The sequence below is a fragment of the Nocardia higoensis genome (assembly GCF_015477835.1).
Taxonomy (GTDB): domain Bacteria; phylum Actinomycetota; class Actinomycetes; order Mycobacteriales; family Mycobacteriaceae; genus Nocardia; species Nocardia higoensis_A.
Map to the genome: position 1 here is coordinate 1,088,449 of NZ_JADLQN010000001.1, position 57,671 is coordinate 1,146,119.

The following is a 57,671-nucleotide window of genomic DNA, read 5'->3' on the forward strand; positions in this document are numbered from 1 at the left end:
ACTTCCACGGCGTCCGCTGGGACACCGCCGGTGTCTACTACCTCGAATACGGCACCGACGTGCGCATCGACCCGCGCGACCTCGACGATTTCTATCTGATCCAAGTGCCACTGGAAGGCCACGCTACGATCACGGTCGGCTCGCGCAGCTTCGTCTCCACCGCCGAGGTCGCCTCGGTGCTCGAGCCAGGCGACCGGGTGTCGATGTCGTGGGAGGGCGCCAACCGGCAGCTGCTGCTGCGGCTGGACCGAGCCACGGTACACGACGCGGTCCGCAAGAAGCTCGGCCGCGAGCCGTCCGTGCCGCTGGTGTTCGACCCGCTCATGGACCTCACCACACCGTCCAACCGGACCTGGCGCGGGCTGCTCGCACTGCTGGTGGACGCCATCGATCGTGCGGCCGCGCCGACCTCCATCGCGGTGCGGGAGTTCGAGGGGCTGTTGATCAGTCAGCTCATTCTGGGCCAGCCGCACAACTACCGCGACGAACTCGACCGCAGGCCGCAGCCGGTGGTGTCGCGACCCATCGCCAAGGCGGCCGAACTGATCGAGGCGCACGCCCACGAGCCGTTGACCGTCGACGACATCGCCGACGCGGTGGGCATCGGCACCCGCACCCTGCAGGACGGCTTCCGGCGCTACTACAACACCACACCGATGGCCTTTCTGCGCGACGTCCGGCTGCGCCGCGTGCGCACCGACCTGCTGCAGGCCGACCCCACCCTCACCACCGTCACCGACATCGCGATGCGCTGGGGCTTCCTGCATCCCGGCCGACTCTCGGTGCTCTACCGCGACCGCTTCGGCGAATCACCCTCGCAGACCTTGCGTTTGGCGACCGACGGGGCGCAGGCCCGCGCCGCCGCCGTCTGAGGGTCCTGGCCCCATCCCCTGCCGCGAAGGCACCGATACGGGATACGCCGGGGTTGGGTGGTCGCGGACCGCACCTGTCCGGCGTCGACGCGGTCCCCTGTCCCGGCGGCGCGCAACCTCCGAGCGCCAGCCGGTATGCGGGACGACGACACCCGCGGGTCGCCGAAACGACTGTGCCCGGGAGCATGACGCTCCCGGGCACAGTCCGGTGTCAGACCGCCGCTGCGGTCACTCGAGGTGGCGTCCACCGCCGCTGGGGCGCCGCCGACCTCGCGGTCGCACGGATCAGTTCCAGGCGTGGGGGCGGGCCGTCGGTGCGGCCGGTAGGCGGTTTGCGATTGCCCGCGCGGAAGGGCGCGGGCCATTCGGCGGCCTCGCCCCGGTAGCCCTGTTCCACGGCGGCGTGCAAGGTCCACTGCGGATCCCACAGATGCGCGCGTCCGATGGCGACGAGGTCGGCGCGGCCGGCCAGCAGCACCGAGTTGACGTCGTCGTGGGAGGAGATGGCGCCCACGGCGACGACGGCGACACCGCGCGGCACCCCGACCTCCTGACGGATGCGGTCGGCGAAGGGCGTCTGGTAGCTGCGGCCATAGGCGGGCTTCTCGTGCCCGACCACCTGCCCGGAGGACACGTGCAGCACATCGACGCCGTGTTCGGCGAAGGCGCGGGCGATCTCCACCGCGTCGTCGACGGTGTTGCCGCCCTCGGCCCAATCGGTGGCCGAGATACGCACCGACAGGGGGCGATCGGCCGGCCACACCTGCTTGATCGCGTCGAACACCCGCAGCGGGAAACGCAGCCGGTTGTCCAAGCTCCCGCCATATGCGTCGGTGCGCTGGTTGGCCAACGGCGAGAGGAACGACGAGAGCAGATAACCGTGCGCGCAGTGCAGTTCGAGCAGGTCGAAGCCGGCGCGCGCGGCCGCCGCGGCGGCGTCGGCGAACTGCTGGGTCACCCGATCCATCTCCTCGGCCGTGATCTCGCGCGGGGTGCGGCTGGCGGGACCGTACGGGATGGCCGAGGGACCGACCGTCTCCCAGCCGCCGGCCTCGAGCGGGTCGTCGATGCCCTCCCACATCACCTTGGTGGCGCCCTTGCGGCCGGAATGGCCCAGCTGCACACCGATCTTGGAGCGGGTAGCGGAGTGCACGAAATCGACGACCCGCGCCCAGGACCGTTCCTGCTCCTCGGTGTAGAGCCCGGCGCAGCCGGGAGTGATGCGCCCTTCCGGCGAGACGCACACCATCTCGGTCATCACCAGACCCGCGCCACCGAGCGCCTTGCTACCCAGATGCACCAGGTGGAAGTCGGTGGGCACCCCGTCGACGGCGGAGTACATGTCCATCGGCGAGACCAGGATGCGGTTGGGCAGCTCGACGTCCTTGAGCCGCAGCGGGTAGAACATCGGCGGCCTCGGCGCCTCGGCGCCCTGCTGGCTGGACAGGTACCAGCCGTCGATGGCGTCGACGAAGCCGTCGTCGCGCAGCCGCAGGTTGTCGTAGGTGATGCGGCGGCTGCGGGTGAGCAGGTTGAAGGCGAACTGGTCGGGATGCTGGTCGGTGTACTGGGCGATGGACTCGAACCACTCCAGACTGGCCTGCGCGGCGCGCTGCACCGATTCGACCACCGGCTTGCGCTCGGCCTCGTAGGCCGCCAGACCGCCGGCCACCGAATCGTTCTCGTGCAGGCAGGCCGCCAGCGCCAGCGCGTCCTCCATCGCCAGTTTGGTGCCCGAACCGATGGAGAAGTGGGCGGTGTGCGCGGCGTCGCCGATGAGCACGATGTTGCCGTGGCGCCAGGTGCGGTTGCGCACGGTGGTGAACGTGATCCATCGGGAGTTGTTCGCCTGCAGGCTGTGCCCGTCCAGTTCCTCGGCGAACAGTTCCGCGATCAGCGCGATCGACTTCTCGTCGTTCTCCCCCGGCGCGAACTCCCGGTCCGCGAAGTCGGCGAAGCCGGCCTCACGCCACACCGATTCGCGCATCTCGACGATGAAGGTGCTCTGCTCGGCGCTGAACGGATAGGCGTGCACCTGCATCACCCCGTGCGGGGTGTGCTTGACGAAGAACTCGAACGCCTCGAACACCAGGTCGGTGCCCAGCCACATGTACTTGTTGCGCCGCGGGTCCAGGCTCGGCTCGAACACCTCGGCGTAGCGGGTGCGCACCGCGGAGTTGATGCCGTCGGAGGCCAGCACCAGGTCGTGGGTGCGCGCGAGTTCCTCGACGTCGGGGGCGGGCGTGCGGAAGTGGACGGTCACGCCGAGGTCTGCGCAGCGGCGTTGCAGCAGCCGCAGCAACTCCTTGCGGCTCATCGCCGCGAAGCCCTGCCCGCCGGACGTGCGCACCTGGCCGCGGTAGTGGATGTCGATGTCGCTCCAGCGGGCGAACTGCTCGCTCATCGCGCGGTAGATCTGTTCGTCGGCGTGCTCGATGCCGCCGAGGGTCTCGTCGGAGAACACGACGCCGAACCCGAAGGTGTCGTCGGGGGCGTTGCGTTCCCAGATGGTGATCTCGTGACTCGGGTCGAGCTGTTTCATCAGGGCGGAGAAGTACAGGCCCGCGGGCCCTCCGCCGATCACGGCGATTCGCATCGAAGCCTCACTGGTGTCGGGGGGAAATCGGTTCGGTAGTCGGTGGCCGTGTGCGGCCTAGCGCGGCGGCCACCTCCGGCGGCCACGGCTGCGAACCGCCCGCGGGGTCGGGGGCGTGCACCGCGGTGAGCACACCGCGGGCCGCGAGGGTCGGCGGGTGCGGGTCCGCCGGAACACGGGTGACGAGGAAGTCGTAGCGCACCGAGGAGCGCCCGAGCCTGGCCACGGACAGGGCGATGGAGGCGGTGTCGCCGAACCACAGCCGGTCCAGGTAATCGACCTCGAAGCGCACCCGCGGGATGCTGCCGAACAGCCCGCGCAGTCCGAGGCCGTGGAGCAGAGCCGCCTCGGCGGCCTCCACCCAGCGGATGACGGTGCTGTGGTGGTAGTGCCCGGCGGCGTCGGTGTCCTGCCAGTCCACCACCCGATCCACCACGATGCCGCTCATCGCGCGGCCGTCCACTGTTCGCGCACCTTGAAGCGCTGCAACTTGCCGCTGGGGTTGCGCGGCAGCTCGGTCACGAACTCGATGCTGCGCGGGTACTTGTAGGGGGCCGCGGTGTTCTTGACGAAATCCTGGAGTTCGCTGATCTTCCCGGCGTCGCCGTCGACCCCGGCGCGCAGTACTACGGCGGCGTGCACGATGCTGCCGCGGTCCTCGTCGGGCACGCCGACAACCGCGCACTCCTCCACGTCCGGGTGCCGGTCGAGCACGGCCTCCACCTCGGGGGCGGCGATGTTGTAGCCGGCGGAGACGATCATGTCGTCGCTGCGCGATTTGTACCAGATATAGCCGTCGGCGTCGCGGGTGCAGGTGTCGCCGGTCCGGTTCCAGCCGCCGCGCACGTAGTCGCGCTGGCGTGGATCGGCCAGGTAGCGGCAGCCGGTCGGACCCTTGACCGACAGCAGGCCGGGAGTGCCGTCGGCCACGGGATTGCCGTCGTCGTCCTGGATCTCGACGCGGAACCCCGGCACGGCGCGGCCGAGGGAACCGGGCCGGATGTCGTCGTCGGCGGCGGAGATGTAGATGTGCAGCAGCTCCGTGCCGCCGATGCCGTCGACGATCGACAGCCCGGTCTGTTCGCGGAAGCGGGTGAACACCGACTCGGGCAGGTACTCCCCCGCCGACACGCACCGCCGCAGCGTGCTCAGCTTGCGCACGTCGTCGCGTTTGAGCAGCGCCTTGTAGGCGGTCGGCGCGGTGAACAGTACGGTGACGCCGAACTTCTCGATCGCTTCGACCAGTGTGGCGGGGTCGGCCCGTTCGAGCAGCACCACCGAGGCACCGGCCCGCAGTGGGAAGATCACCAGACCGCCGAGCCCGAAGGTGAACGCCAGCGGCGGGGTGCCGATGAACACATCGTCCGGGCGCGGGGCGAGGATGTGCGCGCCGAAGGTGTCGGCGATGGCGAGCACGTCGCGATGGAAGTGCATGGTGGCCTTGGGTGTTCCGGTGGTGCCGGAGGTGGGGGCAAGCAGCACCACGTCGTCCGCGGCTGTCTCGACATCGATGAAGGTCGGTGGTTTCACGGCGGCGCGGCGGGTGAGGTCGTCGGCGGCCTGACCGCCGACCGGCACGATCGGCAGGTCGGTGGCCGCGGCGAGTTCCTCGGTGAGCCGGTGCTCGCACAGCGCCAGCGCCGGGCGGGTCAGGTCGACGAGCTCGGTCAGTTCGGCCGCGCGTAGCAGCGGCATGGTGGTGACCACGACGCCGCCCGCTTTGACCACCGCCAACCAGCAGGCGACGAGCCATGGGGTGTTGGGCGAGCGCAGCAGCACCCGGTTGCCGGGAACCAGCCCGAAGTCCTCGGTGAGCACGCGCGCGATCCGGTTGGCTGTGTCGAGCAGATCGCCGTAGCTCCAGGTGGATTCGCTGGTGGACAGGCACGGGAGGTCGCGGCCGTGGCGCGCCACGGCGCCGTCGAGCAGCACGCTCGCGCAGTTCAGGCGTTCCGGATACCGCAGGGCGGGCAGGTCGAAGACGAATTCCGGCCACTGCGACCGCGGCGGGAGGTTGTCCCGGCAGAAGGTATCGGTGTGGGCCGAGGGAGTGAGCATGGTTGCGCCCTTTCGGAGACTGGGATCGGGCCGCGCGCTCAGTCGATCGCGGCGACGGCCTGGATCTCGATCAGGGCCTCGGGCTGCCACAGGGCGGTGACGCCGACGCCGGTCATCGCCGGGTACTCGGTGCCCGCCAGTTCGCGCCAGATGCGCCCGATCTCCTTGCCGTTGGCTTGGTAGTCGGGGATGTCGAGCAGGTAGATCGTCACGCTCAGCAGGTCCTGCGCCCGCCCGCCCGCGGCCTGTAATGCCGTCAGCGTGTTCGACAACGCCTGGCGGAACTGCTCGACGATTCCGCCCTCGACGATCTTGCCGTCGGCGTCCATCGCGGTCTGACCGGCCAGGTGCACGATGCCGCGATGCCGGGTGGCGTGGGCGAAACCGGACGGCTTGGCCAGGGTTGCGGGATTGATTCGATCGACAGCCATGTCGCCTCGCTTGGAGTGGGAAGGGGTGGTGCGGCCAACAATATAGTGTTATTGTCACCATCGTCAATAGAACGCGATATACGAGTAGGCTCGGAGCAGAGAGCTCATCGCGTTCCTCCGCCGCGGAACCCACCCCGGCCCAGCCCTCTGGAGTGCACCAAGCGATGCGTCTGCGAACTGTCCTCACCGACGACGGCGGCTCCCACGCCCAGGTCCGCCGCGACGGGCGCTGGTACGCCACCACCGCACCCGACGTCGGCGCGCTGCTCACCCACCCGGACCAGCGGTCCACGCTCACCGGCGAACCGGCCGCGCCGGGACGATCGGCGCCGGTGGTCACCACACCGGGCAAGATCCTGTGCTGCGGACACAACTACCGCGCGCATATCGCCGAGCTCGGGCACGCCGAACCCGAATACCCCACCCTGTTCGCCAAATTCGCCGACACGCTCACCGCTTGGGACGCCGACATCGCGCTCCGGCTGCCCGCCGACGAGGCGGGCCTGGACTGGGAGGCCGAACTCGCCGTCGTGGTCGGGGCCGAACTGCGTGACGCCGACCGGGCGAGCGCGCGAGCGGGAATCGCCGGCTATACCGTCGCCAACGACTTCTCCGTGCGCACCTGGCAGCGCCGTACCACACAGTGGTTGCAGGGCAAGGCGTTCGATGCCACCACTCCCCTCGGCCCGGAACTGGTCACTCCCGACGAGGTCGATCCCGGCGACGGCCTGCGCATCACCTGCCGCGTCAACGGCGTCACCGAACAGCGCGGCTCCACCGACGATCTGCTGTTCGACCCGGCGGCGCTGCTGTCCTACATCTCCACCTTCACCACACTGCGCCCCGGCGACCTCGTGCTCACCGGCACTCCCGGCGGGGTGGGCGTCGCCGCCGACCCGCCGCGCCACCTGCGCCCCGGCGACGTGGTGGAAACCGAGATCGAAGGCATCGGGCTGCTCCGCAACCGAATCACCCTCCACACCGAAGACGATCCCGCGCAGCGGGACGGAAAGGAAAACCGATGAGCAACGAAACCCTCGACACCACCGCGGTTCCCGTCGTCACCCTGGCCGGGCACGAGCACACCGACACCGCCCAGTCCGGCGGCGCGGTACGGGTGTCCGGCGTGAGCCCGCAGCACACCCCCGCCACCAAGATCTGGTACGGCCGGGTGTCCAACGAGCCCGGCTACCGCTCGCTGCCGCACCACCACGGCGAGGCCGAGACGGGCGGATACGTGCTCGCGGGCGTGGCGCGCATCTACTTCGGCGAGAACTACCAGCAGTACGTCGACATGAAGGAGGGCGACTTCGTGTTCGTGCCGCCGTTCATGCCGCACATCGAGGTGAACATGAGCACCACCGAGGAGCTGGTGTGGCTGACCTCGCGCACCCCCGACAACATCGTGGTCAACCTCCCGGACGTGGACGACGCCATCCTCGTGGGCTACCGCCGCGCCTGAATTCCGGGCCGCACGCCGCCTCACCGCGCCGACCCCCGGCACAGTCCGTGCTGCGCTGTCCGTGTGATGCGGGGCCGCGCTATCCGCACAGCCTTCGCGCTGAGTGGATAGCGCGGCCCCGAGCGCGCTCCTACCGTCCCCGCCATGAGCGAAATCACACCGGCCGAGGTCGACGCGATCGTCGTCGGATCCGGGATCAACGGGCTGGTCGCCGCGGCCGAACTCGCGCGCGCCGGATGGTCGGTGCTCCTGGCCGAACGCAACAACGACATCGGCGGATTCATCGCGACCGAGGAACGCACGCTGCCCGGCTACCGGCACGACACCTTCTCCTCCTGGCATCCGCTGTTTGTCACCGGCGCGGCCTACGCCAGCCTGGGCGAACTGCTGCACGCCCACGGCCTGGCCTACCGCAACAGCGACGACTGGGTGACCGCCAGCGTCGCCGACGACGGCACCGTCACCGTCGCCCACCGCGACCCCGAACGCACCGCCGCGGCCTTCGCCGAGCCCGAGGACCGCACCACCTACCTCGACATGGTGGCGCGGCTGACCGCGAGCCTGCCCGCGATCGGCGGACTCATGGGCGCCGAACTGCGCTCGCCCGCCGTGCTCGGGCCGGTGACCGGCCTGCTGCGCGGCAACGGCCGCCGCGGCACCGAGAACTGGCTGCGCGACGCGCTGACCAGCGGTCGCGGCTTCACCCGCCGCCACTTCCGTGGCCCCGAGGTGGACCACCTGTACGCGCCGTGGCTGCTGCACGCCGGGCTGGCGCCCGACCATGCCTCCGGCGGGCTGATGGTGCCGATGCTGGCCACCACCCTGCACGCCGCGGGCCTGCCGGTGGTCGCGGGCGGGTCCGGCGAATTCGTCGCCGCGTTCAGGTCGCTGCTGGACTCGCTCGGCGTACGGATCCGCACCGGTACCGATGTCGAGCGGATCGTGGTGGAGTCCGGACGCGCGACCGGAGTGGTGGCGGGCGGCACAACGATTCGCGCCCGGCGCGCGGTGCTCGCCTCGGTGACACCGACCGCGCTCTACGGCGAGCTGCTCCCGGCCACCGCCGTCGACCCCGGCATCCGCGCCGAGGCGGCCCGGTTCCGGTACGGGCGCGGCGAAATGCAGATCCACGTCGCGCTGTCGAGCCCGATCGGCTGGCGTGACGCACGGCTGGGCGAGATTCCGCTGGTGCACCTGACCGACGGGTCGGCCGGCACCGCGATCGCCTGCGCCGAAGCCGAAGCCGGGCTGCTGCCGCACCGGCCCACGGTGGTCGTGGGCCAGCAGTACCTGCTCGACCCGAGCCGGGTGCCCGCGGGTGCGGCCGCGCTGTGGCTGCAACTCCAGGAGGTGCCCTTCACCCCACGCGGCGACGCCGCGGGCCAACTCGACACCGCCGCGGGCTGGACACCGCAGCTGGCGACCGCGTTCGCGAACCGCGTGCTCGACCGGATCGCCGCGCACGCACCTGATCTGCGCACGAAGGTGCTCGCCGTCGACGTGGTGACGCCGGTGGACCTGGCCGCCTACAACGTCAACGCGGTCGCGGGCGACCCCTACGGCGGTTCGGGCGAACTCGATCAGAGCTACCTGTGGCGTCCGCTCGGATCGGTCGGCAGGCACCGCACACCGGTGCCGGGCCTGTGGCAGATCGGCGCCTCGACCCACCCCGGTCCGGGACTCGGCGGCGGCTCCGGGCATCTGGTCGCCACCACGCTCACCCGGCCGGGACCGCTGGCACGGCTGCGCCGCCACTGATACCCGCGTGCGCGGGACAACCGCCGCGCATCGCGGATAGCCCCGCGGCGCGCCGATCACCAGACTCGTCCGAAACCCACGCACCCTCGCAGGAGTAGCGATGTCCGTACTCAGCACCGTCGTCGACGCCACCCGCAGCGGCGCCGTCGAGATCATCGATCTCACCACCCCGCTGCGGGAGTCCACGCCGATCCTGCAGCTACCGCCGCCGCTGGCCAACACCGTCCCGTTCCGACTCGAGGAGATCAGTCGATACGACGACCGCGGCCCGGCCTGGTACTGGAACAACATCCACACCGGCGAACACACCGGCACCCATCTCGACGCGCCGGTGCACTGGGTGAGCGGCCGCGACGGCCACGACGTCTCGCAGGCACCGTTGCAGACGCTGGTCGCGCCCGCCGCCGTCATCGACCGCACCGCACAGGTCGCCGACGACCCGGACTTCCTGCTCGAGGTCTCCCACCTCGAGGACTGGGAGCGGCAGCACGGGCCGCTACCCGAGGGCGGCTGGCTGCTCTACCGCACCGGCTGGGCAGCCCGCGGCGAGGACACAGCCGCCTTCACCAACGAGGGGCACACGCCCGGCGTCTCGGTGGAGTGCGCGCGATGGCTGGCCGAGAAGTCGCCACTGGCCGGCCTCGGCGTGGAGACCGTCGGCACCGACGCCGGCGCCGCACCCGGTTTCGATCCGGCCTTCCCCTGCCACAACCTGCTGCTCGGCGCCAACAAATGGGGCCTGACCAGCCTGCGCAACCTCGACAAGCTACCCGCCACCGGCGCGCTGCTGATCGTCTCGCCGCTGCCGATCGTCGGCGGCTCGGGCAGCCCGGCCCGGGTGCTCGCCCTGGTCGAACGCTGAGCTCGCCCTACACGAATTCGGAGGACAACACATGGCCGAACGCTCGTTCGCCAACGAAGTCGGAAAACTCCGTCAGGGGGCGGGTACCACCCTGCACGTCGAGGGCATCCTCGCCGTCACCAAGGCGCTGCTGCAGTCCGGCGTCGCCTACGTCGGCGGCTACCAGGGCGCACCGATCTCGCATCTGATGGATGTGCTCGGCGACGCCAAGGAGGTCCTCGACGAGCTGGGCGTCTACTTCGAGAACAGCGCCTCGGAGGCCACCGCGGCCGCCATGCTCGCCGCCTCGGTGCACTACCCGCTGCGCGGCGCGGTGACCTGGAAGTCGACCGTCGGCACCAACGTCGCCGCCGACGCGCTGGCCAACCTGGCCAGCGGCGGCGTGACCGGCGGCGCCCTGATCATCCTCGGCGAGGACTACGGCGAGGGCTCGAGCATCATGCAGGAGCGCTCACACGCCTTCGCGATGAAATCGCAGATGTGGCTGCTCGATCCACGACCGGACGTGGCCGCGATCGTCGACGCGGTGCAGTCGGGCTTCGAACTGTCGGAGGCCAGCAACACCCCGGTCTTCCTCCTGCTGCGGCTGCGCTCATGTCACCTGCACGGCGCGTTCGAGGCCGAGGACAACAAACGTCCACCGATGACGGTGACCGAGGCGACCCGTCGACCCAAGCGCGACATCAGCCGGATCGTGTTGCCCCCGGCCAGCTTCCAGCACGAGCGGGAGAAGATCGAGGACCGCTGGCCCGCCGCGGTGCGCTACATCCGTGAGCACCAGCTCAACGAGGTGTTCGGCGCCGACCGGGCCGACGTCGGGATCATCGTGCAGGGCGGGCTCTACAACACCCTCAACCGGTCGATGGAACTGCTGGGCTGCTCGGACGCCTTCGGCGACACGCAAGTACCACTGTATGTGATGAACGTGGCCTACCCCGTGATCGACGAAGAGGTCATCGAGTTCTGCGCGGGCAAGCGCGCGGTGCTGCTGGTCGAGGAGGGCCAGCCCGACTTCATCGAACAGAACATCAACACCATCCTGCGCCGCGCGAACGTGACGACCGCACTGCACGGCAAGGATCTGCTCACGATGGCCGGGGAGTACACCTCGCTGGTGGTCACCCGCGGGCTGCACGCATTCCTGTCCCGCTACTTGCCGGACGCGATCACCGCCGTGCCCGCGCTGCTGCGCCCGGCCGACGATCCGGCCGGCCCGTTCGCCACCCGGGTCGATCCACAGATCGTGCATCCGCGTCCACCGGGGCTGTGCACGGGCTGCCCGGAGCGGCCGATCTTCAGCGGCCTCGTGCTCGCCGAACGTGCGACCGGCAAGCACCACATCAGCGCCGACATCGGCTGCCATCTGTTCTCGGTCAACGCGCCGTTCGATCTCGGCGCCACCACGATGGGCTACGGGCTCGGCTCCGCGGCGGCCTCGGCGCTGAACTCCCAGGACTCCGACCGCAGGACGATAGCCATGATGGGCGACGGCGGCTTCTGGCACAACGGGTTGAGCAGCGGCGTCGGCAACGCCGTCTACAACAAGAACGACCAACTGCTGGTCGTGGTCGACAACGGCTACGCCGCCGCGACCGGCGGCCAGGATGTGCTGTCCTCGGAGGCCGAACTGCCCGCCCGCTCCACCAAGCATCCGATCGAGCGGGCAGTGCGTGGCATCGGCGTGAAGTGGGCCAAGACCATCGACGACACCTACGACGTCACCAAGGTCCGCGACACCTTCATCGAAGCGCTCAGCACCGACGAACCGGGGCCGAAAGTCCTGGTGATGCAAAGCGAATGCCAGCTCAACCGGCAACGCAGGGAGAAGCCGCGGCGCGCCCAGGCGCTGCGCGAAGGCAAACGAGTGGTGCGCGAACGCTACGGCGTCGACCCGGAGACCTGCACCGGCGACCACGCCTGCATCCGCATCTCCGGCTGCCCCTCGCTCACCGTCACCGACAATCCCGATCCGCTGCGCACCGATCCGATCGCCACGGTGCTCGACAGTTGCGTCGGCTGCGGTGTGTGCGGCGCGAATGCCCATGCGGCGGTGCTGTGCCCGTCGTTCTATCGCACCGACGTCGTCGACAACCCGACGCGGCGGGACCGGGTGCTGGCGCGGTTGCGCGGCTGGTGGATCGGTGTGCTCGCGCGCGGTATCGAACGTCGTATCGCAGGTCTGGAGGTGCAGTGATGTCGAGTTGGTACGACGGGCAGCGCCCGCTGACGCTGGCCATCCTCGCGATGGGCGGCGAGGGCGGCGGTGTACTCGCGGACTGGATCGTCGAGGTTGCCGAGAAGGCAGGATACTGGGCACAATCCACCTCGGTGCCAGGCGTCGCTCAGCGCACCGGCGCCACGGTGTACTACGTCGAGTTGTTCGCGCCCACAGCCGCTTCGGGGACCGGGCGGACGGTGCCGGTGCTCAGCGTCTTTCCCACTCCGGGTGAAGTCGACATCGTCGTCGCCTCGGAGCTGATGGAGGCAGGGCGGGCGGTGCAGCGCGGCTTCAGCACGCCGGATCGGACCACACTCATCACTTCCACGCACCGGGTGTTCTCCATCGATGAGCGGATGGCGCCGGGTGACGGGCGGGCCGATTCGGCGGCACTACTGGAAACCGCGCGGCGCGGGGCCAAACAGCTGATCGCGGCCGACTTCATGGCGGTGGCGGAACAGGCGCGCAGCGTGATCAGCGCGTCGCTGTTCGGGGCGCTGGCCGGGTGCGGGGTGCTGCCCTTCAGCCGGGAGCACTTCGAGCAGCCGATCCGTGATTTCGGCAAAGGGGTCGAACAGTCGCTGCGAGCCTTCGCCGCGGGGTTCGACGCCGCCCGCTCGGCTGCCCCTGAAACAGCGGCCGCGGTCTCGCGGCAGAGCGCGCCGGTGCCGCTGACGTTGATACCCCGGCCGCTGTCGCCGGAAGAAGAGAAGAATCGGGAGACCAAACGCCGCAACGAGATCGCCGCCACCGATCCGGGATCCCTGGTCGGCCCGAAGCTGCGGTCGCTGGCCGCCGAGGTCACCGAACTGCCCACCGCGGCGGGCTCGATGATCCTGCACGGCCTGGTCCGCACGGCGGTGTACCAGAACAAGGCCTACGCCCGGCGGTACCTGGAGCGGGTGGCACGGTTCGCTGCGGTGGACCCCGATGCCGAGGGCGCCGCGCGGCTCACCGTGGAAGCGGCCAGGCACATCGCGCTGTGGATGTGTTACCAGGACACCATCCACGTCGCCCTGCAGAAGACCCGGCGGCACCGCATGGATCGCATCCGGACCGAGGCACGCGCGGAACCGAACCAGCTCATCCAGGTGCGCGAGTACCTACATCCGCAGAGCGACGAGATCACCGACACCCTGCCCGAGCGCCTGGGCGCGAGCCTGCGCCGTTCCGCGCTCTTCCACCGCGTGGTCCGGAAGATGACGCACAAGGGCATGATCGTCAACACCAGTTCCATCACCGGCTACACCGCGCTGTCGATGACGGCCAGGATGCGCCCGCTGCGCCCACGCTCGCTGCGCTTCGCCCGCGAGCAGGCCGCCATCGAAGAGTGGATGGACACAGCGTTGTCGGCGGCGAGTATCGACGCCGACTTCGCGCGCGAGATCGTCGAATGTCAGCGCGTACTGAAGGGATACGGTGCGACATGGGAGCACGGGTGGGAGAGTTTCGGCCGATTGATGCGGGCCACGCGGGATCTGGCGGGTAAGCCCGAGGCCGCCGACCGGCTCGCCCGGCTGCGCGACGCCGCACTGGCCGACGACGAGGGCCGGGCGCTGGCAGCGGAACTGGCGGTGGCGACCGGGAATTGACAGCCTTCGAGGTTATCCGGCGCGGTCGGGCATGGGAACAGCGGATACGGGTATGGGAACCACTATCGAGTGACCCCGTCGACCTCAGGGAGCCCAGCCATGACCGAGCAGCCCACCGCCGTCCGATCCCTGCCCGAGCTGGATCTCGGCTGGTATCTGGGACTCTGGTACGAGATCGGGCGCCTGCCCCTCACATGGGAAGACGATGACGCCAGCGAGATCACCGCCCAGTACTCACTCGAGGACGACGGGACGATCCGCGTGGACAACCGCTGTTTCGACGGCGACGGCAAGCCGACCAGGTCGGTGGGAAAGGCCACTCCGGTCGAGGGCGAGCCAGCGCAGTTGAAGGTGACGTTCCTGCCCGCGGGCCTGCGCTGGATCCCCTTCACCGAAGGCGACTACTGGGTGCTGAAGATCGACGAGTCCTACGATCACGCGCTCGTCGGCACCCCGGACCGCAAGAACCTGTGGTTACTGGCCCGGCGACCGGTCGTCGACGAGGCGACGAAGGCCGAATTCCTCGACGCGGCGAGACGTCAGGGGTTCGATCTGACCGACTGGATCACGCCCGTGCAGACGGGGCGCCACGTCACCGACGAGGACCTCGCGTAGCCCCTCACCCCCTCGCCACTGGTCCAGCCGGGTCGGGGTGTCGGCGGGATCCGAGCAAGCGCATCTGCCGTGATACAGCAGGCCTCGTGGCTACGCTCGATTCATGAGCCCTCGAATGCGCGTCACCCCACCGCTGGCCTGGGCAACCCTTCTCGCCGCGATCGCTCAGGCGCTCGCGCCGGTAGTCGCCGGCCTCAGCGGAGGCGCCTCTCCCGCCGAATCCACCACCGACCTGTCCATCACCCCGGCCGGATACGCGTTCTCGATCTGGGGTGTCATCTACGCCCTGTCGATCGCCACCACCGCCTGCGTGGTCTGGAAACGCTCCACCGGCACAGACCGCCCCGACCACCTGCTGACCGACCTGCTCGTCGCCTTCCTCGGCGCATCCGCGTGGATCGCGGGCGCGGCGGCCGAAGTCCCGTGGATCACCCCGATCATTCTCACGGTCATGACCATCGCGCTCATCGACGCGGTGCGGCTCACGGCGAGGTCGTGCGACGAGTCCGCGCCGGGCTGGCTCACCGGTCTGGTCCGGGCGACTGTGGGTCTCTACGCGTCGTGGGCGTCGGCCGCGGTGTTCCAGAACTGGGCGGCCGAGATCGGTGGCAGCTTCGGCGACCCGGCGGACCTGTGGTGGCAGCTGGCGATCCTGATCCTGGGCGCGTGCTTCGGCATCGCCATCACCGCCCGCTACGGCGGCACCCTCCCCCTCTACCCCCTCGGCCAGATATGGGCGCTGGTCGGCATTCTGGTCACCGGCTGGGGTGAGACGACCGCCGTGGTGGTGGTGTGCGTGCTCGGCATCGTCGGTGTGATCGTCGCGTGGTGGATCGCGCGCAGCCGAGAGCCACGAGCCCTGCAGGAATGACGCACCGCTTCGTGCCATAAGGGATTTCGTGCGAGGAGGGTGAGAGGCGTCGGACGCTCTCTCCCACTCTCAATCTATAGCGCACCCCGGGTCTTGCGGCAAGACCCGGGGTGTCCCGCAGAATGGTCCGCTCGAGCCATCCACCTGCGGAAACAGAGGTCCCGAATTGCCCGTGTCGTCATCGACCGCCAGCGCGTTCGCTCTCGCCGGCCACCTCACCCACAAAGCCGACCCGGCGCTGATCGAGGTCGACGAACAGCACTTCACCACCATCGCGGCCACCCTCGAACACACCACCGCCGCACTGACCCGGCGGCTCGATGAGATCCGCAAGGCGCCCGCGCATCCGGGCCAGGAAGCCGTCGAGCGGGACGCGGAAGTCCACCGCCTGAACGAACGCCTGCGCTCGCTGCGCCGATTCGGCATCGACCTGTGTATGGGCCACATGGTCGCGCAGGGCTCCTCGGAACCGGTGTACATCGGGCGACTCGGACTGCTCGACGACGCGGGCAACCACCTGCTGGTGGACTGGCGCTCCCCCGCCGCCGAGCCGTTCTTCGGCGCCACCCACGCCGATCCGATGGGTCTGCTGCGGCGCCGCAGATATCGCTGGTCCGGCGGCCGGATCAGCGACTACTGGGACGAGGTGTTCACCCCGGACGGCGGGGAAAGCGCGGCCGCGCTCGACGACCAGTCCGCCTTCATCGCCGAGCTGGGCGCCAACCGCTCGCCGCGGATGCGCGACGTGCTCGGCACCATCCAGGCCGATCAGGACGCCATCATCCGCGCGGGATCGCGTGGCGCTCTGGTCGTCGACGGGGGACCCGGCACCGGCAAGACCGTCGTCGCGCTGCATCGCGCCGCCTACCTGCTCTATTCCGACCCGGCGTTGCGCCACCGCGTACTGTTCGTGGGCCCGCACGAACCGTATCTGGCCTATGTCGCCGATGTCCTGCCCAGCCTCGGCGAGGAGAGCGTGCAGTTGTGCACCCTGCGTGATCTCGTCGCCGAAGGCGAGTCGGCGGTGGTGGAGGACGATCCGGAAGTGGTTCGCCTGAAGTCATCGGCGCGCATGGCCGAGGCAATCGAGGCGGCCGTCGCGTTCTACGAGCAGCCGCCGCACGAGGGCATGGTGGTGGCGACCGACTGGTCCGACATCCCGTTGACCGCCGCGGACTGGACAGAGGCGTTCCAGGCGCCGGAGCCGGGCACCCCGCACAACGAGGCCCGTGAACAGATCCGGGAACTGCTGCTCACGATCCTGGTCGACAGGTACGACGGCGCCGCCACGCCCACGCAACTGCGGAAGTCACTGCGGCGCAACGACGAACTGCACACCGCGCTCGACAACGCGTGGACGTTGATCGAGGCCGCCGACCTGGTCGCGGATCTGTGGTCGGTGCCGGCCTACCTGCGCAGGTGCGCGCCGTGGCTGAGCGCCGAGGAAGTGCGGAAGTTGCAGCGCGCGGAGCCCACGCGGTGGACGACGGCGGATCTGCCGTTGCTGAACATGGCACGGCGCCGGCTCGGTGACCCGCGGGCAGCGATGCGTGCGCGCAGGCACGCCGCGGCGGTGAGTGCCGAGCGCGAGCGCATGTCGAGCGTCATCGATGATCTGATCGCCTCCGACGCCTATGCCGACGGTGAGGGGTTGATGACCCAGCTGCGCCAGCAGGATCTGCGCGAACTGCTGGTCGACGACGCGGCTCTGCCGAGCGTGGAGCCCGACCAGCTCGCCGGGCCCTTCGCCCACATCATCGTGGACGAGGCCCAGGAGCTGACCGACGCCGAATGGCAGATGCTGGTGCAGCGCTGCCCGTCGCGCAGTTTCACCATCGTCGGGGACCGCGCGCAGGCCAGGCACGGGTTCACCGAGTCGTGGCGGGATCGACTCGAGCGGGTCGGCCTCGATCGCGTCGAGATGGCGTCGCTGAGTATCAACTACCGGACGCCCGAAGAGGTGATGGCGGTGGCCGAGCCGGTCATCCGGGCGGCGCTGCCGGACGCGAATGTGCCGACCTCCATTCGCAGCAGCGGTATCCCGGTCGTCCACGGGTCGGTTTCGGAGCTGGGGTCGGTTCTGGACGCCTGGCTCGCCCAGAATGTCGACGGCCTCGCCTGTGTCATCGGCGATCCGACGTTCCAGGCGACCCTGCGCGTGCGGTCGCTGAGTCCGGCGCTGGCCAAGGGGCTCGAGTTCGACTTGGTCGTCTTGGTCGATCCCGAGGCGTTCGGTGCGGGCGTGGCGGGTGCGGTCGATCGGTATGTCGCGATGACTCGCGCGACGCGGCAGCTGGTCGTCCTCACGAGCCTCTGACACATTTTCGGCACGGAACTTGCCGGATCTCCCCTCCGTACCGCCCGCACTGTGGCATGCTCGCTCGCAGTGCGGGCGGTACCTGTTTTCTGGGGTTTTCGCAGGTCGATGCCGTGCAGTCGACCGCAATTCTCGTGTTCACGATCACTTCGGCGAATCCACTGGCGCTCCTAAACTTGAACATGTAAAGTTTCTGACTGTGTCCACAGTTCCCGATTTCGAGCGCATGCTGCGCGACGCAGGCCTGCGGGTCACCGCGCAGCGACTCGCCGTGCTCAGCGTGGTGCACGAGCATCCGCACTCGGAGACGGACGCGATCCTCGGGCGGGTGCGCGACAGCGTCGGAACGGTGTCCCACCAGGCCGTCTACGACGTTCTGCGCGCACTGACCAGCGCCGGTCTGCTGCGCCGCATCCAACCGATGGGCTCGGTCGCCCGGTACGAAACCCGGGTCGGCGACAACCACCACCACCTCGTCTGCCGCGGCTGCGGCGTCATCGTCGACGTCGACTGCGCGGTCGGCGAGGCTCCCTGCCTCGACGCCGCCGACGACCACGGTTTCGTCGTCGACGAGGCCGAGGTCATCTACTGGGGCCACTGCCCCGACTGCTCGAAAGCCCAGCTGTCTGCACCACCGAAGTGAGCAGCCTGCTTACTCGCTTCTCCCCCGAAAGGAAATGCCGTGTCTGTGGAAACTCCGCCCATTGGTGAGGCCAACACCGAACCCGCCGAAGGGGGTTGCCCGGTAGCCGGCCGTCTGCGGCACCCGTTGCAGGGTGGCGGCAACCATGAGTGGTGGCCCAACCAGCTCAACCTGAAGGTGCTGACCAAAAACCCCGTCGAGGGCAACCCGCTCGGCGCGGACTTCGACTACAAGGCCGCCTTCAACGCGCTCGACCTGGCCGCGGTCAAGAGCGACATCGCCGAGATCCTCACCACCTCCCAGGACTGGTGGCCCGCCGACTTCGGCAACTACGGCCCGCTCATGGTTCGCATGGCCTGGCACAGCGCCGGTACCTACCGCATCCACGACGGACGTGGCGGCGCGGGCACCGGCCAGCAGCGCTTCGCTCCGCTCAACAGTTGGCCCGACAACGTCAACCTCGACAAGGCCCGCCGCCTGCTGTGGCCGGTCAAGAAGAAGTACGGCCAGAGCATTTCCTGGGCCGACCTGCTGATCCTGACCGGCAATGTCGCGCTGGAGACCATGGGCTTCACGACCTTCGGTTTCGCGGGCGGCCGCGAGGACGTCTGGGAGCCGGAAGAGGACGTGTACTGGGGTCCGGAAGCCGAATGGCTCGACGACCAGCGCTACAGCGGTGAGCGCGACCTGGAGAACCCGCTCGGCGCGGTCCAGATGGGTCTGATCTACGTCAATCCCGAAGGCCCCAACGGCAATCCGGATCCGATCGCGGCCGCGGTCGACATCAAGGAGACCTTCGGCCGGATGGCCATGGATCACGCCGAGACCGTCGCGCTCATCGCCGGCGGCCACACCTTCGGCAAGACCCACGGCGCCGGTGATGCCAGCCTCGTCGGCGCCGAGCCGGAAGCGGGCGAACTCGAGCAGATGGGCCTGGGCTGGAAGAGCTCGTTCGGCACCGGCAAGGGTCCCGACACGATCAGCAGCGGCCTGGAAGTCACCTGGACCAGCAAGCCCACCCAGTGGAGCAACGACTTCTTCGAGATCCTGTTCGGCTACGAGTGGGAGCTGACCAAGAGCCCGGCGGGCGCGCACCAGTGGGTCGCCAAGGATGCCGAGCCGATCATTCCCAACGCCTTCGACCCGTCGAAGAAGCAGCTGCCCACCATGCTCACGACCGATCTGTCGCTGCGCTTCGATCCCGAGTTCGAGGTCATCTCGCGCCGTTTCAAGGACAACCCGGACGAGTTCGCCGACGCGTTCGCGCGCGCCTGGTTCAAGCTCACCCACCGCGACATGGGCCCGGTCTCCCGCTACCTCGGCCCCGAGGTTCCGTCCGAGCAGCTGCTGTGGCAGGACCCGGTCCCGGCCGTCGACCACGAGCTGGTCGACGCCGCCGACATCGCCGCGCTCAAGACCCAGATCCTGGGCACCGGCCTGTCGGTGCAGCAGTTGGTGAAGACCGCGTGGGCGGCGGCCTCCTCGTTCCGCGGCAGCGACAAGCGCGGTGGCGCCAACGGCGGCCGCATCCGCCTGCAGCCGCAGCTGGGCTGGGAAGTCAACGAGCCCGACGAGCTGGTCCGCGTCATCCGCGCCCTGGAAGGCGTACAGGAGCACTTCAATGCGGCGCAGACCGGAGGCAAGAAGGTCTCCTTCGCCGATCTGGTCGTGCTGGGCGGCGTGGCCGCGGTCGAGCAGGCGGCGAAGAACGCGGGCGTGACGATCGAGGTTCCGTTCACCCCGGGCCGCACCGACGCGACCCAGGAGTGGACCGACACCGAATCCTTCGCCGCGCTCGAGCCGAAGGCCGACGGCTTCCGCAACTACCTCGGCAAGGCCTCGCGCCTGCCCGCCGAGTACCTGCTGGTCGACAAGGCGAACCTGCTGACCCTGACCGCGCCGGAGATGACGGTGCTCGTCGGCGGTCTGCGGGTGCTCGACGCCAACTACCTGAACTCGCCGCTGGGCGTCTTCACCGATACGCCGGGGTCGCTCACCAACGACTTCTTCGTGAACCTGCTCGACCTGAACACCGAGTGGGCGCCGTCGGGCAACGACGACGGCACCTATGTCGGCAAGGCGGCGGGCAGCGGCGAGGTCAAGTGGACCGGCAGCCGCGTCGACCTGCTGTTCGGCTCGAACTCGGTGCTGCGTTCGCTGGCCGAGGTCTACGCGACCGACGATGCCGGGGAGAAGTTCGTTCATGACTTCGTGGCCGCGTGGGACAAGGTCATGAACCTGGACCGGTTCGACATCGCCTGACACAGGTGCCGGGCCCGATCCTCGCACCGGGCCCGGCTCCCTTTCTCGTCTCGACGCGCGGCGCCCCGTGAACCAGCAGGTCCACGGGGCGCCGCGCGTCGTCGCCTCCGCACTGCGGCGGCGGGGACCGCGAGATGATCTTGAAGTGAACTAATCTCGAACTGGTGCTCGGACATTCACACGCGACCAGCGGCGCGTTCGCCTGGTCGGCGGCAGCGGCGACGTTGCCTCTAACGGTCATGACCTTTCCGGAGATGCTGGACACCGACGCCCGCCTCGGGCCCGCGGACGTCCTGCTCGGAGTCTTCCTGACGGCGGGCGCGGCCTTGCTGCCCGACGCCGATCACCCGAAAGGCACCATCTCCCGAGTACTCGGTCCATTGACGCATTACGCGTGCAAGCTCATCTCCATGCTCTCCGGCGGACACCGCCAGGGCACTCACTCCCTGCTGTTCGTGCTCGTGGCCGGGGTGGTCACCTGGGCCGGAATGCTCTACGTCGGACGATGGTTCACCCTCGCCCTGGTGTTCTTCCTGCTCGCGCTGGCAGTGAAAGCACTGCATCTGTGCCCACCCGGCGACAGCATCCGCAGCTGGGGCACGGTGGCGGCGCTCGCGACCGCGGGCACCTTCGCCATGGACCACTGGATCAGCGACAAGCCGGCCTGGCTGCCGTTCTGCGTGGCCTTGGGTTCGCTAACGCATATTCTCGGCGACTGCCTGACCGATCGCGGCTGCCCTCTGCTGTGGCCGATCACATGGCGGACGAGTGTGCCGATCATCGAGCGGACCGGCAACAAGGTCGAAACCTGGGTCATCGCCCCGCTGTTCGGCCTGGGGACGATGACCCTGCTCTGGTACGTGTTCAACGCCAATCCGTGACCACGACCGCTGCCTATCCATGTCGAACTCTCCGACATGGATAGGCAGCGGTAGGCGGGTGCAGCTTCTGCTGGTCGTCGATGCTGTTTGTGAGGTAACTATGGTTCGGTGACTGTTGATATCGAGGAGAGATTTCATAGTTGAATGCGCATATTTCCATAGTCCGATGTCTCGTATCCACCGAGGACTTCGGCGGCGATCTTCGCTTCGAGGCTTGTACACCCGCATCCCCGGATCGAGCGCGCTCTCGCTTCGAGGTCTCCCCCCGGACAGCGCTCGGCTTCGCCCTGGCACCACTCCCCTCCCCTCGGATGGCACGCTGTACGGCATGACTCTCGATCACGGCGACCCCGGTGATGCCCCTTCGGTCCCCCAGCCGACCGCACCGGTGGTGAATCCGGCCAGGCCCTCCCCCGCCGAGGAAGCCAGGACCGTGGTCGCGTCGACGAACATCGCGACGCTGGCCAGCCTCTCGCAGGACGGTGCGCCGTGGGCCTCCTTCGTCACCTACGGCGAACTGAACGGTCAGCCGGTGCTGTGCGTGTCACGGATGGCCGAGCACGGGCGCAATCTGGCCGCCGACGCACGGGCCAGCCTGTCCGTCGTGGCACCGGATGCGCCGTCCGATCCGTTGGCGGGCACCCGGGTGACCCTCGCCGGGGTCGTGCAGCGGCCGGAAGGCGAGGAGGCGGAGCAGGCGCGGGCGGCACACCTGGCGGCGGTGCCCGCGGCCGAGCACTACATCGACTACAGCGATTTCACGCTATGGGTGCTGCGGGTGCGGCGGGTGCGCTGGGTCGGTGGTTACGGGCGGATGGATTCGGCGAGCGCCGAACAGTACGCGGCCGCGCAGCCGGATCGGATCGCGCCGAACGCGGCCCGTGCGGTTGCCCATCTCAACGATGATCACGCTGACGCGCTGGCGGCTATGGCGCGGGTGCTGGGCGGCTATCCGGATGCGACAACGGCGCTGTGCGAGCGGGCGGATCGGTACGGGCTGGATCTGCGGGTGCAGACGCCTCGCGGGGTCGCTCGCACGCGGGTGGGCTACGGGGAGCCGATCGAGGAAATCGGTGAATTGCGTGCCGCGACGGTCGAATTGACGCGGCGGGCGCGCTCGGCCTAGCCGGTCTTGACGCATCGCGGGCCGGATGATTGATTGGGCGGCGAGGTGTGGCCTCGATCACGCCGCCTCGCGAGCAGAAAGGCTGATCTGATGCGATTCACCTACGCGGAGACCATGGTCGACCCGTCGTTCTACGTGCCGCTGGCGCAGGCGGCGGAGGCGGCGGGCTACAGCTCGATGACGATCGCCGACAGCATCGCCTACCCACGCGATTCCGATGCCACCTACCCCTACACCCCCGACGGCAGCCGGGAGTTTCTGGAGGACAAGCCGTTTCCCGAGGCCTTCGTTCTCTCGGCGGCGGTCGCCGCGGCGACCACGACGCTGCGGCTGACGCCGTTCGTGGTGAAGCTGCCGATCCGCCCGCCGGTGCTGGTGGCCAAGCAGGCGGCCTCGGTGGCGGTACTCAGCGGGAATCGACTCGGCCTGGGGGTGGGAATCAGTCCGTGGCCGGACGATTTCGCGATCATGGGTGTGCCGTTCGAGAAGCGGGGGGCGCGGATGGACGAGTGCATCGACATCGTCCGTGGGCTCACGGCAGGCGGGTATTTCGAGTTCCACGGGCAGTTCTTCGACATACCGCCCATCAAGATCGCCCCGGTGCCCAGCGAGCCGATCCCGATTCTCGTCGGCGGGCACAGCAAGGCGGCGCTGCGGCGAGCGGCGCAGCGGGGAGACGGCTGGATGCACGCCGGCGGCGATCCGATGGAGCTGGATCGACTGCTCGACGAACTCGACGCACTGCGCGCGGAGTACGGCACGCGCGAGGATTTCCAGGTGCATGTGATCTCGATGGACGGGTTCACGGTGGACGGGGTGAAGCGACTGGAGGACAAGGGTGTCACCGATGTGATCGTCGGCTTCCGCTATCCGTATACCCGGGAGCCGGACACCGAGAGCCTGGAGACCAAGATCGCGCATCTGTCCCGGTTCGCGGAGAAGGTGATCGCCCGGCTGGGTTGACGGCTCGCCACGCCGGCCGGGCTCGCTGCCAGGCACCACCGGATGCGCGCTCGGGCCGGTGCGCGATGATCATCGTTAGTACCGGAAAGGAAAACGATGACCACCACCGCGCGCTACGCCTTCGACAGCGACACCGCGAGCACCGCGATCGGCGACCACGTCTACGAACTGGAGCTGACCGACCGCTGGAACACCCCTGCGGGCACCGCCAACGGCGGCTATCTACTGGCGGTTTGTCTGCAGGCGTTGCGCGGTGAGGTGCCGCAGCCCGATCTGTTGTCGGTGTCGGCGCATTACCTGCGTCCCGGCACGCCGGGTCCGGCGCGGGTGGTGACCGAGACGGCGCGGATCGGCCGGCGGACCGGGACAGGTGCGGCGACGCTGTTGCGCGACGACAAGGAGATCATCCGGGTGCTGGCCACGTTCACCGATCTGGCGGCGGCCGAGGGGCAGACGATCGAGCTCGGTGTGGCACCGGAGCTGCCTGCCCCGCAGGACTGCGTGGATCCGGTCGCGGGCCGGAACAAGGTCGCCACGACGGGGATCGGTGCGCGGGTCGAGTTCCGGATGCCGGAGTTGCGCGGTTTCTGGGGCGGCGAGCTGGGGCGTGCGACGACCTGGGAGTTCTGGATGCGTTTCACCGATGGTCGCGATGCGGACCCGGTCGCGCTGGCGGCGCTGGTCGATGCCGCTCCCCCGGTCGTCTTCGATCACGGGGTGCGCGGTTCTTCGACGATCGAGTTGACCGCGCATATCCGCAGGCGGCCCGCGCCCGGCTGGCTGGCGTGCCGGGTGACCACCAAGCATCTGGTGAACGGTTTCCACGAGGAGGATTTCGAGCTCTGGGACAGCACGGGCGCCCTGGTGGCCCAGTCCCGGCAGCTGGCCATCGTGCCGTGAGGCAGGCGCGGGGCTCTCGGCCGGGGCCGGACGCGGGCACGGCGGAGCCGGGTGTCGAATGCCGTGGTCAGAGCCTCCGCGTGCCCTAGTGTTGGCCCATGACTGACTCTCCGATCGCGGATCTGTCGACGGCGGACAAGGCGGCACTCGGTAGCGGGGCGGATTTCTGGACCACGAAGTCCGTGGGGGCGATCGAGTCGGTCACGATGACCGATGGTCCGCACGGTGTGCGCAGACAGCTCGTGGCCACCGACCATCTCGGCCTGTCCGAGAGCGTGCCCGCGACGTGTTTCCCGCCCGCGGTGGGGCTGGCGCAGAGCTGGGACGCGGAGTTGGTGCGCCGGGTCGGGGTGGCGCTGGGGCGCGAGGCGAGGGCGGCGGCGGTGGATGTGCTGCTCGGGCCGGGGGTGAACATCAAGCGTGATCCGCGCGGTGGACGGAATTTCGAGTACTACTCCGAGGACCCGCTGCTGACCGGGGTGCTGGGGGCGGCGTGGGTGGGCGGGGTGCAGAGCACCGGGGTGGGGGCGTCGGTGAAGCATTTCGCGGCGAACAATGCCGAGCACGACCGGATGCGGTCGAGTTCGGATGTCGACGCGCGGCCGTTGCGGGAGATCTATCTGCGGGTGTTCGCGCATATCGTGCGAGAGGCGCGGCCGTGGACGGTGATGTGCTCCTACAACCGGATCAACGGGGTGTACACCTGCGAGGACCGGTGGCTGCTGACCGAGGTGTTGCGTGGCGAGTGGGGGTTCGACGGGGTGGTGGTCAGCGACTGGGGGGCGGTCGCCGATCGGGTGCGCGCGGTGCGTGCCGGGTTGGATCTGGAGATGCCCGGCAGTGGAAGTGCCTCGGATGCGCAGGTCGTGGCCGCTGTCGAGACCGGCGAGCTGGATCCGGCGGATCTGGATGCGGCGGCGGGGCGGATGGCGGTGCTGGCCGAGCGGGTGCGGCAGGGCAGGCAGCTCGACATTCCCGAGGTGGATACGGCGGCTCATCACGCGCTGGCCCGAGAGGCGGCGGGGCGATGCGTGGTGTTGCTGAAGAACGATCGTGAGCTGTTGCCGCTGTCGGCGGGCAGCGCGCTGGCGGTGGTGGGTGAGTTCGCCGAGTCGCCGCGCTATCAGGGTGGTGGCAGTTCGCACGTGAACGCGACGCGGCTGGATGTGCCGTTGGAGGAGATCCGCGCTCATGCCGGGCCGGGGTCGGTCACGTATGCGCGCGGTTTCACCACCGACGGGACGGGGGACGCGGATGCGCTGCGGGTCGAGGCGGTGGCGGTGGCTTCCGAGGCGGCGGTGGCGGTGGTGTTTCTGGGGTTGGCGGCCGATCAGGAGTCGGAGGGGTTCGACCGCACCGATATCGAGTTGCCCGCCGATCAGTTGCGGCTGTTGACCGAGGTGGTCCGGGTACAGCCGCGGACGGTGGTGGTGCTCGCGCACGGCGGGATGGTGCGGCTCGCGCCGGTGGCCGCGCAGGCGCAGGCGATTCTGGATGGCGGATTGCTCGGGCAGGCCGGTGGCGGCGGTCTGGCGGATGTGTTGTTCGGGGTGGTGAATCCGTCGGGGCGGCTGGCGGAGACCGCGCCGATGCGCCTGCAGGACACTCCGGCGTTCCTGAACTTCCCCGGCGAGTATTCGCGGGTGCGCTACGGCGAGGGGTTGTTCGTCGGTTACCGGTGGTACGACGCGCGGGAGATGGAGGTGTGTTTCCCGTTCGGGCACGGGTTGTCCTACACCACTTTCGACTACGGCGAGCTGACGGTGCACTCGGACGCGGCGGGCTGTGTGGTGGAGGTGACCGTGACCAATTCCGGGTCGTGGGACGGCCGGGAGGTCGTGCAGGTCTATGCCGGGCTGCCGGGGTCGTCGGTGGTGCGGCCGGTGCGGGTGCTGGCCGGGTTCGCGACCGTGGAGGTGGCGGCGGGGGCGAGTGTGCGGGTGTCGGTGCCCATTCGGCGTGCGGATCTGGCGTATTGGGATCCGCGGCTGGAGCGGTGGGTGGTCGAGGGCGGCGAGTACGAAGTGTCGGTCGGGGCGTCGAGCCGTGACCTGCGGGGTACTGCGCGCGTGGCGGTCACCGGCGACGAGGTGCGGGTGCCGGTGACGTTGGAGTCCACGCTGGGCGAGGCGCTGGCCGATCCGAAGGCGGCCGAAGCGCTGGGCAAGGTCGCGGCGGGGATGGGGGCGATGCTGGGCGGCGGTGATGCTCTCGGTGTCGACATGCTGCGGATGATGGAGTCGATTCCGTTGAGCAGGCTGGCCGATTTCGGGCTGGACGCCGAAGAACTCGGCCGGTTGCTGGCCGAGTCGTGATCCGGTGACACCGGAGAGCCTGCCAGCGGTGACCGGTCCGTCCTGCCGCAACGGCGGGCGCGGCGTGCGACCGGGTCGGCGGTGGTGGGCGGTAGGCTCGCGCCGGTGAAGGCGCATACCGAGGATCCGAGGAGCAGCACCGGCCACAGCGACCGATCCGACAGCGCCCCCTCTGTGCAACCGCGACCCGAAATCGACGGCACCGCAGGGGAATTCCTTGCCGCGGCGGGCGAGACCTGGGCGGATCTGGCCACCCTCGATCCGCGTTCGCGGCGCATCGTCGACGCGGCGCGCGATTGTTTCGCCGAGGTGGGGTTCGAGGAGACCACCATGGTCGGCATCGCCGAACTCGCCGGTGTCGGGGTCGCGACGGTGTACCGGCGGTTCGGCACCAAGTCGGCGCTGGTGCGTTTCGCGTTGATGGCCGAGTCGCAGCGTGTGGGGGTGATCATGGCCGAGGCGGTACACCGGTCGGCGGGGCCGGTGAGCGCGCTGGCGGAGATGTTCGCCGCTTTCGTCGGCGAGGCCCGTTCCCCGCGCCTGTTGACCCGCAGCTTGCGGGTGTCCTCGGCCGCGGGCGAGCTGACCAGCTTCCTCACCGGTGACGAGTTCATCGCCCAGGGGCGCACGCTGGTGGCACGGTTCCTCACGCATTGGCAGCGGCGCGGTGAACTGGGTTACTTCGATACCGAGGTGGTCGCCGAACTGTTCGTGAGGCTGACCATGTCGTTCATCTCGAACCCGCGCGGGGTGCTGCCGCTGGACGACGCCGCGGCGGCGAAGCAGTTCGCCCGCCGTTTCCTGGCGCCGCTGCTGTTCCCGCATCCCGGCAGCCGCTGAGCCGGTCGGCGCGGAGAGCGCGCGGTGCCGGTCGGCGGCGCGAGAATGTGTTGAAGGCGTGTCTACCGGGCAATTCCTCATGCACTGCGCCGGGGGTGGTGTCGGATTCCGGGGCCCGCCGGGTCGGTACCGGCGGACGAGCCGCGCATCGCGGAAAGCTCGCCCGCCTCCGCAGCGTACGCACTACCCTGAGTTACAGATACCGGTTTCCGAATGGGAGGTCGCGTGCCCAGCACCACCGACGAGGCGGTCGAACAACTTCTCGCCCAGGAAGGCGGCGGCGCCGCACTGGACCAGGTCTTCGCCATGACCGCGGCCGCGGGCGTGATCAGCGCGCTGCTGCTGTGGATCGGTTACCTGCACCGCACCCGGCGCATCACCTGGCTGGGATCGGTGGCCGACCGGGTGGGCGAGGGCATGAACCGGCCCGGCTGGGTAGGCCTGCCGTTGGTGCTGTTCCTGCTGACCATCGTCACCGCACTCATCGGCTTCATCTGGGACGTCAGCCTGCACATCGGCAACGGCCGCGACGAGGGGCCGCTGGCGAACCCCGCGCACTACTTCATCCTCGTGGGCCTGTTCTTCTTGTTCACCGCGGGCATGACCGCCATCGTGCTGCCGTTGGACGAGAAGCCCGGGCCGGCGGCCGTGCGGATCACCCGCACCTGGTACGCCCCTGTCGGCGGCATCCTGCTCGCGGCGACCGGCCTGTACGCGCTGATCGGGTTCCCGCTCGACGACCTGTGGCACCGGCTCTTCGGCCAGGACGTCACGCTGTGGGGACCCACTCATCTGATGCTGATCGGCGGTGCGGGACTGTCGCTGGTCGCGGTGCTGCTGCTGGAGTACGAGGGCAGCCGCAACAAGCCCCGTCCCGACGAGCCCGACCCGACGCACGTGCGCGTCCAGCGCGTCTTCGCCTTCGGCGGTCTGCTCATCGGTCTGTCGGTCTTCCAGGTCGAATACGACTTCGGCGTCCAGCAGTTCCCTCTGGTGCTGCAACCGTTGCTCATCACCGCCGCCGCTACCGTCACCCTGGTCGCGGCGCGGATCGTCCTCGGACGCGGGAGCACCCTCGCCGTGGTCGCGTTCGCGGTGGTCGTGCGCGGACTGGTGGCCTACCTCGTCGCCGGACCGGTCATCGATGCCCCGCGCAACGTCTTCCCCCTGTATCTCGGGGCCGCGGTCGTAGTCGAGCTCCTCGCGCTGCTGCCGCTGCACCGCCACCGGATGTGGTGGGGCGCGCTGGCCGGCCTGGGGATCGCCACGGTGGGTGTGTGGATCGAATCGCGGTGGGTCGCGGCGGTCTATCTCAACCCGTGGCCGATGTCGATGTGGCCGCAACTACTCGCCATGGCCGTGCCGACCGGAATTCTCGGCGGTGTCGTCGGCGGGATGCTCGGCACGGTGCTGCGCGGCGAGCGGCTGCCACGCCCCGCCGTACGACGAGCGGTCATGGTGGCCGCGGTCCTGGTCCTCGGCGCCGCCACCGCCAACGGGCTGATCGTCACCGTGCCCGAGAATGCTTCGGCGACGGTCGCTTTGCGCGATACGGCACCGGCGGACGGCGGTCGCATGGTCGTCGCCGACATCCGTCTGCAACCGGCCGACCTGGTCGGCGACGACCCCGAGTGGGTGCAGATCCTGGCCTGGCAGGGTGGTGTCGACGCCGACGACGCGGGCAGCGGACTCGTCGTCGACCAGCTCACCCGTGTCGGCGAGGGCCACTACCTGTCCACCCGCCCGGTCCCCGCGGACGGCTCCTGGAAGACCATCCTGCGCGTGCACGACGGCCGCACCTATACCGCGCTGCCGATCTACATGGCCGCCGATCCCGGTATCGGCGCCGAGGAGACGCCCGCGCTCGCCGAATTCCGGCGTTCGTTCGTTCCCGAGATCACCGTGCTGCAACGCGAACGCTCTTTCGACCACCCGGCCTGGTTGTTCGGCGTGGCCTCGCTGGTGGTGTTGGCGTGCAGCGTGGCGATGGTCTGGGGACTGTCGTGGGGCGCGGCGCGCATCAACGATCGCTACCTCGCCGTTTCGGCGCCTGAGGGACGTGCGCCGGGCGGTATCGCGACGCCCGTGTCCACCCCGGCAGCGGCGTCGACCCCTTCGCCACCAGCGTCGGCGGGCCCGGTCTCCGCCGGCTCCGGGGGAGGCGACGAGGCCGAGCGGCCGGCGGTCGAGCACCCCGGCCCCGGACATCGCGAGACCGGCGGCGAGACGGGCGAGCGGTGACCGCCGACCGCCCCGGGGTCGAACTGCTCGCCGACCACTCGGTACTGCTGGCGATCCCCGCGTTCCTGCCCGCGGTGGCGCTGGTCGCGGTGATCGTGGTCATCGCGGTGCGTGACCGCCGCGCCGAGGCGAGGGAGAACAGCGACACCGCCGATATCACCGACACCGCCGACGACGCCCGCGCACCGAATACCGGGAGTCCGGCCACGACCGGCATCGGCGGGGACACCGACATCGAGGGCGATGCCGATGCCGCGCGCGGTGATGCTCCGCGCGGACGAGAGGAGAACCGATGACCCGCAGGTCCGGCCGTTGCGTACCGGCTCGATCCGCACCGGCGGCGCTCGCCCTCGCCGTACTCGTCACCGCGGTATGTGCGCTCACCGGCTGCGGCTCCGACAGCTCCCGGGGCGAGGGCGCTGCCCTCGTCGACGCCACGGCCACCGATCACGGCGGGAACGCGGTCACCGTCGATATCCGGATCGCGGGCGGTTCGGTCACCCCGGTCAACGCGCGGGCCGAGGCGCACGTCGGCGAACCGGTGACCCTCGTGATCGACAGCGACACCGACGACGAACTGCACATCCACGCCACACCGGAACACACGTTCACGGTGCGGGCGGGCGCGGACCAGCGCTTCACCTTCGCCGTCGACGTCCCCGGACGTGTCGATGTCGAACTGCACCGGGCGAAGGTGACGGTCACGACCATCTACGTGCGCCCTTGACCCTGCTCGCCCACGGCATCGGCGGAGCCGCCGATCTGCCCATCCCGTTCGCCTATGCCGTCGTCGGCGCAGCCTGGGCACTCACGTTCTCCTTCGCCATCCTCGCCTTCGCCTGGCGAGAACCGCGCCTGGACCCGGACTCGCCCGGGATCGCCCTTCCGTCGCCGGTTCGCGCGTTCTGCGACTCCCCCGCCGTGCGCACGATCCTCGCGGCGCTCGGCGTGTCGGTGATGGCATCGGCACTGGCGATCGGGCTGTTCGGGGATCGGGAACCGGCTCGCAATGCCCTGCCCGGCATGGTGTACATCTACCTGTGGGTCGGGGTGATGGTCGCATCGCTGATCGTGGGCCCGGTGTGGAAGATCGTCTCGCCGGTGCGGGCGGTCCATCGGCTGGGTTGCCGGGTCGCCGGGCGCGATCCCGCCGATGGGCTGCTGCCGTATCCGGCCTCCTGGGGGACGCGGCCCGCCGCGCTGGGATTGCTGAGTTTCGTGTGGCTGGAATCGGCCTCTCCGGAACCGGGTTCGGTGATCGCGGTGACGCTGTGGCTGTTCGGCTATGTCGTGGTGGACCTGGCGGGGTTGGTGGTGTTCGGGACGGTGTGGGCCGAGCGCGGCGATCCGCTGGAGGTCTACAGCAGTCTGATGGCACGGCTGAGTCCGCTCGCGCGGCGCGGGTCCGGGACCCTGGTCCTGCGGGCTCCGCTGAACAACCTGGCGGGCGCCCCGGTGGTGGCGGGCATGGTCGCGGTGACGGCGACGCTGCTCGGATCGACCGCGTTCGACAGCCTTTCGGCCTCGGCGGGTTGGCGTGATCTGGTGCTCGATCTCGGCGGCACGTCGGTTCCGGTCCGGACGCTGATCCACACGGCGGGCCTGCTGGCGGTCATCGGCATCGTGGCGGGGGTGTTCACCCTCGCCGCCCGCGCCACCGGTGGCGTGTCCCGCAGCGAGCGCAGGCTGCTACCGATTCGATTGGCGCACAGTCTGATCCCGGTCATCGCCGGTTACGTGGTCGCGCACTACCTGAGCTTTCTGGTGGAGAAGGGACAGGCGACATTGCTCCTGCTGGCCGACCCGTTCGGTCTCGGCTGGTCGCTGCCGGGCCTGAGCAGCCTCGATGTGCAGTACGTGCTGTCGACTCACCCGGCGGCACTCGGGTCGATCAAGGTGGCGGCGGTGCTGACCGGGCACATCCTCGGTGTCGCCGCCGCACACGACCGATGCCTGGAGTTGTTACCCACCCGGCATCGGTTGACCGGTCAGCTCGCATTGATGCTGACGATGGTCGGATTCACCTTCACAGGTCTGTATCTGCTGTTCTGACCCCTTTCCCGATGTCAGGCCGCGTTCAAGCGGTCAGCGACCGGCGAGCGGCACACTCCGACCGCGGCCCACTCGTCAATCAATGCTTGTATCACTGATTGAAACATGTTCTACTTTCGAACCAAGCGAGCACTTGCTTCGCCGAGCTCGGATCGGAGGTCTTCCATGTCCCTGACCATGCAACAACTGCTGGCGCAACACACAGAACGCGACAACCTCGCCGTCGTCCACGACACCGGCGACGGCCGACAGCTGCGATGGACCTGGAAGGAATACATCGAACGCGCGTCCCGGCAGGCAGCGACGATCATCGAACACCTCGACACCCGCCGCCCCCTGCACGTGGGCGCCCTGCTGGGCAATACGCCCGCCATGCTCACCGCCATCGCGGCAGCCGCGCTGGGCGGATACGTGCTGTGCGGGATCAACGACACGCGGCGCGGCGGCGGCCTGCTGGCCGACATCACCACCGCGGACGTACAGATTCTGTTGACCGACGCCGAACACCGGCACCTGCTCGATCACCTGGACCTGGCGACCGTCCGTGTGATCGACGTCGACGACAGCCGATGGCAGCACCGATGCGACGGCGCCGGGGCACTGACACCGATCCACCGAGCCCAGCCGGCCGACCCGTTCATGATGATCTTCACCTCGGGCACCAGCGGCGATCCCAAGGCTGTTCTCGTCTCCCACCACATGGTGGTTTTCGCGGGCCGCAACCTCGTGGACAGATTCGGGCTGGACAGTGGCGACGTCTGCTATCTCGCCATGCCGATGTTCCACTCCAACGGCATCGTCGCGGGTTTCGCCCCCGCCGTCACGGCGGGCGCGACCATGGCGCCGAGCAAGTTCTCCGCCTCCGGATTCCTCGACGAGATCCGCTCCTACCGAGCGACCTACATGAACTACGTCGGCAAACCTCTCGCCTACGTACTCGCCACCCCGGCCCGACCCGACGACTCCGAGAACACCCTGCGTGTGGCTTTCGGTAACGAGGCGTCGGACCAGGACATCGAGCGGTTCTCCCAACGGTTCGGTGTTCGGGTGGTCGACGCCTTCGGCTCCACCGAGAACGCGGTGATCATCATCCGCGAGGAGGGCACTCCGCCCGGATCGGTCGGACGCGGTCTGCCCGGCGTCGCGATCTACCACAGCGATCCGATCGCCGAGTGTCCGCCGGCGGTCTTCGACGACCACGGAGTGCTGACCAACCCCGACGCCGCCATCGGCGAACTCGTCAATACCGCGGGCGCCGGATTCTTCTCCGGCTACTACAACAACGAGGAAGCATCCGCGGAACGGATGCGCGCCGGGATCTACTGGTCCGGAGATCTCGGCTACAAGGACTCCGACGGCTGGATCTACCTCGCCGGCCGCACCGCGGACTGGATGCGCGTCGACGGCGAGAACCTGACCTCGGCACCGATCGAGCGGATACTGCAGCGCCACCCCGACATCAGCCGCGTGGCGATCTACCCGGTCCCCGACGATCTGGTCGGCGACCAGATCATGGCGGCGATCGTGCCGCGATCCGGATCACGGCTCGACCCAGGCGAATTCGGCGAATTCCTCACCCGCCAGGAGGATCTGTCACCGAAGGCATGGCCGCGGTTCGTGCGGATCGCCACCGAACTCCCGACCACCGCCACCAACAAGATCCTCAAACGCGTACTGGTGTCCGAGGGAACCGACGTGCGCTCCGACATCCTGTGGACTCGGCTCGGCCGCGAACACGCCTATCGTGTGGTGGGAGATTGATCAGACCACGCGCTGCCCTGATCGACATCCCTGCCGACCGGTGACACCGAACAGGCATCGACACCCCGACCGGGATCAGTGCGCCGCGGGCGCGGAGATCAGCGGAAGCTGCGCCGCGGTCAGGATGCCCGGTGCCGCGGCGACCACCGCGGGCACCGCGTTCACGATCCGCATGGCCGTACCGACCAGGGTGGCGTAGTTGTGGTCGCCGTTGCGGCTGGAAGCCACCAGATCCAGCGCGTACGACGGCTCCCCGGTGATCCGGACCTGGTAACAGCCCTGCGGATGGGTGGGCTGCGGCCACTGCGGACACAGATCCGGCCGCAGCCGGGTGACGTGCTCGAGCACCGTCACCACCCGATCCCCCACCATGCCGCGCACCTCGAAGCGCAGCGCCGCGGCGCTGCCCGCTTCGATGTGCCCGGTCGCGATGTCGAACGACTCCGGCGCGGGCGCGCGCTCGTAGATCTCGGTGACCGCGTCCAGTTCCACCCCGATCCCGGCGGCCAGCTGGCGCACCACGCTACCCCAGGCCAGCGAGAGCACGCCGGGCTGCAACAGCATGGGCGTCTCGTCCAGCGGACGACCGAAGCCCATGATGTCCACCATGACCGCGCGGTTGTCATAGCTGGCGTAGTCGACGATCTCCAGGCAGCGCACCTGCTCCACGGACAGGCAGGTGCCGGTGAGCGCCAGGGGCAGCAGGTCGTTGGCGAAGCCGGGATCGATGCCGTTGACCCACAACGTCGATCCGCCCGCGGCCGCGGCCTCCTCGACCGGGCGCAGCAGCTCGTCCGGCAGCACGCCGTAGGGGTATTGGAAGAAGACCGGCGCACAGGCCACCACATCGATCCCGGCACGCAGAATCGTCGCGAGTTCCTGCACCGCGTCGAACAGGCGGTTGTCGGTCATGACGCAGTAGACGACGCAGTCCGGCTTCGCCGCGAGCAGCGCGGCGGTGTCGGTCGTCGCCGCGACGCCGACGGGATCGGGTAAGCCGGCCAGGGTGGCCGCGTCCATCCCGGCCTTGGCGTCGGAGCTCACCCGCACACCGGCGAGCTCCAGGTCGGGGTGGGCGAGAATGCCGGCCAGGGCATGCCGTCCCACATTGCCGGTACCGAAGAGCGTTACGCGAAATGTCATGTCAGATCCGGGATCGGGAGTTCGAAATTGGGCGCGATCAGCCCGCCGTCGGCCTCGAGCACCTTGCCGGTGAGGTAGGCGCCCGCGGGCGAAGCCAGGTAGAGCGCGGCCGCGGCGATGTCCTCGGGAGCGCCGAGGCTGTGCAGCGGGGTGTGTTTCTCGATCTCAGCGCGCATACCGGGATCGCCCGCGACGATGTCGAGCGCCGAGGTGTGGATGGCGCCGGGCGCGATGGCGTTGACCCGGATCCGCGGGTTCAGGTCCAGTGCGGCCAGCCGGGTGTAGTGCGCGAGCGCGGCCTTGGCCGTGCCGTAGGCGGCGAAGGCGCGGCCGGGCAGCCTGCCCATGGCGGAGGTGATGTTGATGATGGACCCGCCGCCCGCGCTCGCCAGGATGTGCGGCACGGCGGCGCGGGTGAGGGCGTGCGCGGTGCCGACATTGAAGTCGAACGCCGCCGTCAGCGCTTTCGGGGTGAGGTCGAGCAGCGGGGTGGGCGGGGCGCCGCCGACATTGTTGACCACGATGTCGAGCCGGCCGAACCGGGCGACGGCGGCGTCGGCGAGTCCGGCCACGGCGTCCAGATCGCTCAGGTCCGCCGCGACCACGTGGGCCTGCCTGCCGCACGCGGTGACCTGCTCGGCGACTCCGCGCAACTGATCCTGCGTGCGTGCCGAGATCAGCACGTCCGCGCCCGCCTCCGCGAAAGCGAGGGCGATGGCGGCCCCCAGCCCGCGGCCCGCGCCGGTGACGACGGCGACCTTGCCGTCCAGCCGGAACCGATCGAGAATCATGCCCCTCCTCAGGGTCAGCGAACCTGCGTCGAATATTCGTCACAGACTTGACTAATATTCGTCATAGTACGAACCGATGCGCGCGGAACACAAGGGATCGCGGGCAATTCACCTCCGGAGGTCAACCGTGGATCGCTCGCCCTCACCGCCCACCCGGCGGGTGCTGGATGTGCTCACCTTGCTCGCGGACGCCCGCGAGGCGTTGCCGGTCGCCGCGGTGGCCGATCGGCTCGGGCTGGCCCGCGCCACGGTCACCGCGATCCTGGCCGAGCTGGACGAGGCGGGCTGGGCGCAGCGCGACGCCGGACGCCGCTACCGGCTCGGTCCCGCCCCCGCCGCACTGTTCGGCGGCCCCCCACCGGATGGTCCCCCGGATGCCGCGATCGCCGACGCGCTCGCCACCCTGGTGGCCCGCACCGGCGCGGGCGCCACCCTGAGCCGGGTGGACAGCAGCGGCCTCACCGTGCTGGCGGTGCGCCACGGACCGGACCGAGCCATCGCGGGAGTCCCCTTGGGCCATCGCATACCGGTCCACTATCCGGCGGGCGCGGCGGTGCTGCCGTGGCGCCCGGGAGCCGAACTGCGGCGTTGGCTGGCCGGCGCACCGGACGCCGAGCGAACGAACGCCGCCGCCCTGCCCGCGCTGGTCCGCGAGCGCGGGGTCGCGGTGTTCGGGCCGCGCCCCGAAGACGCGAACACCGTCGAGTTGCTCGCCGATCTGCTCACCGCGCTGGGACCGGAGATGCTCGAACCGCACCTGCGCACCCGGACCCTGCGCCGTCTGAGCGAGCTCACCGCGCGGCCCTATACCGCCGCCGACCTGGACTCCCCGGATCCGCTGCCGGTCAGCTACCTGGCGGCGCCGGTGTTCGACCAGGGGGTGGCGACGCATGAGGTGCAGTCGGGGCCGTTGCGCTCGGCGGCGACGCGCGCGGAGCGCGACGAGTACGTGGCCGCCACAATCGCCGCGGCGCAACAGATCAGCGCGGCCTTCGCATCCTGAACACGGGATAACCGGCCGCGACGAGCAGTCCGGTCGATCTCTCCGTGAACCGATGAATTCTCGCCGTCCGCACCGTCCACAGTGACATGCAGACCACACATGTTCTCGAAACCGCGGCGGCCGACCTCGTCTACGACGTGCGAGGCCCACTGCCGACCGCGGACGGGCTCCCGCCGCTGATGATGATCGGCCAGCCCATGGACGCCGCGGGCTTCCGTGCCCTGGCCGACCGATTTCCCGATCGCACCGTCGTCACCTACGACCCGCGTGGGCTCGGTCGCAGCAAACGCAAGGACAACCGGATCGACCATACGCCCTCGACGCAGGCCGAGGATGTGCACGAGGTCATCGCGGCCCTCGGTGCGGGTCCTGTCGAGATGTTCGCCAGCAGCGGTGGCGCGGTCACCGCGCTGGCCCTGGTGGCCGCCCACCCCGGTGACGTGACGACGCTGGTAGCGCATGAGCCGCCGCTGCTCCCGCTGCTGCCCGACGCCGCGGCCGCCGAGCGCGCCTTCGCCGAAGTGCGCGAGGCCTACCAGGCCAAGGGATTCGGTGCCGGAATGGCCGCGTTCCTCGTGATGACGTCGTGGCAGGGTGAGTTCACCGAGGACTATTTCGCCCAGCCCGCGGCGGATCCGGCCATGTTCGGGATGCCGACGGAGGACGACGGCTCCCGGGAGGACCCACTGTTGTCCGACCGCTCCCGTGCCGTGAGCGACTACCACCCCGACGTCGCGGCGCTGGCCGCGGCGCCGACCCGGGTGGTGATCGCGGTCGGCGAGGAAACCGGGAACACCCTGACCGCTCGAACCTCGCACGCCGCCGCCGCGCTGCTCGGACAGCAGGCCACCGTATTTCCCAGCCACCACGGCGGTTTCACCGATGGCGAGTTCGGCTACCCTGGGCAGCCCGACGAGTTCGCCCGGACCCTGCGAGAGGTACTGAGCGCCGCCCGCTGAGCCGACCGGCAGGCCGGTCCGGACCGGCCTGCCGGGCAGGGGTTCGTCACTGTGTCATCGTTGCCGATCGCCTGTCGGTCATCGGCTGTTCGACACCTGGACCGACGCCTCCTCGACCAGCTCGGCCGGGGTGGTGGGCGCCTCGGCCGACTCCACGTCGGCGGCGCTCACCCCGCCACCGGCCCGCGCGCGATCCGGCGCACGCATCGGATCGTCGGCGGGATCGATGTCGATCGTGGTGCGCAGCGGCCGGTTCGGCAGCACCAGCGTCGCGAGCAGGGCGATGAAGGTGGCGACCGCGGCGAACAGGAACAGCCGTCCGGTGGCGTCACCGTAGGCGGCGCGGATGACCGCGAGCACCGGTTCGGGCAGCGCCTTCAGATCGAGGTTGCCGCCGCCGGAGGAGCCCGCGGGCACCCCCAGCTTCGCCAGGCCATCGGCCGAGAGGTCCGCGACGCGGGTCGCCAGCACCGACCCCAGCACCGACACGCCGATAGCGCCGCCGAAAGTACGGAAGAAGGCGACACTGCTCGATGCCGCGCCGATGTTCTGCACGCTGACGGTGTTCTGCACGGCCAGCACCAAGTTCTGCATCATCATGCCGGTGCCCATGCCGACCACGGTGATGTAGATACCGACCAGCCACAGGTTGGTGGCGTGGTCGATGGTCGCCAGCAGCGAGAAGCCCACGACCATGAGCGCCGCGCCCGCGATCACGAAGCCCTTCCACTTGCCGAAGCGAGTGATGAGCTGACCGGACACCACCGAGGCGACCAGCATGCCGCCCACCATCGGGATGGTCAGGACGCCCGCGACAGTCGGCGAATAGGCCCGCGCGGTCTGGTAGTACTGCCCCAGGAAGGTGGTCGCGCCGAACATGCCGACACCGACGGCGATCGAGGCGATGATGGCCAGACCGGTGGTCCGCTCGGTCACGATCTTCAGCGGGATGATCGGGGACTGCGCCCGCGATTCCACCCACACGGTGGCGGCCAGCAGCAGCACGCCCGCGCCGACATAGAGCGCGGTCTCCTTCGACGCCCAGCCGTAGTAGCCCGCCTTGCCGGCGAACGACACCCAGATCAGCAGCACCGACACACCGGCGGTGAGCAGCGTCGCGCCCAGCCAGTCGATGGAGACGTCCTGCTTGCGCTCGGTGGGCAGCCGCAGCGTGCGCTGCAGCAGCAACAGCGCGATCACGGCCAGCGGCACACAGACGAAGAAGGTCCAGCGCCAGCCCAGCGGGCTGTCGACGATCACGCCGCCCAGGATCGGACCGCCGGACATCGACACGGCCATGACCGCGCCCATGTAGCCGGAGTAGCGGCCGCGTTCACGCGGGGCGACGATCGAGCCGATGATGGCGACCACCAGCGCGGTCAGGCCACCCATGCCGATGCCCTGGAACACCCGGGCCACCAGCAGCAGTTCGACGTTGTGCGCGCAGCCCGCCAGCACCGAACCCGCCACGAAGATGACGATCGAGGACTGGACGAGCAGTTTCTTGTTGAACAGGTCGGCGAGCTTGCCCCAGATCGGGGTGGAGGCCGCGTTCGCCAGCAGCGCCGTGGTGATCACCCAGGCGTAGGCGGTCTGCGAACCCTGGAGATCGCCGATGATGGTCGGCAGCGCGTTCGCGACGATGGTGGTGCTCAGCAGCGCGGTGAACAGCGCGGCCAGCAGACCCGTCATCGCCTCGAGCACTTCGCGATGGGTCATCGCGGCGGGATCGGATCGTCTCACCGTCTCCACTGAACTAGACATCCACTTCCTGACTTTCTTTCGTCGCCGGCGTTCCCTCGCCCACGAGGGTGCGGTGTGCGTGTTCTGTCTGTGCTGCGTGCTCGGACTGCGCGTACTCGGTCAGCGAGGTTCTGAGCTTCTGCATCGCCGAGCACGCCTGTTCGGCGTCGGCCTCGTCCCACTCGGCGAGAATCGACTGCAGCCCCTGCGCCCGGGACGCCCTGATGCGCTCGAGCAGCGCGCGTCCGGAGCCGGTGACCCGGATCAGGGTGGCGCGTCCGTCGCTGGGATCGGGCGAACGCGCGACATAGCCCGCCCCGACGAGTTCGGTGACGTGCCTGCTCAGCGCGGAGGCGCTGATGCACAGATCGACCGCCAGATCGCCCTGCCGACAGGATTCGCGGGCGTCGAGGGTGCCGAGCACCCCGATCGCACCCGGCAGCAGCATGCTCTCGTCGGGATGGGTCAGTGCACCCCGCACAGCCCGGCCGATCAGATAGAACTCCCTGATCAGATTCTGGGCTGTTTCGGTCGACACCGACATCGGAGACCTCCACGGATTGATTGGTTGCAGTAAGCAACTATATTTTAATTGCTTTCGCTAATCAAATAGTTCATAACGGACATCACACGACCGCCCCGCCGCTCACCGAGCGGCGGGGCGGAGACCAGGCGTACAGAGCCGGAAGGAGGCGGCCGGTCAGCGGCCGGTGAATCGAGGCGGGCGCTTGTCGAGTATCGCGACGACCGCCTCGTGATGATCCTCGGTGGTGTGCGCGATCGCCTGCATGGCCGCGGACAGCTCCAGCAGCGACTCGAGCCGCTGATGCTGGCCCTCGCGGATCAGCCGCTTGGTCATCCGCAACACGTGCGGCGGGTTCACCGCGACCCGGGCGGCCAGCGCGAGAGCCGTGTCGAGCAACTCCTCCCCCGGCACCACCCGCGAGACCAGACCCCATTCGAGCGCGGTGGCCGCGTCGATGGCATCGCCGGTGAAAGCCATCTCGCTGGCCCTGGCCATGCCGATCGCCCGCGGCAGCAACCAGGCACCGCCGTCACCGGGAATCAGCCCGACCTTGACGAAACTCTCCGCGAAGACGGCCTTGTCGGCGGCCAGGCGCATGTCGCACATCAGCGCGAGATCGCAACCCGCACCGATGGCCGGGCCGTTGACCGCGGCGATGGTCGGAATCTCGCAGTCGTACAACGCCTTCGGAATGCGCTGGATACCGTGTCGATAGCCGGGACGCAGATCGGCGGGACCGCCGCCGAACATGCCCGCGCGATCACGCATGTGCTTGATGTTGCCGCCGGAGGAGAACGCCGAGCCCGCACCGGTGAGGATCGCGACCCGCACCTGCGGGTCGGCCTCGGCCGCGGCGACCGCCGCCTCCAGCGCCTCGATCGTCTCCGGCTCGGAGATCGGATTGCGCGCGGACGGATTGTTCAACGTCCACACCACGATCGCGCCGTGACGTTCGACGAGGACGGGCTCGTTCATGGACACCCCTAGCAATTCGGCCTGCCTGCGGATACGCGCCCGGCGACCGGCACCGCGATCCCGGCGCCGAGCCAGGATAGCGCGCGCCGACCACGCCGCCCGTCCGCACGAGCTCGGATCGACCGTCGGCGACTCACCCGGCAGCCGCCACGGACGATGAGCCCGCGCCGCCGCGCTCGCCGATGCCGATCGGCGCGAGGTCGCCTACCGCGAGTCGGCGCGGTGGTCCGACGGCGGCTCGGTACGGCCGTCCGGACGCGGCCACGGGCGCCGGTCCAGGCGCTCGAGGCCGGTGTTGAATCGGCGCAGGTATTCGGCGAAGGCCGCGACGTCCTCCGCGGACCAGTCCTCGAGAGCGCGCCCCAGTGCACGGATGTTGCGCTCGCGCACCTGCTCGAGCCGGGCCGCGCCCTCCTCGGTGATGCGGAACTTGCGGGCCAGCCCACCGGCGGGGTCGGGAATGCGCTCGATCAGACCCGCACCCATCATGGCGGTGGTCTGCCGGTGCAGAGTGGAGGTGTCCAGGCCGAACGCGTCGCTGAGCTCGCCGACCGACATCGGCCCCTGCATCCGCACCCGGTGCAACACGATGTAGGCGCTGCGATCGAGCGGGCCGCCCCGGCGCGAGATGCCCGCCAGACTGTGGCGACCGAGCAGCATCGTCTCGAACTCCACCGCATCGGTGGGCGCGCCCTTCGACGCAGCGTCGGGACCTGCCGCCCCGACCCCGGCCTCAGCGCTCGCGCACTCGCTCCCGGCGTCGTCCGGCGCCGCATGGTCCTCGCCCGGGCCGCCTCTCACCGCATCTCCCCTGCCCTGTCGTGTCCGGATGTATCGTCGCGCACCACGCCGCCCCGCGGCGCGCTTTGTCTCTCCGCGGCCCGGCGCGGTGCCGAATATCTCACCCTCGGTCGATATCGCGGTGGCGCATCCCGCCGAGCGGATCGACAAGACAGCCGGGGCCTTGCGCGAGCCACGAACATACCCGTCCCGGCAACGCGAATGCGCCCGCTGCCGACAGTTACGTCGTTCACCAGCAATTTTGCATTATGCAAACCATGTGTATCCTGCATCGGTCGTGTCCGCACACACGATTCTGTTCGTCATGAGGAGATCCCGGTGCCCCCAGCAAATCCCAGGCGTAGCGAATTCGTCGTCGCCGCGCTCGCCGCGGGCGGCATCGTCGCCGCACTGATGCAGACCCTGGTCGTGCCGCTCATCGGTGAACTCCCGCGCATCCTCGACACCTCCGCGTCCAACGCCTCCTGGGTGATCACGGTGACCTTGCTGGTCGGCGCGGTGGCCACGCCGATCACCGGTAGGCTCGGCGATCTGCACGGCAAGAAGCGCATGCTGCTGATCTGCGCGATCCCGCTGTTCATCGGCCCGCTGGTGTGCGCGGCCTCCTCGTCGGTCGCGCCGATGATCGTCGGCCGCGGTCTGCAGGGCATCGGCGCGGGCATCATCCCGCTGGGCATCAGCGTCATGCGCGACGTGCTGCCCGCCGAACGCCTGGGCAGCTCCATCGCGGTGATGAGCGCCTCGCTGGGGATCGGCGGCGCGCTCGGCCTGCCGATCTCGGCCGCGGTCGTGCAGTACACCAGCTGGCGGATCATGTTCCTCGGGGTCGCGGTGCTGGTCGCGCTCGTCGCCGCGGCGGTGTGGTTCCTGGTTCCGCACGCGGAGCCGACGGGCACCGGCGGTTTCGACCCGCTCGGCGCACTGGGTATCGGCATCACGCTGGTGTGCCTGCTGCTCGCGGTGTCCAAGGGCGGCGACTGGGGCTGGACGAGCACGCTCACGCTGAGCCTGTTCGCGGCCGCCGCTGCGTCGCTGACCGTCTGGCTGTGGTGGGAACTGCGCCTGGACGACCCGCTGATCGACCTGCGGGTCGCCGCGCGGCGCCCGGTGCTGCTGACCAATGCCGCCTCGGTGGTGATCGGCTTCGGCATGTACGCGCAGTCGCTGATCCTGCCGCAGCTGCTGCAACTGCCCACCGCCACCGGCTACGGACTGGGGCAGTCCATGCTGGCGATGGGCCTGTGGATGTTCCCCGGCGGCCTGGTCATGATGGCGGTCTCGCCGGTCGGCGCCCGGGTCTCGGCGCGCTATGGCCCGAAGATCACCCTCGTCGCGGGCAGCCTGGTGATCGCGCTCGGCTACGGCATCTCGATGGTGCTGATGGGCTCGGCGCCCGGCCTGCTGGTGGTGACGTGTGTGTCCAGCGCGGGCGTCGGCCTGGCCTACGGCGCGATGCCCGCGCTGATCATGTCCTCGGTGCCGCTGTCGGAGACCGCCTCGGCCAACAGCTTCAACACCCTCATGCGCTCGATCGGCACCACCACCTCGGCCGCGGTGATCGGCGTGGTGCTCGCCGGGATGACCACCCGGTTCGGCGGGCACACGATCCCCACCGAAGCGGGCTTCCGCACCGGCCTGCTGCTCGGTTGCGGTCTGGCCGTGGCCGCCGCCCTGGTCGCGCTCGGCATCCCCGGCCGCCCGAAGAGCGTGGCCCAGATCCCGGTGACCGCGGGCGAACCCGCTCCCAGCCGGGCCTGACGACGCGCCCGCCCTCGGTTCAACGTTTCGCCAACCCTCGCGCGGCATAGTGAGCCGCATCACGGTCGAGCACCGTGCATGCATCCGGACTCAGCGAGGAGTGACCCGCCATGATCTATGCCAAGCCGGGAACCGAGGGCAGCGTCGCCGACTACGCCGCCCGCTACGACAACTTCATCGGCGGCGACTGGAAGCCGCCGGTGGAGGGCCGCTACTTCGAGAACCCCTCGCCGGTCGACGGTCAGGTGTTCACCGAGGTCGCCCGTTCCTCGGCCGCCGACGTCGAACTCGCCCTCGACGCCGCGCACGGCGCCGCCGACGCCTGGGGAGCCACCTCGGCCGGTGAGCGCGCCAACATCCTCAACAAGATCGCCGACCGCATCGAGGCCAACCTCGAATCCCTCGCCGTGGCCGAGACCTGGGAGAACGGCAAGCCGGTCCGCGAGACCCTGGCCGCCGATCTGCCGCTGGCCGTCGACCACTTCCGCTACTTCGCCGGCGCGGTGCGCGCCCAGGAAGGCGGCATCAGCGAGGTCGACAAGGACACCATCGCCTACCACTTCCACGAGCCGCTCGGCGTGGTCGGCCAGATCATCCCGTGGAACTTCCCGATCCTGATGGCCACCTGGAAGCTGGCCCCGGCGCTGGCCGCGGGCAACGCGGTGGTGCTCAAGCCCGCCGAGCAGACCCCGGCCTCCATCCTGAAGGTCGTCGAGCTGATCGCCGACCTGCTGCCGCCCGGCGTGCTCAATGTGGTCAACGGTTTCGGCATCGAGACCGGAAAACCGCTGGCTTCGAGCCCGCGCGTGGCGAAGGTCGCGTTCACCGGTGAGACCACCACAGGCCGGCTGATCATGCAGTACGCCAGCGAGAACATCATCCCGGTCACCCTCGAGCTCGGCGGCAAGAGCCCCAACATCTTCCTGCCCGATGTGACCGCCGCCGACGACGCCTACCTCGACAAGGCCGTCGAAGGTTTCGTCATGTTCGCGCTCAACCAGGGCGAGGTCTGCACCTGCCCCTCCCGCGCGCTGATCCACTCGTCCATCTACGACGAGTTCATGGCCCGCTGCGTCGAGCGCACCAAGGCCATCGTCAGCGGCAACCCGCTCGACGACGCCACCATGATCGGCGCGCAGGCCAGCAACGACCAGTACGAGAAGATCCTGTCCTACATCGACATCGGGCGTCAGGAAGGCGCGGAGATCCTCACCGGCGGCGGGCCGCGCAAGGTCGACGACCTCGAGGGCGGCTACTACGTCGAGCCGACGATCTTCAAGGGCCGCAACGACATGCGGATCTTCCAGGAGGAGATCTTCGGCCCGGTCGTCTCGGTCACCACCTTCGACACCGTCGATGAGGCCATCGCGATCGCCAACGACACCCTCTACGGCCTGGGCGCAGGCGTGTGGACACGCGACATGAACACCGCCTACCGGCTCGGACGCGCCATCAAGGCGGGCCGGGTGTGGACCAACTGCTACCACGCCTACCCCGCGCACGCGGCCTTCGGCGGCTACAAGAAGTCCGGCATCGGCCGCGAGAACCACAAGATGATGCTCGACCACTACCAGCAGACCAAGAATCTGCTGGTGAGCTACTCGCCGGACAAACTCGGATTCTTCTGATGCCCGAAAGCATCGAGCGGGTCGCGCTGACCGAGGCCGCGACCGCACTGCTGACGCGGCTGACCGCGCAGTACGGCCCGCTCATGTTCCACCAGTCCGGCGGATGCTGCGACGGCAGCGCGCCGATGTGCTACCCGCGCGGAGAATTCCGCGTCGGCGCCTCAGACGTGCTGCTCGGTGAAGTGGGCGGCGACATCCCGTTCTGGATGAGCGCCGACCAGTACGAGTACTGGAAACACACCCACCTCACCGTCGACGTGGTGCCCGGCCGCGGCAGCGGATTCTCCGTGGAGGCGCCCGAAGGCGTGCGCTTCCTCCTGCGCTCCCGGCTGCTCACCGACGACGAGACCGAACGGCTGGCGGCCGAACCGCCGCCGCGCACCGGCGCGGACGCGCCGGACGGCCGCGGCGGGTAACCCTCGACGCCGAACGCCGAACGCCGGATCGGGCCGTGACCGATCCGGCGTCCATTCGCACGAGAGCAGCTCAGCGCTTGCGTACCACCGTGATCGGGCACTCCACGGTGTGAATCAACGCGTTGCTCGTCGAGCCGAGCAGCATGCCGGTGAAGCCACCACGACCGTGACTGCCCACCACCACCTGCTGGGCGTCCGCGGAGGCGTCCAGCATGGCGCGCACCGGGCGGTTCGCCACCACGATCCGGCGGACCGCCACCTCCGGGTAGCGTTCGCCGTATCCCGCCAGCCGCTCCGCCAGCAGTGCCTCCTCGTCGGCGGCGATGGCTTCCCAGTCGACGATGCCCAGTTCCAGGCTGTTGGTGTCGCTCCAGGAATGCAGCGCGATCAGTCCGACGCCGCGCCTACTCGCCTCCTCGAAGGCATATTCGACCGCGTCCACGCTGTTCTCGGTGCCGTCGACGCCCACCAGGATCGGCTTGCCCGCCCACTGGTCGGCGCCCGCCGCCGTCTCGTGCACGACGGTGACCGGGCACTGCGCGTGCCGGGTCACCGCGGTGCTCACCGAACCGAGCAGCCCGCGCCGGAACGCCCCGAGCCCGCGTGAGCCGACCACGATCATCCTGACCCGCTCCGAGTAGGCCAGCAGCGACGGGATGACGAAATCGAACGTCACCTCGGTGGTCATCTTCAGGTCGGCGGGCGCGGACGCCGCGAGCTGCTCGCGCACCTCCGCGACCAAGCGCTCTCCTTCGGCCTGCAGCAACTCCAGCTCCGTCACCGGCAGCGTGAGGCCGGTGCCGTAGCCGGTGCTCACCGCCACCGAGGTGATCAGATGCAGGGTGCTGCCATGCAGCGCTGCCTCGGCCGCGGCCCACACAGCTGCCTGACGTGAACTCTCCGAACCGTCCACCGCGGCGACAATCAGCGGTTCGATCGACTTCTCCCGTGTCTCGGCCACCTCGGGTCCCTTCCGTTCCACCATGTCTGTCCGGGAGACGTCCCGGCCGTCCCTGCCAGCATGCCCCATCTCGGCGCCGCGCCCCGGCGGCACCCGCGGTACTCGACGCCGCGAACACAGGGACCGGTGTGCGCAATGCACAGGCAACAGTAATGCAATCGGTCGGCAACCGGCTTCTGATGATCTCGGCGGATGTACGAATCCTGCTGCACCCCATACGATATCGCGCACGTGCTCCGACGCCGCTACGGTCTGCCGGTCGCCCTCGACAGCTACCGGCCGACGCTGGTCTGCGGGGCGCGCATCGGGGCGATCGACATCCCCGCGCACATGGCCGGCCCGGTGCTCGACGAACTGACGAACGCAGCGGCGGGCGAACAGATATCCGCCCCCGTGATCCGCAATCCGCGTGACACGGTGTGGACCTTCCTCGTCCGGCCGATCGGCCCGATCACCGCGGCACGACGGCGACAGCTGGCCGAAAGCGGGGTCACCGTGCGGGCACGCGGACGACGGGTGATCCTGCCGGTCACCGACAGCGGATTCGGATGGCGCTGGGTCGGCGAGCCCGCTCCCGGGCGATTGCGGCTGCCCCAGCGGGCGACGATTCTGGAGACGATCGATCGGGCGGACGGCGCTGACGAGGATCGCCGCCCACCCGGTCGTGTCAGGCTCCGTGCTTGCGGCGGCGGAACTCCTCGGCGATGAGACGCAGGCACGTGTCGTGCTCGGTTTCACCGGGATGAGCCTCGCGCCGCAGCCGCAACATGGCCTGCGGCAAACCGATGCCCAGCTCACTCGACAGCCGCACGGCATCGACCTTCGGCATTTCTGATCCTCCACGAACTTGTTTGAATTAGAACAGCAACCGTCTCTTCGTACCCGAGAGCGACCTCGGCGAACCCTCGAAAACATCTCGATCACATGAAGGCCGCTCACGGGCCGGGCGGCAGGAGCGAGGAGAGTCTACGACCACGGCGAATCCCCTCCGCACCGGCCCGGCACAAAGGGCGACAGCGTTTCCCGCGACGCCCCGATGGCCTGCGGAGGCACCATGGAGGCATGGGTCGGATCCGCATCGGAACCTCGGGCTGGGTGTACCCGCCGTGGCGCGGCGTGTTCTATCCCGAGGGCCTGCCGCACAAGAACGAATTGGCCTACCTGGCCCAGCGCTTCGACAGCGTCGAGATCAACGGATCGTTCTATGCACTACAGCGACCGTCGAGCTATCAGCGCTGGGCCGCGCAGACCCCATCGGATTTCCGTTTCGCCGTCAAGGGAAGCCGTTTCATCACCCACATGAAACGTCTGCGCGGCGGCGAGAGCGCACTCGCCAACTTCCTCGCCTCCGGCGTCCTCGCCCTCGAGGAAAAGCTCGGCCCGATCCTGTGGCAGCTGCCGCCGACCTTCCGCTACGACCCCGAGGCACTCGCCGGGTTCTTCCAGGCTCTGCCGCGCAGCACCGCCCACGCCGCCGAGATCGCCTGCCACCACGACCACCGCGTCACCGACCCGCACACGACCGTCGGCGCCGATCGTCCGATGCGGCACGCGCTGGAGATCAGGCATCCCAGTTTCCTGACCACGGAGTTCTGCGATCTGCTGCGCCGGTACGGCATCGCTGTCGTGGTGGCCGACACAGCGGGCACGTTCCCCCTCATCGAGGAAGTCACGGCCGATTTCGTCTACGTGCGGCTACACGGTCACGAGGAGCTCTACGTCAGCGGATACACCGACGAAGGTCTGGACATGTGGGCCGGCAAGATCCGCCGGTGGGCCGAGAAGGGCGACGTGTACGCCTATTTCGACAACGACGCCAAAGTGATGGCACCCCGTGACGCGCTCGCCCTCCGAGAGCGACTCGCCGACTGACGGCAGACCAGCCCCCCTTCCCTCGTTGCTTCGGTGAAGGTGATGTTCAGGTGTGGCCTGCGGTCACGTGCCGCGGTAATCATCAATAGATGGCAATATCTCCATATCGACACGGATAATCGGATATTGCGGTGACCCACTGCGGTAACCACTCCGCAACCGCCCTCGCCTACCGTGCCGAGGGCGGGTCGACGAACTCGCGCCGACGAGAAGGGACCGCGCCGTGAACCACGGGCACCTGCCGCGCTCATTCGGAGCCACCCTGCCCGACTGGGTGTTCGACGAACTGGCCCACTCCCCCACCCCGCTGCGCACCGACGCGGAACGGATGGAATTGGCGCTGCGATTGGCCGCACGCAACCCCCTCGAGGGGGCCGGCGGACCGTTCGCCGCGCTCGTCATCGACTCCCCCACCGGCGAGATCGTAGCGGCGGGCGTGAATCTCGTTCTGTCCAGTGGGCTTTCCGTCGCGCACGCCGAAGTCACAGCGCTCTCCCTCGCCCAGACCCGCGTCGGCGATTGGGACCTCGGGGCCGCGAGCGCCCCCGAGCGCGAACTCGTCGTGAACTGGCGACCGTGCGCCCAGTGCTACGGAGCCGTCCTGTGGTCGGGTGTGAAACGCCTCGTCATCGCCGGCGAGGGGCCCGAAGTGGAACAACTCACCGGCTTCGACGAAGGCCCGATGCGCCAGGACTGGGCCGAGCAATTGCGCCGCCGCGGCATCGAGGTCGTCATCGGCGTGCAACGCGAGCAGGCCGTGTCGATGTTCGCCGAGTACGGGCGCATCGCCGTCGAGCGCGGACTCACCGTCTACAACGCCCGCGGCGGCGCGTGATCGCTCGAGACGATCAGTTCCAGAGCACTGCGATCACGACATTGACGATGCCGAGGCCACCCGCGGCGTGCGTCATCCACGCGACGTCCTTGCCCTTCTTGGCGTCCGCGTGGCCGATCTCGGCGAAGGCGGCGACCGCCACGGCGATGACCAACTTGGTGCCGATCTTGGCCATGTCGGGGTCCTTGCCGAGCGAGTCGATCGACTCGGCCAGGCCGACGAGGATCACGCCGGTGAGGATCTGCAGGCGCGCACCCCACACCATCACCTCGTTCACCCTGGGCTGCCCGGCGGCGTAGCCGCCGATCAGCGCCGCGAGGCCGAGGAAGTGGGTGACGACGATCAAGTTGTAGACGACATCCATGGGACCAGAGGCTAATGGATGATCGCCTTGTCTACTACGTTCGGTAGTGAATTCGTCACGTCGTTTCGGTGACCTCTGATCGAGCACGAAGGTCATGCCTCACAGCGGGATACACAGGTCACGGTGGCCTCCCCGCTCGGCCGCGAAGGGGGCCGGCGACAGCGTTGCTCGAGCGCGACGCTGTCCGCGGCCGCACACGACTCGGTGCGCACGGCCCGAAAATGCTGGTGCCGCGCCGGATTTCCCGGTCGAAGCGCTGCGCCCGGCGACGGTGGGCGCGGTAGCCTGCTGCGACGCGACCCCCGATGACGGCTCGGCGGTTCGCCGGACGCCGATCCGCCGAGGAAGTGACCGATGCATCACCTGATGAGAAATGCGGCCTCGATCGCAGCCGCAGTGATCGCGATGGCATGGCCGGGTCCTGCGGGTGCCGCTCCTGGTGCGCCGGATGTGGGTCCGGCGGGGACGGCTCTGATGCACGGTGATCTCGCTTCGACCGATTCCACTCCGCATCCGGGTCCCGGGCCGGGCGCTCGGGCGGCCGCCTGGTCGATGCCCGGCGCGGTGTGCAGCGCGACATTCCTGACCTCGGAGGGTCGGCCGGTGGCGCTGTGCACAGCCTTCGTCGGGCTCGACCCGCTCACGGTTGTCTCGCCCACAGTGCTGATGTTCGACCCGATCACGGCGCGACCCGTCGCATCGCTGCAGCTGGCCGAAGGCGGCCTGCTGGGCGGGGTCTACGGCTATCTCGACAGCCGCGACCGGGTGGTGGTCGCCGACGGTTCGGGGGCGATCGTGAAGGTCGCGCACCATCGGGACGTCGACGGCGCCACCCAGCTGTTCGTCGACGAACGCATCGACCTCGGCGCACACATTCCCGCCGGTGACGCCGTCACCGGTGTGGCCCCGGACTACGAGGGTCGCATCTGGTTCGCCACGACCGGCGGCGTGATCGGCACCGTCGACGCGAACGGGCGGATCGGCCGCACCCGATTACCCGACGGGGAGAAACTCACCAACGGGCTGAGCATCCACCCCGGCGGCGCCTCGGTCCTCACCAGCCGCGCGCTCTACGAGATGCGCGCCGAGGGCATCGGTGTCCCGCAGATCGTGTGGCGGCGCGACTACGAGGCGGGCACCACCCGCAAGCCCGGTCAGCTCGCCGCCGGTTCGGGTACCACGCCGACCTATTTCGGGCCGGGCGGGGACAGCTGGGTGGCGATCGTCGACGACGCCGCGCAACCGCAGCTGATCGTCCTCCGCACCGCCGACGGATCGGTCGTGTGCCGCATGCCCGCTTTCGGCACCTCGGGGCAGGGCACCGAGAATTCGCCGATGGCGTGGGGGAACTCGCTGATCATTCCCAGCACGTACGGCTTCGCCTATCCCCCGAACGCGACCGACGGCCCCAGCGATCCCCCGCATGCCGCCTTCCGCGGCGGCATGACCCGCATCGATGTCGCCGAGACCGGGTGCGCGCGGGTGTGGGAGAGCGAGGACCGGATGGCTACCCTGCCCAAGCTCTCCCGCGCCGACGGATCGATTCACGCGTTGGCCTACGGTCCGGCTCCCGCCCACGGTGGCGTGCAGCAACTCGGACCCGTCTACTACAGCGCTGTCGATGTCGAGACCGGGCAGCGGCGCGCACACGTGCAGGTGGGCGTCGCACCGATCGACGAGCCCTTGCAGCTCACCGGGACGATCGGACCCGACGGATCGTTCTGGCAGGGCACGTTCGGGCGGATGCTGAAGATCGTGCGCGCATCGTGAACTCAGTCCGCGGTCAGGGCGGCGGCCAGCAGCGGCCAGGAGCGGCGGAAGTCCTCCGCCCAGTAGGCCCAGGTGTGCGTGCCGCCGCGACGCAGCTCGAGCGTCGCCGGAATTCCCGACTCGAGGAGACGGTCGGACAATTGGCGAGCGCAGTCGGCGGCGATCGCCTCCAATGCTCCGCCGATCACCAGTTGGTCGGCGAATTTCCGTAGGTCGCCCTCGGTTCCTGGCGCGTCCAGGGTGTCGTGTTCGCCCGGCAGGCCCGAACCGGCGGACAGATAGACCGCGGTGCCGCGCAGTTCCTCGACTCGCAGGTATGGGTCGTTGGCAGCCCACCGGGGATCCTCCGGCGGTCCCCAGAGGTTGGCCGGGTCGCCGCCGCGGATACGGACCACGGTGTTCACGATGGCGCGACCGCGCGCGTCACTGGTTCTGGCGCAACCGCTGTAGGCGCCGATCGCCCGGTAGAGACCCGGAGCGCCCAGGGCGAGCTGGAAGACCGAGGTTCCCGCCATCGAGATCCCCGCGATCGCATTGGCTCCGTTGCCGTGGAAAGCGTCGTCGACGAGCGGCGGCAGTTCTCGGGTCAGGAACGTCGCCCACCGTTGGGTGCCCAGGGCCGGGTCCTCGGCGTGCCAGTCGGCGTAATAGCTGGCCTCACCGCCGAGCGGCATCACCAGAGTGACCTGTTCGTCTTCGAGAAACGTTGTCACATCGGTCTTCTCGAACCAGTTGCCGCCGTCGTCGCCGCCGGAGATGCCGTTGAGCAGGTACACCGTCGGTGCGGGAATCCGCCGGTCGGCGGCGGCGCGGACCCGCACCCGCACATCGGTGTCCATCGCCGCGGAGTACACGTCGAGTTCGTAGTCGCGGCCGGAATCGAGCACGGTTGTCCGGGAGATGCGCGCCGCAGACGCGACGGTGTCCGTGGGCCCGGCGACGGCGTACCCCCCTGCCCCGAGTGCCGTTCCGACGACGGCGGTGAGAGCGACGAGCATGCGAACGCGAGGGTCGGCCACCTGTCGGAATCTAACGCACGTCGTCCCGGCCCACGGGGGTTCCGGTAGGACGGGGCGTCAGCGCACCACGACCATCGGGCACTCCACCATGTGCAGCAGCGCATTGCTGGTGGAGCCGAGCTGCATGCCGGTGAAGCCACCTCGGCCGCGACTTCCGACGACCAGCATCTGAGCCTGCGCCGCGGCCTGGTGCAGAGCGCGAACCGGGCGGTCGGAGACCACGATCCGGCGGATCGTCACCTCCGGGTAGTCCTGTCCGTACCCGGCCATCCGCTCGGCCAGCACCGCCTCCTCCGCGGTCCGGATCGCCTCCCAGTCGGCCGGAAGGCAGACGGTGCTGGTGTCGCACCAGGAGTGCACCGCCACCAGATCGACCCCGCGGCGAGCGGCCTCCGCGACGGCGAAATCCACCGCCGCCGCGCTGTGCCGGCTCCCGTCCACGCCGACGACCACCGGCGCCCGGCGCAGAGGCTCGTCGTGGACAGGCCGGTCGGGAATCACCGCCACCGGACACGTCGCGTGCCGCACCACCGCCGTCGTCACGGATCCGAGCAGTCCGGGCAGGTACGCGCCCGTGCCGCGGCTGCCCAGCACGATCATGCGCACCGTGGCCGAGCGCTCCAGCAAGGTGGGGATCACGAGGTCCGCGCAGACCTCGGTGGTGATGTCCGGGCCGGTCTTCTGCTCAGCTGCCACCGCCTCGCTCGCGATCCGCGCGGCCGCGGCGACCACGCCTTCGCCTTCCCCGCGCCGGCGTTCCCGATCGGCCGCCGACAGGATGCGCGCGGGTCCGGCGCAATCGTCGATCGCGGTGAAGACGTGCAGCGGGGCGTTGTGCAGGGCGGCGGTCACCGCCGCCCAGGCGGCTGCCTGCTGCGAGCTCGGTGAGCCGTCCACCGCCACCAGGATCGGCGCGTTGCCCGGAGTCTCCCGTGCGCTCATACCTTCTCCCTCCACGGTTCCTCGTCGAACTCGCCTGCTCGCTCGGCCGCGTCGATCGGCTCGGTGTCGCCGGTCGGTCTGGTCGTCCGGGGGCTTGCGGTCGAGTCTGCCGTAGTCGGGGGTGTCGCTGCCAGGACCGCCCGCTCCCCACGATCCGGATCCGATTCCGCCGACCGACGTTTCGCCGCAGCAGTTCGCGGCTAGATTCCAGACATGTCCATCGACTGCTCGAGCGTCGTCCCCGGTGCCCGTGACGAGGTCTTCGCCTGGCATGCCAGGCCGGGCGCCTTCACCCGACTGGCGCCGCCCTGGCAGCCGGTCACGCTGATCGCCGAAGCGGATTCCCTCGCCGACGGGCGCGCCGTGCTCGGGTTGCCGGGTGGATTGCGCTGGGTGGCCGAGCACGACCCCACCGGCTACGAGCCGCCGCAGCGGTTCGTCGATGCCGTGGCCGCCGACGGGCTCGCCTCGGCGCCGATCGCGCGGCTGCTGCACTGGCGTCACACCCACGAGTTCGAACAGGTCGACGCCGACCACACCCGGGTGATCGACCGGGTGGACACCCCGATTCCGGCCGCCGCGCTGCGCTCGATGTTCGACTACCGCTACCGCCAGCTCAGCGGCGACCTGCTCGCCCATCGCCGGGCCTGCGAGCACGGCCTCGGCCCGTTGACGGTCGCGGTCACCGGCGCGTCGGGGCTGGTGGGCACGGCGGTCTGCGCGTTCCTCGGCACCGGGGGGCATCGGGTGCTGCGCCTGGTGCGCCACACCCCGAAGGGCCCCGGCGAACGCCGCTGGGATCCCGATGACCCCGATGCCGGCCTGCTCGACGGGGTGGACGCGGTGGTCCATCTGGCAGGCGCCTCCATCGCCGGGCGCTTCACCGAGCAGCACAAACGCGCCGTCGCCGACAGCCGGATCGAGCCCACCCGTGCCCTCGCCGAGCTCGCCGCCCGTACCGGGGTTTCCCGCTTCGTCAGCGCCTCGGCCATCGGCTACTACGGCTACGACCGAGGCGATCAGACCCTCACCGAGGACGCCGGACGTGGCGACGGTTTCCTCGCCGAACTCGTCACGGACTGGGAAGCGGCGACCCGTCCTGCCGAAGAGGCGGGAATCCGCACGGTCCTGGTCCGCACGGGCATCGTCCTGTCGCCCCGCGGCGGCACCCTGCGCCTGCTGCGACCACTGTTCGCCGCCGGTCTGGGCGGGCGGATCGGCAGCGGCGAGCAGTGGTTCTCCTGGATCGGGCTCGACGACATGGTCGATATCTACCACCGTGCGCTCTGGGACGACACGCTGTCCGGACCGGTCAATGCCGTCGCCCCGAACCCGGTGCGCAACAGCGAATTCACCCGGGTGCTGGCACGGGTCCTGCACCGCCCCGCCCTGCTCCCGGTGCCCGGTTTCGGACCAGCGCTGCTGCTCGGCGCCGAAGGCGCGCGTGAACTCGCGGCCGCCGACCAGCGCGTTCTGCCCAGTCGGCTGGTCGCTGCCGGGCACTCGTTCCGGCATCCGGAACTCGAGGGCGCGCTGCGCCACATGCTCGGTCGCACGGGCAGCTGAGACAGCGCCGACCTCACCCCGCCCGATCTACGACGCCGGGTAGTATGCAAGGCGTGCGGACGGCGGTTCACGAGGGAGCAGCGGCGGCGCGCGGTGCGCTCGTCGGGGCGACCGCCGGAGCCGTCAGTCTGGCTGCCCATCCGCTCGGCGGCGGGACCGTCCATCTCTCGCAGGCCGGGCTCGTCCAATTGGTCGGTGCGTGCGCGGCCGTCGGAGTCGCCGCGGGGTCGCGGCGGGGCCGGGTCGGCCGCGTCGAGTTGGTGGTGTTGCTCGCCGCCGGGCAGGGCATCGGGCACGCGGCGCTGACTGTGGGCCGTCCGCATTCGGCTCACCTGACGCTCGCCATGGTGTTCGCCCATCTGGTGGCGATGCTGTGCGCGGCACTGCTGATCCGGGCCGCGGAGGCCGGACTGCTCGCGGCCGCCTCGGGCGTGCGTCGCGCTCTGGCCGCGCTCGTCGGCGCGTTTCGGTGGGAGTACGCCCCGGTCGTGCTCGTCGGTGCGGAACCGGCGGTCCGCTCCGGGTGGTTGCTGTCCGGTGGCGCGGGAACCCGCGGACCTCCGCGGCGACGTTGAGTTCTTCTCGATGAAGGACGAGCGTGCCGGCGCGTCGTAGTGGCCGGATCGTGCGCCCGTCCTCATGTCGGCGACGCCCGTTGCGCGTCGTCACCTCTTCACGGACGCCCACGCGGGCGCCTACGTGGACTGCCACGCGGGACCCCTACGCGGCACTGCCACGCGGGACGCCTACGCGTCCGTGCCGCATCCGAACTCGAACGGAGTCTTCTCCCATGATCAAGCGATCCCTGCACCGTCGCGTCGCCGGCCTCGCCGTCGTCGCGATCACCCCCTTTCTGCTGAACGCCTGCTCCAGCGACAGCTCGCCCGCCGAAACCACCGCGGCCCAGGAAGTCACCATCGAGGACCAGTGGATCAAGGCCGCCGACAGCGGCATGTCCGCCGCCTTCGGTGTGCTCACCAATACCGGCGACAGCGAACTGACCATCGTGTCGGCCACCAGCCCGGCCTCCCAACGCGTCGAACTCCACGAGGTCGTGGTCGACGCGGCAGGCGCCTCCACCATGCGTGAGAAGGAAGGCGGCTTCGTCGTGCCCGCGGGCAGCACCTTGACGCTGGCGCCCGGTCACGAGCACATCATGTTCATGGGCCTCAACGGCCCGCTGCGCACCGGTTCGGAAGTGCCCGTGACCCTGTCCTTCGACGACGGCTCGACGACGACATTCACCGCGCAGGTCCGCGACTTCGCGGGCAATCAGGAGAACTACGTGCCCAACTCCGGGCACGGCGCTCCGGCGACCCCGGCGACTCCGGCGACCCCGAATGACGGTGCCTGAGCGCGAACAGGCGCGGGGTTGGTCACGGCGGCGGCTGCTGGGAGCGGGCGCCGTCGCGGCGGGCGCGGCGGGCGCCGCCGGGCTCGGGGCGGGAACTCTCGCGCGCGGCAGTGGCGAGAGCGCGGCACCTTCGGCCGGGGCGACCGAACCGTTCCACGGCGAGCACCAGGCCGGGATCGCCACCCGGCCGCAGCGGCACGCCACCTTCCTGGCCTTCGACCTGCGCCCCGGCCTCGACCGCGACGACATCATCGGCCTGCTGAAGATCTGGACGGCCGATGCCGCGCGCCTGACCGGAGGCGAACCCGCCCTCGCCGATACCGAACCGGAACTGGCGGCCCGCCCCGCGCGGCTCACCGTCACCGTCGGATTCGGCCCGGGCGTGTTCGCCGTCTCCGGGTTGGACCGCCACCGGCCCGCCTGGCTGGGACCGCTGCCGCCGTTTGCCATCGACCGGCTCGATCCGGCGTGGTGCGACGGCGACCTGCTCCTCCAGATCTGCGCGGAGGAAGCCACCACCGTGGCGCACGCGGTCCGAGTGCTCTCCCGCAGCGTCACCTCCCTGGTGACCGTGCGCTGGGTGCAACGCGGCTTCCGCGACGCCGAGCCCGGCCGCACCCCGCGCAATCTCATGGGGCAGGTCGACGGCACGGTCAATCCCACGCCCGGCGTGGAATTCGACCGGCTGGTGTGGGACGACGGGGCGGCGACCCCGTGGCTGGCCGGCGGCACGTCCCTGGTGCTGCGCCGCATCGCGATGAACCTCGACACCTGGGACCAGATCGACCCGGCCGGACGCGAGCTCACCATCGGCCGCACGCTGGCCACCGGCGCCCCGCTGACCGGCACGAAGGAGTTCGACGACCCCGACCTCACCGCCGTCGACTCGTTGGGTATCCCGGTCATTCCACCGTCGTCGCACGTCGCGCGCGCCAGGCGCACCCACCCCGGCGAGCAGTTCCTTCGACGTGGCTACAACTACGACGACGCTCCGGGCCCGGGCCAGATCTCCAACTCCGGCCAGCTGTTCACCGCCTACCAGCGCGACCTGCACACCCAATTCCTTCCGGTGCAGGCACGCCTGGCGGAGTTCGACGCTCTCAACGAGTGGACGACCCCCATCGGCTCGGCGGTGTTCGTCCTGCCTCCCGGTGTGCCGGAGCCGGGCGGGTACCTCGGGCAGACCCTGTTCGAAGCATGACCCGGCGGGGTGGCCGGCTGAGCGCCGACGCCGCCCCACCGGCGAGCTCTGCTCAGACCATCGAGGTGGGTCAGCTGCTGATCGACGTTCGCGCTGCGAGCACTTCGGCCGCCCCTCGACACCAGCCGTCGATCACCCGCGCGACGGGGTCGACGGCGGTGACCAACCCGACGCCCTGCCCGGCGTCGACCGGCAGCACGCGCGGATCGTCGGCGGCTATCCCGGCACGCAGGGCATCCTGGGCGTCGGTGTCGGTGCGCAGAGCGTCCTCGCGTCCGGTCCACCTGGTGACGAAATCGTTCCGCAGGACTCGCGACGGAAAACGGGCCGGCCACGGATAGCCCAAGGCCACATCGACAGCAGTGGTCACCACGGTGTCGGTCCCGTCGGCGGCGAGCATCGCCCGTC

Annotated in this window: 52 protein-coding genes (2 of these 52 only partly in view); 36 read left to right on the plus strand and 16 right to left on the minus strand. The window is 69.6% G+C overall.

The annotated features are described in order from the left end of the window. On the plus strand, positions 1-872 hold the 3' portion of the coding sequence (locus tag IU449_RS04970; RefSeq protein WP_228803707.1) for an AraC family transcriptional regulator. Its footprint begins 139 nt before the window's first position; 872 of the gene's 1,011 nt are visible here — the last part of the coding sequence; the start codon falls outside the window, past its left edge; its stop codon occupies positions 870-872. Positions 873-1,083: 211 nt separating this feature from the next. Here IU449_RS04970 and IU449_RS04975 read toward each other — a convergent pair whose 3' ends face one another. The 4 genes from IU449_RS04975 to IU449_RS04990 are packed head-to-tail and all read right to left on the minus strand — an operon-like array spanning position 1,084 to position 5,957. Next, the gene (locus IU449_RS04975) at positions 1,084-3,468 is read right to left on the minus strand and encodes a bifunctional salicylyl-CoA 5-hydroxylase/oxidoreductase (protein ID WP_195000748.1); all 2,385 of its coding nucleotides are present in this window, start codon (positions 3,466-3,468) and stop codon (positions 1,084-1,086) included. Positions 3,469-3,475: 7 nt separating this feature from the next. After that, positions 3,476-3,931 carry an acyl-CoA thioesterase gene (locus IU449_RS04980; protein ID WP_324188096.1) on the minus strand — a complete coding sequence of 152 codons (456 nt, stop codon included), beginning with the start codon at positions 3,929-3,931 and terminating at the stop codon, positions 3,476-3,478. Next, the gene (locus IU449_RS04985) at positions 3,913-5,526 is read right to left on the minus strand and encodes an AMP-binding protein (protein WP_195000749.1); all 1,614 of its coding nucleotides are present in this window, start codon (positions 5,524-5,526) and stop codon (positions 3,913-3,915) included. Before IU449_RS04985 ends, IU449_RS04980 begins: the two co-directional genes overlap by 19 nt. 38 nt (positions 5,527-5,564) lie before the next feature. Further along, positions 5,565-5,957 (minus strand): RidA family protein, encoded by a 393-nt coding sequence (locus IU449_RS04990; RefSeq protein ID WP_195000750.1) that lies wholly within the window; start codon positions 5,955-5,957, stop codon positions 5,565-5,567. A gap of 164 nt (positions 5,958-6,121) precedes the next feature. On the opposite strand from IU449_RS04990, the gene IU449_RS04995 reads away from it, so the two are divergent. The 22 genes from IU449_RS04995 to fadD1 all read left to right on the plus strand — a co-directional run bounded on the left by IU449_RS04995 (position 6,122) and on the right by fadD1 (position 33,636). Further along, positions 6,122-6,982 (plus strand): fumarylacetoacetate hydrolase family protein, encoded by an 861-nt coding sequence (locus IU449_RS04995; protein WP_195000751.1) that lies wholly within the window; start codon positions 6,122-6,124, stop codon positions 6,980-6,982. Further along, positions 6,979-7,419, plus strand: coding sequence for a cupin domain-containing protein (locus IU449_RS05000; protein ID WP_195000752.1), 441 nt, complete (start codon positions 6,979-6,981; stop codon positions 7,417-7,419). Before IU449_RS04995 ends, IU449_RS05000 begins: the two co-directional genes overlap by 4 nt. A gap of 144 nt (positions 7,420-7,563) precedes the next feature. After that, positions 7,564-9,177, plus strand: coding sequence for a phytoene desaturase family protein (locus tag IU449_RS05005; RefSeq protein ID WP_195000753.1), 1,614 nt, complete (start codon positions 7,564-7,566; stop codon positions 9,175-9,177). Between the two features lie 100 nt (positions 9,178-9,277). Next, positions 9,278-10,039: a cyclase family protein gene (locus IU449_RS05010; protein WP_195000754.1), complete on the plus strand. Its 762-nt coding sequence runs from the start codon at positions 9,278-9,280 to the stop codon at positions 10,037-10,039. A 31-nt stretch (positions 10,040-10,070) separates the two neighbouring features. Next, entirely contained in the window at positions 10,071-12,233 is a 2,163-nt protein-coding gene (locus IU449_RS05015) for an indolepyruvate ferredoxin oxidoreductase subunit alpha (protein WP_195000755.1), read from the plus strand. Then, positions 12,233-13,849, plus strand: a complete 1,617-nt coding sequence (locus tag IU449_RS05020; protein WP_195000756.1) for an indolepyruvate oxidoreductase subunit beta family protein — start codon at positions 12,233-12,235, stop codon at positions 13,847-13,849. Before IU449_RS05015 ends, IU449_RS05020 begins: the two co-directional genes overlap by 1 nt. Before the next feature lie 99 nt (positions 13,850-13,948). Continuing rightward, positions 13,949-14,464: a lipocalin family protein gene (locus tag IU449_RS05025; protein ID WP_195000757.1), complete on the plus strand. Its 516-nt coding sequence runs from the start codon at positions 13,949-13,951 to the stop codon at positions 14,462-14,464. 103 nt (positions 14,465-14,567) lie between these two features. Next, positions 14,568-15,335, plus strand: a complete 768-nt coding sequence (locus IU449_RS05030) for an MFS transporter (protein WP_195000758.1) — start codon at positions 14,568-14,570, stop codon at positions 15,333-15,335. Between the two features lie 166 nt (positions 15,336-15,501). Further along, complete coding sequence (helR, locus tag IU449_RS05035; RefSeq protein ID WP_228803710.1) at positions 15,502-17,652, plus strand: RNA polymerase recycling motor ATPase HelR; 2,151 nt, start codon at positions 15,502-15,504, stop codon at positions 17,650-17,652. 199 nt (positions 17,653-17,851) lie between these two features. Further along, on the plus strand, positions 17,852-18,295 hold the full coding sequence (locus tag IU449_RS05040) for a Fur family transcriptional regulator (protein ID WP_195000760.1): 444 nt from the start codon (positions 17,852-17,854) through the stop codon (positions 18,293-18,295). A gap of 39 nt (positions 18,296-18,334) precedes the next feature. Continuing rightward, positions 18,335-20,557 carry a catalase/peroxidase HPI gene (gene katG / locus IU449_RS05045; RefSeq protein WP_324188097.1) on the plus strand — a complete coding sequence of 741 codons (2,223 nt, stop codon included), beginning with the start codon at positions 18,335-18,337 and terminating at the stop codon, positions 20,555-20,557. A 164-nt stretch (positions 20,558-20,721) separates the two neighbouring features. Beyond that, a complete protein-coding gene (locus IU449_RS05050) occupies positions 20,722-21,438 on the plus strand; it encodes a metal-dependent hydrolase (protein WP_195000761.1) in 717 nt (238 codons plus the stop codon). 328 nt (positions 21,439-21,766) lie between these two features. Next, entirely contained in the window at positions 21,767-22,564 is a 798-nt protein-coding gene (locus tag IU449_RS05055) for a HugZ family protein (RefSeq protein ID WP_195000762.1), read from the plus strand. A 90-nt stretch (positions 22,565-22,654) separates the two neighbouring features. Then, the gene (locus IU449_RS05060; protein ID WP_195000763.1) at positions 22,655-23,527 is read left to right on the plus strand and encodes a TIGR03619 family F420-dependent LLM class oxidoreductase; all 873 of its coding nucleotides are present in this window, start codon (positions 22,655-22,657) and stop codon (positions 23,525-23,527) included. 96 nt (positions 23,528-23,623) lie between these two features. Next, positions 23,624-24,427 (plus strand): thioesterase family protein, encoded by an 804-nt coding sequence (locus tag IU449_RS05065; protein WP_195000764.1) that lies wholly within the window; start codon positions 23,624-23,626, stop codon positions 24,425-24,427. 98 nt (positions 24,428-24,525) lie between these two features. Further along, positions 24,526-26,742 carry a glycoside hydrolase family 3 C-terminal domain-containing protein gene (locus tag IU449_RS05070; RefSeq protein ID WP_195000765.1) on the plus strand — a complete coding sequence of 739 codons (2,217 nt, stop codon included), beginning with the start codon at positions 24,526-24,528 and terminating at the stop codon, positions 26,740-26,742. A gap of 246 nt (positions 26,743-26,988) precedes the next feature. Further along, positions 26,989-27,582, plus strand: coding sequence for a TetR/AcrR family transcriptional regulator (locus tag IU449_RS05075; RefSeq protein ID WP_228804146.1), 594 nt, complete (start codon positions 26,989-26,991; stop codon positions 27,580-27,582). A gap of 213 nt (positions 27,583-27,795) precedes the next feature. Continuing rightward, positions 27,796-29,823, plus strand: coding sequence for a hypothetical protein (locus IU449_RS05080; protein WP_416382100.1), 2,028 nt, complete (start codon positions 27,796-27,798; stop codon positions 29,821-29,823). Then, complete coding sequence (locus IU449_RS05085; RefSeq protein ID WP_195002578.1) at positions 29,820-30,119, plus strand: hypothetical protein; 300 nt, start codon at positions 29,820-29,822, stop codon at positions 30,117-30,119. The genes IU449_RS05080 and IU449_RS05085 overlap by 4 nt, the downstream gene beginning before the upstream one ends. Beyond that, positions 30,116-30,550 carry a hypothetical protein gene (locus IU449_RS05090; protein ID WP_195000767.1) on the plus strand — a complete coding sequence of 145 codons (435 nt, stop codon included), beginning with the start codon at positions 30,116-30,118 and terminating at the stop codon, positions 30,548-30,550. The genes IU449_RS05085 and IU449_RS05090 overlap by 4 nt, the downstream gene beginning before the upstream one ends. Next, complete coding sequence (locus tag IU449_RS05095; protein WP_195000768.1) at positions 30,547-31,875, plus strand: hypothetical protein; 1,329 nt, start codon at positions 30,547-30,549, stop codon at positions 31,873-31,875. Before IU449_RS05090 ends, IU449_RS05095 begins: the two co-directional genes overlap by 4 nt. A 165-nt stretch (positions 31,876-32,040) precedes the next feature. Then, positions 32,041-33,636: a fatty-acid--CoA ligase FadD1 gene (gene fadD1 / locus IU449_RS05100; protein ID WP_195000769.1), complete on the plus strand. Its 1,596-nt coding sequence runs from the start codon at positions 32,041-32,043 to the stop codon at positions 33,634-33,636. 75 nt (positions 33,637-33,711) lie between these two features. Here the strand turns inward: fadD1 and IU449_RS05105 are convergent, their stop codons facing one another. Both IU449_RS05105 and IU449_RS05110 read right to left on the minus strand, forming a co-directional pair. Next, positions 33,712-34,779, minus strand: a complete 1,068-nt coding sequence (locus IU449_RS05105) for a diacylglycerol kinase (protein ID WP_195000770.1) — start codon at positions 34,777-34,779, stop codon at positions 33,712-33,714. Further along, the gene (locus IU449_RS05110; RefSeq protein WP_195000771.1) at positions 34,776-35,570 is read right to left on the minus strand and encodes an SDR family oxidoreductase; all 795 of its coding nucleotides are present in this window, start codon (positions 35,568-35,570) and stop codon (positions 34,776-34,778) included. Before IU449_RS05110 ends, IU449_RS05105 begins: the two co-directional genes overlap by 4 nt. A 127-nt stretch (positions 35,571-35,697) precedes the next feature. On the opposite strand from IU449_RS05110, the gene IU449_RS05115 reads away from it, so the two are divergent. Both IU449_RS05115 and IU449_RS05120 read left to right on the plus strand, forming a co-directional pair. Continuing rightward, a complete protein-coding gene (locus IU449_RS05115; RefSeq protein ID WP_324188098.1) occupies positions 35,698-36,573 on the plus strand; it encodes a helix-turn-helix domain-containing protein in 876 nt (291 codons plus the stop codon). An 86-nt stretch (positions 36,574-36,659) separates the two neighbouring features. After that, a complete protein-coding gene (locus IU449_RS05120) occupies positions 36,660-37,532 on the plus strand; it encodes an alpha/beta fold hydrolase (protein ID WP_195000773.1) in 873 nt (290 codons plus the stop codon). Positions 37,533-37,610: 78 nt separating this feature from the next. On the opposite strand, the gene IU449_RS05125 is transcribed toward IU449_RS05120, so the two are convergent. The 4 genes from IU449_RS05125 to IU449_RS05140 all read right to left on the minus strand — a co-directional run bounded on the left by IU449_RS05125 (position 37,611) and on the right by IU449_RS05140 (position 41,436). Further along, entirely contained in the window at positions 37,611-39,251 is a 1,641-nt protein-coding gene (locus IU449_RS05125) for an MFS transporter (protein ID WP_195002327.1), read from the minus strand. Positions 39,252-39,288: 37 nt separating this feature from the next. Further along, entirely contained in the window at positions 39,289-39,819 is a 531-nt protein-coding gene (locus tag IU449_RS05130; RefSeq protein WP_195000774.1) for a MarR family winged helix-turn-helix transcriptional regulator, read from the minus strand. A gap of 156 nt (positions 39,820-39,975) precedes the next feature. Further along, entirely contained in the window at positions 39,976-40,776 is an 801-nt protein-coding gene (locus IU449_RS05135) for a crotonase/enoyl-CoA hydratase family protein (protein WP_195000775.1), read from the minus strand. A gap of 204 nt (positions 40,777-40,980) precedes the next feature. Then, complete coding sequence (locus IU449_RS05140) at positions 40,981-41,436, minus strand: MarR family winged helix-turn-helix transcriptional regulator (protein WP_195002328.1); 456 nt, start codon at positions 41,434-41,436, stop codon at positions 40,981-40,983. 534 nt (positions 41,437-41,970) lie between these two features. Here IU449_RS05140 and IU449_RS05145 point away from each other — a divergent pair. The 3 genes from IU449_RS05145 (at position 41,971) to IU449_RS05155 (ending at position 45,379) form a co-directional block, all read left to right on the plus strand. Next, positions 41,971-43,335 (plus strand): MFS transporter, encoded by a 1,365-nt coding sequence (locus IU449_RS05145; RefSeq protein WP_228804149.1) that lies wholly within the window; start codon positions 41,971-41,973, stop codon positions 43,333-43,335. A gap of 110 nt (positions 43,336-43,445) precedes the next feature. After that, on the plus strand, positions 43,446-44,963 hold the full coding sequence (adh, locus tag IU449_RS05150; RefSeq protein ID WP_195000777.1) for an aldehyde dehydrogenase: 1,518 nt from the start codon (positions 43,446-43,448) through the stop codon (positions 44,961-44,963). Continuing rightward, positions 44,963-45,379, plus strand: a complete 417-nt coding sequence (locus tag IU449_RS05155; protein ID WP_195000778.1) for a DUF779 domain-containing protein — start codon at positions 44,963-44,965, stop codon at positions 45,377-45,379. Before adh ends, IU449_RS05155 begins: the two co-directional genes overlap by 1 nt. Positions 45,380-45,449: 70 nt before the next feature. Here the strand turns inward: IU449_RS05155 and IU449_RS05160 are convergent, their stop codons facing one another. After that, positions 45,450-46,340 (minus strand): universal stress protein, encoded by an 891-nt coding sequence (locus IU449_RS05160; protein ID WP_195000779.1) that lies wholly within the window; start codon positions 46,338-46,340, stop codon positions 45,450-45,452. A gap of 231 nt (positions 46,341-46,571) precedes the next feature. Here IU449_RS05160 and IU449_RS05165 point away from each other — a divergent pair, with 231 nt between their 5' ends. Then, complete coding sequence (locus IU449_RS05165; protein ID WP_195000780.1) at positions 46,572-47,048, plus strand: hypothetical protein; 477 nt, start codon at positions 46,572-46,574, stop codon at positions 47,046-47,048. Here IU449_RS05165 and IU449_RS05170 read toward each other — a convergent pair. Beyond that, positions 47,008-47,169: a hypothetical protein gene (locus tag IU449_RS05170; protein WP_157101242.1), complete on the minus strand. Its 162-nt coding sequence runs from the start codon at positions 47,167-47,169 to the stop codon at positions 47,008-47,010. The two genes, IU449_RS05165 and IU449_RS05170, sit on opposite strands and share 41 nt — an antisense overlap. 233 nt (positions 47,170-47,402) lie before the next feature. Between IU449_RS05170 and IU449_RS05175 the strand changes: the two genes are divergently transcribed. Both IU449_RS05175 and IU449_RS05180 read left to right on the plus strand, forming a co-directional pair. Next, positions 47,403-48,212: a DUF72 domain-containing protein gene (locus tag IU449_RS05175; protein WP_195000781.1), complete on the plus strand. Its 810-nt coding sequence runs from the start codon at positions 47,403-47,405 to the stop codon at positions 48,210-48,212. A 223-nt stretch (positions 48,213-48,435) separates the two neighbouring features. Then, positions 48,436-49,047, plus strand: a complete 612-nt coding sequence (locus IU449_RS05180) for a nucleoside deaminase (RefSeq protein WP_195000782.1) — start codon at positions 48,436-48,438, stop codon at positions 49,045-49,047. A 13-nt stretch (positions 49,048-49,060) separates the two neighbouring features. On the opposite strand, the gene IU449_RS05185 is transcribed toward IU449_RS05180, so the two are convergent. Next, positions 49,061-49,411 carry a hypothetical protein gene (locus IU449_RS05185; RefSeq protein WP_195000783.1) on the minus strand — a complete coding sequence of 117 codons (351 nt, stop codon included), beginning with the start codon at positions 49,409-49,411 and terminating at the stop codon, positions 49,061-49,063. 366 nt (positions 49,412-49,777) lie between these two features. Here IU449_RS05185 and IU449_RS05190 point away from each other — a divergent pair, with 366 nt between their 5' ends. Next, positions 49,778-51,181 (plus strand): hypothetical protein, encoded by a 1,404-nt coding sequence (locus tag IU449_RS05190; RefSeq protein ID WP_416382151.1) that lies wholly within the window; start codon positions 49,778-49,780, stop codon positions 51,179-51,181. Positions 51,182-51,183: 2 nt separating this feature from the next. Here the strand turns inward: IU449_RS05190 and IU449_RS05195 are convergent, their stop codons facing one another. Then, complete coding sequence (locus IU449_RS05195) at positions 51,184-52,179, minus strand: alpha/beta hydrolase (RefSeq protein ID WP_195002329.1); 996 nt, start codon at positions 52,177-52,179, stop codon at positions 51,184-51,186. A 78-nt stretch (positions 52,180-52,257) separates the two neighbouring features. Beyond that, a complete protein-coding gene (locus IU449_RS05200; RefSeq protein WP_195000785.1) occupies positions 52,258-53,142 on the minus strand; it encodes a universal stress protein in 885 nt (294 codons plus the stop codon). Positions 53,143-53,355: 213 nt separating this feature from the next. Between IU449_RS05200 and IU449_RS05205 the strand changes: the two genes are divergently transcribed. The 4 genes from IU449_RS05205 to IU449_RS05220 all read left to right on the plus strand — a co-directional run bounded on the left by IU449_RS05205 (position 53,356) and on the right by IU449_RS05220 (position 57,263). Next, positions 53,356-54,708, plus strand: a complete 1,353-nt coding sequence (locus tag IU449_RS05205) for a TIGR01777 family oxidoreductase (protein ID WP_195000786.1) — start codon at positions 53,356-53,358, stop codon at positions 54,706-54,708. Between the two features lie 53 nt (positions 54,709-54,761). Continuing rightward, positions 54,762-55,283, plus strand: a complete 522-nt coding sequence (locus tag IU449_RS05210; RefSeq protein WP_195000787.1) for a hypothetical protein — start codon at positions 54,762-54,764, stop codon at positions 55,281-55,283. Positions 55,284-55,498: 215 nt separating this feature from the next. Beyond that, positions 55,499-56,062 (plus strand): copper chaperone PCu(A)C, encoded by a 564-nt coding sequence (locus IU449_RS05215; RefSeq protein ID WP_195000788.1) that lies wholly within the window; start codon positions 55,499-55,501, stop codon positions 56,060-56,062. After that, on the plus strand, positions 56,049-57,263 hold the full coding sequence (locus IU449_RS05220; protein WP_195000789.1) for a Dyp-type peroxidase: 1,215 nt from the start codon (positions 56,049-56,051) through the stop codon (positions 57,261-57,263). Before IU449_RS05215 ends, IU449_RS05220 begins: the two co-directional genes overlap by 14 nt. 70 nt (positions 57,264-57,333) lie before the next feature. Here IU449_RS05220 and IU449_RS05225 read toward each other — a convergent pair whose 3' ends face one another. Continuing rightward, positions 57,334-57,671: the end of an NAD(P)H-dependent flavin oxidoreductase gene (locus IU449_RS05225; RefSeq protein ID WP_195002330.1), read on the minus strand. Its footprint extends 628 nt past the window's final position; only the last 338 of its 966 coding nucleotides appear in the window; its start codon lies beyond the right edge, outside the window; it ends in the stop codon at positions 57,334-57,336.

Bases quoted from the DNA above. Each gene is read 5' to 3' on its own strand.
- IU449_RS04975 (WP_195000748.1), bottom strand. From the start codon at position 3,468: ATGCGAATCGCCGTGATCGGCGGAGGGCCCGCGGGCCTGTACTTCTCC.
- IU449_RS04985 (WP_195000749.1), bottom strand. From the start codon at position 5,526: ATGCTCACTCCCTCGGCCCACACCGATACCTTCTGCCGGGACAACCTC.
- IU449_RS04990 (WP_195000750.1), bottom strand. From the start codon at position 5,957: ATGGCTGTCGATCGAATCAATCCCGCAACCCTGGCCAAGCCGTCCGGT.
- IU449_RS04995 (WP_195000751.1), top strand. From the start codon at position 6,122: ATGCGTCTGCGAACTGTCCTCACCGACGACGGCGGCTCCCACGCCCAG.
- IU449_RS05000 (WP_195000752.1), top strand. From the start codon at position 6,979: ATGAGCAACGAAACCCTCGACACCACCGCGGTTCCCGTCGTCACCCTG.
- IU449_RS05005 (WP_195000753.1), top strand. From the start codon at position 7,564: ATGAGCGAAATCACACCGGCCGAGGTCGACGCGATCGTCGTCGGATCC.
- IU449_RS05010 (WP_195000754.1), top strand. From the start codon at position 9,278: ATGTCCGTACTCAGCACCGTCGTCGACGCCACCCGCAGCGGCGCCGTC.
- IU449_RS05015 (WP_195000755.1), top strand. From the start codon at position 10,071: ATGGCCGAACGCTCGTTCGCCAACGAAGTCGGAAAACTCCGTCAGGGG.
- IU449_RS05020 (WP_195000756.1), top strand. From the start codon at position 12,233: ATGTCGAGTTGGTACGACGGGCAGCGCCCGCTGACGCTGGCCATCCTC.
- IU449_RS05025 (WP_195000757.1), top strand. From the start codon at position 13,949: ATGACCGAGCAGCCCACCGCCGTCCGATCCCTGCCCGAGCTGGATCTC.
- IU449_RS05030 (WP_195000758.1), top strand. From the start codon at position 14,568: ATGAGCCCTCGAATGCGCGTCACCCCACCGCTGGCCTGGGCAACCCTT.
- IU449_RS05055 (WP_195000762.1), top strand. From the start codon at position 21,767: ATGACTCTCGATCACGGCGACCCCGGTGATGCCCCTTCGGTCCCCCAG.
- IU449_RS05060 (WP_195000763.1), top strand. From the start codon at position 22,655: ATGCGATTCACCTACGCGGAGACCATGGTCGACCCGTCGTTCTACGTG.
- IU449_RS05065 (WP_195000764.1), top strand. From the start codon at position 23,624: ATGACCACCACCGCGCGCTACGCCTTCGACAGCGACACCGCGAGCACC.
- IU449_RS05070 (WP_195000765.1), top strand. From the start codon at position 24,526: ATGACTGACTCTCCGATCGCGGATCTGTCGACGGCGGACAAGGCGGCA.
- IU449_RS05080 (WP_416382100.1), top strand. From the start codon at position 27,796: ATGGGAGGTCGCGTGCCCAGCACCACCGACGAGGCGGTCGAACAACTT.
- IU449_RS05090 (WP_195000767.1), top strand. From the start codon at position 30,116: ATGACCCGCAGGTCCGGCCGTTGCGTACCGGCTCGATCCGCACCGGCG.
- fadD1 (WP_195000769.1), top strand. From the start codon at position 32,041: ATGTCCCTGACCATGCAACAACTGCTGGCGCAACACACAGAACGCGAC.
- IU449_RS05105 (WP_195000770.1), bottom strand. From the start codon at position 34,779: ATGACATTTCGCGTAACGCTCTTCGGTACCGGCAATGTGGGACGGCAT.
- IU449_RS05110 (WP_195000771.1), bottom strand. From the start codon at position 35,570: ATGATTCTCGATCGGTTCCGGCTGGACGGCAAGGTCGCCGTCGTCACC.
- IU449_RS05120 (WP_195000773.1), top strand. From the start codon at position 36,660: ATGCAGACCACACATGTTCTCGAAACCGCGGCGGCCGACCTCGTCTAC.
- IU449_RS05125 (WP_195002327.1), bottom strand. From the start codon at position 39,251: ATGACCCATCGCGAAGTGCTCGAGGCGATGACGGGTCTGCTGGCCGCG.
- IU449_RS05130 (WP_195000774.1), bottom strand. From the start codon at position 39,819: ATGTCGGTGTCGACCGAAACAGCCCAGAATCTGATCAGGGAGTTCTAT.
- IU449_RS05135 (WP_195000775.1), bottom strand. From the start codon at position 40,776: ATGAACGAGCCCGTCCTCGTCGAACGTCACGGCGCGATCGTGGTGTGG.
- IU449_RS05140 (WP_195002328.1), bottom strand. From the start codon at position 41,436: ATGCTGCTCGGTCGCCACAGTCTGGCGGGCATCTCGCGCCGGGGCGGC.
- IU449_RS05145 (WP_228804149.1), top strand. From the start codon at position 41,971: ATGCAGACCCTGGTCGTGCCGCTCATCGGTGAACTCCCGCGCATCCTC.
- adh (WP_195000777.1), top strand. From the start codon at position 43,446: ATGATCTATGCCAAGCCGGGAACCGAGGGCAGCGTCGCCGACTACGCC.
- IU449_RS05155 (WP_195000778.1), top strand. From the start codon at position 44,963: ATGCCCGAAAGCATCGAGCGGGTCGCGCTGACCGAGGCCGCGACCGCA.
- IU449_RS05170 (WP_157101242.1), bottom strand. From the start codon at position 47,169: ATGCCGAAGGTCGATGCCGTGCGGCTGTCGAGTGAGCTGGGCATCGGT.
- IU449_RS05175 (WP_195000781.1), top strand. From the start codon at position 47,403: ATGGGTCGGATCCGCATCGGAACCTCGGGCTGGGTGTACCCGCCGTGG.
- IU449_RS05185 (WP_195000783.1), bottom strand. From the start codon at position 49,411: ATGGATGTCGTCTACAACTTGATCGTCGTCACCCACTTCCTCGGCCTC.
- IU449_RS05190 (WP_416382151.1), top strand. From the start codon at position 49,778: ATGAGAAATGCGGCCTCGATCGCAGCCGCAGTGATCGCGATGGCATGG.
- IU449_RS05195 (WP_195002329.1), bottom strand. From the start codon at position 52,179: ATGCTCGTCGCTCTCACCGCCGTCGTCGGAACGGCACTCGGGGCAGGG.
- IU449_RS05200 (WP_195000785.1), bottom strand. From the start codon at position 53,142: ATGAGCGCACGGGAGACTCCGGGCAACGCGCCGATCCTGGTGGCGGTG.
- IU449_RS05205 (WP_195000786.1), top strand. From the start codon at position 53,356: ATGTCCATCGACTGCTCGAGCGTCGTCCCCGGTGCCCGTGACGAGGTC.
- IU449_RS05215 (WP_195000788.1), top strand. From the start codon at position 55,499: ATGATCAAGCGATCCCTGCACCGTCGCGTCGCCGGCCTCGCCGTCGTC.
- IU449_RS05220 (WP_195000789.1), top strand. From the start codon at position 56,049: ATGACGGTGCCTGAGCGCGAACAGGCGCGGGGTTGGTCACGGCGGCGG.